The organism is Belnapia moabensis DSM 16746 (assembly GCF_000745835.1).
GTDB classification, from domain to species: Bacteria; Pseudomonadota; Alphaproteobacteria; order Acetobacterales; family Acetobacteraceae; genus Belnapia; species Belnapia moabensis.
This window is the reverse complement of record NZ_JQKB01000010.1, coordinates 1-54,148: the sequence shown is the minus strand read 5'-3', so window position 1 is coordinate 54,148 and position 54,148 is coordinate 1. Positions and strand designations below refer to the sequence as shown.

Genomic DNA, 54,148 nt, shown 5'->3' with positions numbered 1-54,148 from the left:
GGCGTGCCGTCGCGCCCGACCTCATAGAGGCGTGCTGGGTCGATGCGGAAGGGAAGCCGCTCGTCGTCCGCCATCGACACGGAGGCAGGAATGGCTCAGCGCCGGATGACGACGAAACGCACCGGCCCCGATCCGCCCCCTGGTCCGCCGGCCCGGCGCGCGCGCCGCACCCGCCACCAGAGCGAGACGAAGGCGACCAACCCGGCGCCGATCGCCACCGGCAGCAGCAGCCCGACGAAGACGACGGCCAGCGCCACCAGCAGCAGCCCACCCGTTGCCAGCGCCACCAGCAGGGCGAGCCCGCCGACGCGGCCCAGAGCCCGGTCCAGCCAGGTTCGGCGCGGCGGGAGCGGGTCCCGGAATTCCCCCTCGGGCGTCATGTCGAGCACGGGCGGAGATGGATCCCGGCCAGGCGGGCCGGGGCGCCGAAAAGCGTCCATGGGGATGATGTTGCCGCATCCCCTCCCCGGTTCAAGGCCATTCCCCCTATTCCGGCCGCACGATCAGCGTGGTGCCCTCCACCGCCTCCACCCGGACGCGGAGCGGGCGATCGGGCGCCTTGAGCTCGAGCGGCAGGCGGGCCTGCCATTCCGAGTCGCCGATGCGGACGCGGAGCCCTGGGCCCTCCGCCTCGCCGAGGGGGAGCAGCGTCCCGCTGCGCCCCACCAGGCCGGAGCCGGGGGTGTTCAGCATCGTCGGGGGCGATGCCCGGCGCAGCCGCAGCGAGAGCCAGATGCCGGCCCCGAGCAGCAGCAGGAAGACTGCGACCACCATCCCGAAGGAGAGCACGGCGACGAGCTGCAGGGCGCCGGTGCCGAGGGCGGCGAGGCCGATCCAGACCAGGAAGACGCCGGGAATCGCCAGCTCCGCCAGCAGCAGCAGCAGGCCGGCGAGAATCCAGATCAGCCCCGGTTCCACGGACTGGCTCCTGCAGTCGGCCCGGACGGGGGCGAGTTCTGGCGCAGCAGCTCCATCGCCTGGGTGATGCCGCCGGCCATGGCGGAGGCCTCCATCGGCACCACCACCAGCTTGCTGGCGGGGTTGGCGGCCAGTGCCTCGAAGGCCTTCACGTATTTGTCGGCGATGAAGTAGCGCAGCGCATCGCCGCCCGCCCCCGCGGCCGCGGCGGCGACCATCTCGGTCGCGCGGGCCTCCGCCTCAGCCAGGCGCTCGCGCGCCTCGGCATCGCGCAGCGCCGCCTGCTGGCGGCCCTCGGCCTGGAGGACGAGGGCCTGCTTCTCGCCCTCGGCGCGCTGGATGGCAGCCGCCCGGTCGCCCTCGGCCTTCATCACCGTGGCGCGGCGCTCGCGCTCGGCGGTCATCTGCAGGTTCATGGCGCGGACGAGGTTCTCCGGCGGCTCGACCTTGCGCAGCTCGACGCGGCTGACCTTCACGCCCCAGGGGTCCGTCGCGCCGTCGAGGATGGCGAGCAGGGAGGAGTTGATGCGCTCGCGGGAGGAGAGCGTGGCGTCGAGGTCCATCTCGCCGATGACGGCGCGGATGTTGGTCATCGCCAGCGCGTTCAGCGCCTGTTGCAGGTTCTGCACCTGGTACGCCGCCTTGGCGGGGTCCATCACCCGGTAATAGACGATGCCGTCCACCACCACCGTCGCATTGTCCTTGGTGATGACCGACTGCTCGGGGATGTCGAGGACGACTTCCTGGACATTCAGCTTGTGGCCGACCGCGTCGATGAAGGGGATGAGGAAATTCAGCCCCGGCTGCAGCAGGCGGGTGAAGGCGCCGAAGCGCTCGACCGTCCAGACTTGGCCCTGGGGGACGGTGCGGATGCCACGGGCAGCGGTGACGATGGCAAGCAGGAGAAGGGCGATGAGGACGATCGTGGTGCCGGTCATCCGAGGGCTCCGAAGGGGGTGGTGTGCATCATAGCCGCTTCACGGAAGCAACGGGCTGGAGCTTGCGGTCGGTATGGCGGCTTCGTCCTCCAGGGCACGGGCACCGCAGGCAAGCAGATGGGCTGCGATGGCATCCATCTGCGATGCCGGGCGGGTGACGTCGTGAAAGAGGTCATCAGGCTGGGAGCCGGGAGGCACCCAGATCACCGTCTCGTAGCGCGCCCGCGTCAAAAGCACGCGGTAGGTGTTACGGACGAATTCGATCTCTTTCAGGTCCCGCTGCCAGTTCTGCCCAATGAAGCGCCAGGCGCGCCACCCATCAGGCGAGCGGCGGAAGTCCCCGCCCCAGGCAAGCCCGACAACATCCAGTTCGAGGCCCTGGCACGCATACTCCGTCGCAGCTGTCTCCAGCGCGTCGGAGGCACGAATATCGGGCCAGCGCCGCAGGAACCAGTCGGGCACGTCGCCGCCCCCGACCTCCGCCGCCAGCCCTTCGGCGCGCAACCGTTTGGCGCCGGAACTTCCTACCAACCCGGCCCGGCGCTGCCCGCGGGCGAGACGCCGGAGTGCCCGCCGCCAAGCGGTTATGTCGCGGGTGACGAAGTAGGCGAGGTCCGGTGCCTCGGCCGCGATGGTCCGCGCCGCAGAGGACTCATCCCGCAGCACGGCGTCCACCCAGGCGGCGCCGGCCGTGTCGCGGACGGAGCGCATCGGGACCGTCAGATCCAGGTCGTCGTCGCAGGTCAGCCAGCGCGCATCAGCTTCCGCCAAACGCTGCGACGGCTCCGCAGCCCCCACCACCCGATTGGCCGCCACCGCTCGCCAGCGCGGATCGGCGGCGATAACGCGGCCCCACTCTCCGAGACCGGCCTCGCCGGTATTGATCTCCTGTCCATTCCCGATGAGGGCGATGATGACAGCCCAGCCCTCGCGGCGCCCCATGATCTCGAGCGTATGCGCCGGTTCGCTGGCGGTCAGGCGGGATGGCCTGTTGCGGGTGCCAAGCTTTGCCTTGGCCTCGTCCCAGGCGCGTTGCGCCTCGTCGAACACGATGAGGCGTTCGGGCGGGAGGTAGCCGGGGTCGGTCGCGCCATCCTCGAGGAAGCGATGGACGTTCTGGAGCGCCTGCTTCACCCGCCGCTCGGCCTCCCGGCGATCGCAGACCCTGCGCTGGACGGCATCGCGCGACAAAGCCTCCCGAAGCACGGCAACCAGTGGTACATTGCCGGTCAGGAAGGCCCGGTTGTCATCGTGGGTTTGCCCGAACACGGATACGTTTCTCAAGCCGCAGCAGGTCGAACTCGAGGGCAACGGTCCAGGCCGCCGCCGCGGTGCTGGCAAGGGCCGCGCGAAGTGCCGCGATCTGAGAATGCCAGGCCAGGTCCTGTTCGGGGCTGCCTGGGAAGCCGCGAGCCTGCTGTGCAGAAGCCAGGCGCCCGACCGTGTCGACCGGGTCGCCTGAAAGCAACTCTGCGGCGGTGCAGGCGAACCAGGCCCTCATCTCCGCTCCCGCCTTGGCCAGGTCGCCAACAGTAGGCTCGCCCCCATCAGCACGAATCCGACTCCATGCACTGCGGTGAAATGCTCCCCTAGCACCGCGACGGCCACCAAGGACGAACTGGCGGGCAGGAAGGCGGTGAAAACACCCGCCACCCCCGCCGGCACCTGCCGCAGCCCGGCATACCAGAGCAGCAGGCAGAGGACGCTCGCCGTCAGGCTGTGGAAGACGAGCAGCCCGGCGAGGCGTGGCTCGGCCAGCGCGGCCATGGCGCCGATCGCCGGCAGGGAGAGCGGCAGCAGCATCGCTGCGCTGAAGGCCTGCATCCAGAGGCTCGCCGTCACCACCGGCACGGAGCCGGCGATGCGCTTGGCGAGCAGCACATAGGCCGCCTCGCCCAGCACCCCACCGAAGACCAGCAGGTTACCGAGCGCATGGCCACCGCCTCCGCCGCCGAGCCGGGCCAGGGTGATGGCGGCCATGCCGCCGGCCGCCAGCCCGGCGGCCGCCCATTGCCGAGGCGAGAGGCGCTCGCGCAGCCAGAACGCGCTGCCTAGCGCCACCACCGCCGGCAGCGTCGCCAGCACCAGGCCGCCCTCCAGCGCCGTGGTCAGCCGCAGGCCGGCCAGCAACCCCGCATTGTAGAGCACGGTGCCGAAGAGGGCCTGAAGGGCGAGGTTGCGCAGCGCCGCCGGCCCGACCCGGACGCGCCCTTCCATCAACCGCGCCAGCGGCCAGAGCACCAGACAGGCGAGGAGGCAGCGCAGGCAGGCGATCATGGGGATCGGCAGCGCCGCGGCCAGCAGCTTGGCGACGCCGACATTGGCACCGACCAGCGCCATCGCGCCGGCCAGCTGGGCATAGGCAAGCAGCACCGGCGGCATCCCCTTCCCTTCCGGCTCATAGCATGGTGCTTGCGCACCGCATCGGGGGGTGCTTGCCTCCGCGCCGGAGACGCCGGTTCCCTCCATTCCCGCTGGGAGAGACCGCCTATGCTGAGACGCACCCTGCTCACAGGGGCCGCCGCCATCGCCGCCGCCAGGCTGGCCGGCCCCGCGCTGGCGCAGCCCAGCGCCGCGCGCGTGCTGCGCTTCGTGCCGCAATCCGACCTGACCGTGCTCGACCCGGTTTTCACCACCGCTTACATCACGCGCTACCACGCGATGATGATCTACGACCAGCTCTACGGCCTCGACAGCAAGCTGCGGCCGCAGCCGCAGATGGTCGAGGGCCATGTGGTGGAGCAGGACGGGCTGCTCTGGCGCTTCACCCTGCGCGAGGGCCTGCGCTTCCATGACGGCGAGCCGGTGCGCGGGCGGGACTGCATCGCCTCCATCAAGCGATGGGCGCAGCGGGATGCGCTCGGCCAGGCGCTGATGGCGCGCATTGCCGAGATGGCGGCGCCGGAGGACCGGGTCTTCACCATCCGCCTCAACAAGCGCTTCGGCCCGATGCTGGAGACGCTGGCCAAGGTCGGGCCCTCCGCCCTCTTCGTCATGCCGGAGCGCATCGCCAGCGTCGATGCCAACACGCAGATCCGCGAGACGATCGGCTCCGGCCCCTTCCGCTTCAAGGCGGATGAGCGGATCGTCGGCGCGCGCGTCGTCTACGAGCGCAACCCGGACTACAAGCCGCGCGAGGGCGGCACCACGGACTGGGGCGCGGGGCCGAAGCAGGTCTTCTTCGACCGCGTCGAATGGGCGGTGATGCCGGACCCGGCGACGGCTGCCGCCGCCCTGCAGAACGGCGAGGTGGACTGGTGGGAGAACCCGCCGAACGACCTGCTGCCGTTGCTCCGCCGCTCCCGCGACGTGGTGATGAAGCGGAGCAACCCGCTCGGCACCTTCGGCACCGGCATCTTCAACACGCTGCACCCGCCCTTCGACAAGCCGGCGGTGCGCCGCGCGATCCTCCGCGCCATGTCGCAGGCCGACTACATGACCGCGACGGCGGGGGCCGACCCCTCCCTCTGGAAGGCGGGCATCGGCGTCTTCACCCCCGGCACGCCGCTGGCGAACGAGGCGGGGATGGAGGCGATCACCGGGCCGCGCGACATCGAGCGGTCCCGCAAGGAGTTGCGGGACGCCGGCTACAACGGCGAGACGGTGGTGGTGATGAGCCCGAGCGACCAGCCGACGCTGACCGCGCTCGGCGAGGTCGGGCAGGACCTGCTGAAGCGCCTCGGCATGAAGGTGGATTTCCGGGTTTCCGACTGGGGCACGCTGGTGCAGCGCCGTTCCAGCAAGGAGCCGCCGGAGAAGGGTGGATGGAGCATGTTCCACACCACCTGGAACGGCATCGACGGCATCAACCCCGGCGTCATGACCTATCTGCGGGCGAACGGGCAAGGTGCCTGGTTCGGCTGGCCGGACGTGCCGAAGCTGGAGGCGCTGCGCCTCTCCTGGTTCGACGCGCCCGACCTCGCCGCCCAGCAGTCGATCGCCGCCGAGATCCAGCAGGTGGTGCTCGACGAGGCGCCCTACCTGCCGCTCGGCCAGTACTTCGCCTCGACCGCCTGGCGGAAGACGATCACCGAGCCGATCTCGGAGATCGTCTCCTTCTGGGGCGTGAAGCGGGCCTGATCACTCGGCCGGCAGCGGCGCCGCCCCGGCCAGGGCGCGGCGCCGTTCGACAGCGCGGCGGGCTGCCTGCTTCCGCCACCAGATGACCACGCCCGTCACGCTCAGCACCGCTACGACCAGCCCCATCACCGAAATGATGATGCGCCCCGGCACGCCGAGGATGCGGCCCGAATGCACCGGGAACTGCGCCTGGACGAAGATGTCCGCGGCGGTGCCATGCCAGGGCTTGAGCTCCCCGAGGACGCGTCCGTCCTGTCCGTCCAGGTAGATCGCTGCCGGCCCGACGCCGGCCGCGCCATGGTCGTCGCCCGGCTGGAAGAAGCGCAGCGTGTAGACGCCGTATTGCAGGGCGTAGGAGACCGAGCCCGGCGGCTCCGCCCAGCCGCGCCGCTCCGCCTCGGCCGCGCCGATCGCCACGGCCTCCTCCCGGGTCAGGCGGGGCGCGACCGGCGCGTGCAGCGCGGCCGGGCTGCGCTCGGAGAAGGGCGTCGGCGACAGGGTCGAGACCTGCGACATCACCGGCAGGAAGACCTCGCGGTAGAGGTTCAGCGAGAAGGCGGTGAAGGCCAAGACCAGCAGCAAGGCCCAGGTCCAGAGGCTGAAGGCGCGATGGATGTCGAAGGTGGTGCGGTAGGCGCTGCCGCCCGCCTTCACCTTCCAGGCCGGCGCCCAGCGGGCGAGGAAGCCGCGCCCGCCCGTGGCTCGCCGGCCCGGCAGGGTCAGCAGGAGGCCAACGAAGCAGTCGAGCGTCCAGGCGATGGCAATGCCGCCCATCAGCCAGATGCCCCAGCGGTCGATCCCCCAGATCTCCGGGATGTGGAGGCTGTAGTGCAGCTTATAGAGGAAGGAGATCAGCGTCTCGCTGGTGATCGGCCAGGCCTGGCCCCATTGCCGCCGGCCGAGCTCCTCCCCCGTCGCCGGGTCGAGGAAGATCTGGTTGTAGCCCGGCTCGAACAGCCGCCCCGTCGCCGGGTCAACCCGCGGCAGGACGAAGAGCGAGAGGGAATGGCCCGGCTCCGCCGCCAGCGGGACATGGATCGCCGCGACCCGCGGGTCGCGCGCCTCCACCTGCCGGGCGAGGTCGAGGGCGGGCAGGGCCGGCCCCGGCGCGCGCGCCTCGGTCAGATGCGGGTTGAGCCATTCGTCGAGTTCATGGTCCCAGGAGATCACCGCGCCGGTCAGGCCGGCGACGAAGAGAAAGGCGGCGATGCAGAGGCCGACCCAACGGTGCAGCAGGGTGAGGATGCGGCGCATGGCGAAGTCCCTAGAAATCATACTGACGGACGGGAGGTTGGTCCGCGGCTAAGGCGACGAAGGGCGATCCGCTGGTCGTCATCGTCCTGTAGCTGGCATCGGCGACACCCTCGATAGCGGCCGCAGCGTCACCGAGACAGGAGCCGAGCCACCCGCCAATGAGAAGCATTCTCAGGATAACAGGGGCATTACATCAGGGCAATGCCGCACCGCAGCAACCGCGCCACGTGGGCTACTCGCCCTCGCCATCCTTCCGGAAGGGGGAGAGGGTGGCGAGGGCTTCCATCTCGCGCAGCATGGCCGGGCGCTCGCGCTCCAAGAAGTCGCCGACGGCGCGGCGCAGGCCGGTATGGGCGATCCAGTGGCCACTATAGGTCGGCGTCGGCAGGTAGCCGCGCTGGATCTTGTGCTCGCCCTGGGCGCCGGCCTCGACGCGCGGCAGGCCGTGCTCGATGGCGAAGTCGATCGCCCGGTAGTAGCAGAGCTCGAAATGCAGGAAGGGCGCATCGACCAGGCTTCCCCAGTTGCGGCCGTAGAGCGCCTCCCGCCCCAGCAGGTTCAGCGCGCCGGCCACGGGCTCGCCCTCCTGCTCGGCGACCATCAGCACCACGGCATCGCCGAGCGCCTCGCCCAGGAGCGGCCAGAAGCGCTGGGTGAGATAGGCGCTGCGGCCCCATTTGCGGTCGGTGGTGCTGCGGTAGAAGCGGTGGAAGGCGCGCCAGTGCTTCGGCGTGATCTCGTGGCCGCGCAGCGTCTTCAGCACGAAGCCAGAGGCCGCGGCATCGCGCCGCTCGCGCCGGATCGCCTTGCGCTTGCGCGACGCGAGGGCGCCGAGGAAATCCTCGAAGCTGGCATAGCCCTTGTTGTGCCAGTGGAACTGCGTTCCCAGCCGTTGCAGCCAGCCGGCCTCGCCCAGCGCCTCCCACTCCGCGCCTTCGCAGAAGGTGACATGGGCGGAGGAGAGGCCGAGATCCTCGCAGGCCTGGGAGAGGCCCTGCGCCATGGCGACGGGGCCGATGCCCGCCTCCGGGTGGATCAGCAGCCGCGGGCCGGGGACGGGGCTGAAGGGCGCGCAGACCTGGAGCTTCGGGTAGTACTGCCCCCCTGCCCGTTCGAAGGCATCGGCCCAGCCATAGTCAAAGACGTACTCACCCTGGCTGTGGCTCTTGGCGTAGCAGGGGGCGCAGGCCAGGAGCCGCCCCTCGGGGTCGCGCAGCGCGGCGTGCTGCGGCAGCCAGCCGGTGCGGGCAGTGGCGCTGCCGCTCTCCTCCAGCGCGGCAAGGAAGGCATGGCTGACGAAGGGGTTGCCCCCGCCGGCGCAGGCATCCCACTCCGCGGCCGGCACTTCGGCGATCGCGCGGTGGAGGCTGAGGGTCAGGTTGGTGGAGGGCATTGCCGGGAGCATGTGCTGCGCCGCAGCGCGAGGGCAAGGCCCCCTGCCCGCTACTTGCCCCAGCGCAGCGCCATCGCGTCGCAGCGGCGGGCGAGTTCGATCAGCCCGGCCCTTGTTGCCGGGTGCAGCGGGGCGAGCGGCGCGCGCGGGGCGTCGCAGGCGATGATGCCGCCCTCCTTCATCAGCGCCTTGGCGGCCAGCAGGCCGCATTGCCGGTTCTCGTAATTGATGAGCGGCAGCCAGCGCTGATAGGCGGCCATCGCCTCGTCACGGCGGCCGGCAAACCAGGCATCGGTGACCTGGCGGATGCCGTCCGGGTAGCCGCCGCCGGTCATGGAGCCGGTGGCCCCCGCCTCCAGGTCGGCCATGAGGGTGATGGCCTCCTCGCCGTCCCAGGGACCCTCGATCGCCTCGCCGCCGAGGGCGATGAGCTCGCGCAGCTTGGCCGCGGCGAAAGGCACCTCGATCTTGAAATAGGCGACATGCTCGATCTCCCGCGCCATGCGGGCTAGGAAGGGCGCCGAGAGCTGGGTGCCGGCAACCGGCGCATCCTGGATCATGATCGGGATGTCGATCGCATCGGAGACGGTCTGGTAGAAGGCGTGGATCGCAGCCTCGGGGAAGCGGATGCTGGCGCCGTGATAGGGCGGCATCACCATCACCATGGCCGCCCCCGCCTCCTGCGCCCGGCGGGAGCGCTCGGCGCAGATGCGTGGCGAGGTATGCGTCGTCGTCACGATCACCGGCACGCGGCCGGCGACATGCTCGATCATGAGCGGCGTCAGGCGCTCCCGCTCCTCATCGGCGAGGAGGAACTGCTCGGAAAAATTGGCGAGGATGGCAAGGCCCTCGGAGCCTGCCTCGATCATGAAGTCGAGGCAGCGCTTCTGGCCTTCGATGTCGAGGGCGCCGCTCGCGTCGAAGATGGTCGGCACGACGGGGAAGACGCCCCGGTAGCGGGGCTTCGGCGTGGTCTGGCTCATGCGCGTCTCCTGCCTTTGGCGGGCAGGAGGCGACGCAGCGCGTCCCTCGTCAAGCCAACTCGAACATCCCCTCGACCTCGACCGCCGCATCGCCCGGCAGGGAAGGCACGCCGATGGTGGTCCGTGCATGCCGCCCGGCATCGCCGAAGACCTCGACGGCAAAGTCGGAGGCGCCGTTCATCACCACCGCATGCTGGGTAAAGTCCGGCCCGGCCGCGATGAAGCCGCCGAGGCGGATGACGCGCGTCACCCGGTCGAGATCGCCGACCGCGGCCTTCACCTGCGCCATCAGGTTGACGAAGCAGAGCCGGGCAGCAGCGACGCCCTCCTCCATCGAGACCCGGGCGCCGACCTTGCCGGTGATGGCGATCTTGCCGTCCTTCAGCGGGATCTGGCCGGAGACGATGACGAGGTTGCCGCTGATGTTGAAGGGCACGTAATTGGCGATCGGCGCCGCCGGGGTTGGCAGGGCGATGCCGAGTTCGGCGAGGCGGGCCTCGATGCGTCCGGCCATGGTGCTCTCCTTATCCTACGAGCCTGAGGGTGCGCCGCCGCCCGCGCGGGCTGGCGGCGGCGGCCTCGCGCCCCGGCGCCGGCTGCGGCGGCAGGTCGAGCGGCAGTAGCGGCGCCTGTTGCGCGGCGGTGCCGGGCGTGTCGGGCAGGCAATCCTCCTCGGAGGGCTGCGGCAGGTCGCGCCGGTCGAGATAGTCTAGGGCGAGGCGGCGGAAGGCCCAGTCGAGCACCGAGGTCGCGCGCGGGATGGCGGGGTCGCCCTCGACCAGCCCGGCCGGGCCGAAGCGGGTATAGGCGAAGGCTTCGACGTAATCGGCGAGCGGCACGCCGGCCTGGAGGCCGAGCGAGACGGATTGGGCGAAGCCGTCCATCAGGCTGCGATAGGCGGCGCCTTCCTTGGAGAGGGTGAAGGCGATCTCGAGCAGCTTGCCCGAGGCATCCTCCGCCGTACGCAGCGCGACCTTGTGGCCGCCGACGGTGACGTGGAGTGTCGTCCCGGCATGGCGGCGGAGCATGGGCTGCGGCTTCGGCACCGGCTGGGCGGGTGCGGGCAGCGCGACGGGGGCCGGTGGGGCGGCGTGGAGGAATTGGGCGACGGCCTCGCGCATCGCCGCCCGGGCGCGCTCGGGAACTGAGGCGAGCAGGGCACCGGCGCGAGCGGCATGGTCACGGGTGACGATGTGGGCGGCGCGGGTCGGCACCTCGGCCACCTCGCCAGCATCGGTCAGCACGGCACGGGTGGAGCCGGCGGCGGGGGCGATGCCGCCCGTCTCGGCGCCGAGCAGCGCTTCCACCGCATCGGGCAGGGCGAGGGCCAGCAGCCCCTGGTGGCGGAGGCCTGGCGAGGTCGCGGCAGCATCGAGCGCGGCGCGGGCGGCGGCGGCAAGGCCGGGCACCGACGTCTCGGCGGGCGGGGCGGGCCAGAGCAGGGCGACCGGCTCGCGCGCCCCGAGCTTCGCCGCAATGCGGCCCGACTCGGCCTCTGCCGCGCCTCGGGTCAGCGCCGCGATGGCGGCGGCGGTGGCCCGGGCCTCGGGGCTGTCATAGGCGAGGCCGAGCGCGGCCAGCAGCCCGGCGAGGTCGGCGAAGCCGAGTCGCAGCCGGCTGGCCTTCGCTCCGCCAAGCGCGTCCAGAGCCCGAATGGCAAGGGCGCAGGCCTCGGCATAGCCCTCGAGGTCGAAGCCGCCGCCGGGCTCGAGGAAGGCCGGCAGGTTGAGGACGAAGCGCGGCTCGGCCTTGCTCCCCTCCCCGCGCCACACCTCGGCGCCGGGTGCTCCGCGCCGGGTCAGCAACAGGGCGCGCAGCCCTTCGGAGAGGCGCGCGGCGCCGGTGGCGTCGAACAGCCCGGATTTCCGCCCGGCGCGGGTGACACGACCGATCCAGCCCTCGGCCAGGCGCGGCAGGGTGACCGGCCCCTGCCCCGGCGCGAGGGCGGCCAGTGCCGCAGCGGCCTCGGCATCCCAGCCGAGCGGCAGGGCGACGGCGCGCGGGGGCGCATCGGGGTCGGCCGCGGCGCGGGTCCGGCGCAGGGCGACGTCTTCCCACAGGGTTCCGGTGATCAGTGCCATGGCGTGATGCTAGGGCGCCCCGCGCCGGGCGGGAAGCCGTATCTGGTGGTGAATCGGCCCTGGAGACGCAACATCCTGTGGATAGTTGTGCCGGGCCGCCCGCCTTTGCGCCGCATCATGGCTTATGCGATTGTCCGGCCGCGATCCCGCCCCTATGTGCAGGGCGGCCATCCCCCCAGGAGCTTTCCCGGCCCCATGCCTGTCCTGCTGCGCCTCCAATCCGCTCTCTTCGGCCGCAAGGTCGGGACCGACCGCTTCGGCAATGTGTATTTCGAGAGCAAGTCGAAGCAGCCCATCTACAACCGGACCCGGCGCTGGGCGATCTTCGCCAAGGGCGGCGATCCGACCGTGGTGCCACCCGAATGGCATGCCTGGCTGCACCATATTACCGAGGCGCCGCTACCCGAGGTGAAGCGCTACCCGTGGCAGAAGGAGCATCTGCCGAACCTCACCGGCACGGCGCATTCCTACCGGCCCGCCGGGCACGACTATGTCGGCGGCGCCCGCCCCGCCACCACCGGCGACTACGAAGCCTGGACGCCGGGTTCGTAAGGCATGAAGGGACGCAGCCTCGCCGAGGTCGCCACCGGCGGCATCGTGCTCGTGATCGCGGTGGTCTTCCTTGCCTATGCGGTGCTGCATAGTGGCCGGGGCAGCGCCAATGCCGATGGCATGTCGCTGACGGCCCGCTTCGACAAGATCGACGGCCTGTCCAACGGGGCCGATGTGCGCATCGCCGGCGTCAAGGTCGGCAGCGTGACCGACAGCCGGATCGACCCGCAGAGCTTCGGCGCGGTGCTGACCATGCGGGTGGACCGCAGCCTCCGCCTGCCGGACGACACCTCGGCCGAGATCACCTCCGAGGGGCTGCTGGGGGGCAAGTATGTCTCGCTGGTGCCGGGGGGAAGCGAGAAGCTGCTCGCCGATGGGTCGCGCATCACCGAGACGCAAGGCTCGGTCAGCCTGGAATCGCTGCTCGGGCGCTTCATCTTCTCGGTAACGCAGATGAACAGCCAGAACCAGGAAAGCCAGGGCGGCGGTCAGCCCCAGGGCGGGACGACCGCTCCCGCACCCCGATGAGCCTCGCCCCGCCCGAGACCTGGCCGGGGGCGGATGGCAGCCCGATCTCCTGCCGGGAGAAGCTGAAGGTCCTTGCCGAGAACCATGCCGAGCTCGCCCAGGTGATGCGCGACGCCTTCGAGGACGCCGTGCTGATGGGCGTCGACGAGGCGGCGCTGCGGCGGATGCTGGCTGAGATGGTCGAAGCGCTGCCGAGCCCGAAGCGGAAGCAATGATGCGGCTTCTTGCCCTCGCCTTGGCGCTGCCCGTCGCCGCCTGGGCGCAGTCGCAGGACTGGCTGCCGAAGCAGCAGGCCGAGCTTCAGCTCCTCGACAAGGTGACGGCCCGCGTCTCCGTGCTGCGTGCGCCGGTCGGGCAGGCGACGCAGTTCGGGACGCTCACCATCAGGGTCGCCGCCTGCAATGCCCGCCCGCCCGACGAGGTGCCGGATGCAGCCGCCTTCCTCGAGGTAAGCGACAGTCGCCGGGCGGCCGGCTTCCAGGAGGTGTTCCGCGGCTGGATGTTCGCCAATGCGCCGGGCGTCAGCATGCTGGAGCACCCGGTCTATGACCTCCGGGTTCTCGATTGCAAATAGCCCCGTCCGACCACTGGGACGGACGGGGCTTCCACAACGTCCATGACCGGACGGTGAAGAGCTTCCGCGACGTCCTCCGCTGGCGGCGCGAGAGCACACCGGTGCCATGGCCGCGCTGGATCGAGGATGCGCCGCAGCGCCCGCCGCCACGGCTGCCGGAGGGGCGGATCGGCGTGACCTTCATCGGGCATGCGTCCTTCCTCATCCAGCTCGGCGGGCGCTGCGTGCTGGTGGACCCGGTCTGGTCGATGCGGGCGAGCCCCCTCGCCTTCGCCGGGCCGAAGCGCGTGCGGGCGCCGGGGCAGGCGCTGGAGGCGCTGCCCGGGTGCGACCTGCTGCTGGTCAGCCATAACCACTACGACCATCTCGACCTGCCGACCTTGCGGCGGGTGCGGCGGCGCTGGGGGCCGCCGTCAGTCACCGGGCTCGAGAATGCGCGGCACCTGGCGAAGGCGGGCATCCGTGGCACGTCCGAGCTGGACTGGTGGCAGTCGGTCGAGGTGGCGGGGCTGCGGGTGACCTATGTGCCGGCGCAGCATTTCTCCGCGCGCACGCTGTTCGACCGCAATCGCAGCCTGTGGGGCGGCTTCGTCATCGAGGCCGAGGGGGCGGTGGTCTACTTCGCGGGCGACAGTGGGTGGTGCCCGCATTTCGCGGAGATCGCGGCGCGGTTTCCGAGGATCGACCTCGCGCTGATCCCGATCGGGGCCTATGAGCCGCGCTTCTTCATGCGGACCCAGCATATGGATCCGGGCGAGGCCGTCAGGGCGCATCTGGCGCTCGGGGCGCGGCGGAGCGTCGGGATGCATTTCGGCACCTTCGCCGGGCTGACCGACGAGGCGATCGAGGGGCCGGAGGCCTGGCTCGCCGAGGCCCGAGCGGCGGCGGGGGTGGCGGCGGAGGCCTTCGGCACCCTGCCCTTCGGAGGCAGCCTGGACCTGGCCGAATCGCCCCGATAAGCCTCCCGCCTGCCCTGCGAGAAAGCGATGGCGGGCCGCATCAGGTGCCGCATGGCCCATGGCCGGGTTCGGTGGCCTGGCGTGCTTCGATGGGCCGGTGGGGGCGCTGATGACGCATCTGACGCAGCCGCGCTTCGTCTACGCTCACGAATGGAGGGCAGGCGACCTGGTGGTGTGGGACAATCGCCGCACCTTGCATGCCGCGACCTGTTCGTCGCCGAGCGCTGGAGCGGACGACGGTGGGCGGCAAACCCGGCGCGGCCCATGTTGGAGAGGCGGAAAGTTGGCTGGCGGCGTAAGGCCAGCGAAATCAAAGCGGTAAGTTTCGGACAAAAAGCTGGATGAGCGGAAGGTGACTGAATTCCTATAGCAGGGCCGGTGGCGGGGTTCCAGCGCGGAATGATCCGGGCCGCCCCTTCGGTTGTGCCTTAGGAGTGAGGGGCGTGGACCGCGCCCCGCTTATGGACGGCGAAGCGCTCGACCATGGTGGCGCTCGCCTCGTTCAGGCCGATCACCTGCACCGCATGCCCGTACCGCCGGCCCTTGAGCACGACGCGGTCCAGCGCGCCGACCGCCGATATGTCCCAGAAATGGGCGTTGCTGACATCGATGACGATCTGCTCCACCGGCTCCAGCAGGTCGATCGAGTCGAAGAATGTGCCGGCGGAGGCGAAGAAGACCTGGCCTTCCACCCGGTAGGTCCGGACCGTGCCGTCGGGCGAGAGTTCCGAGGTGACGCGGCTCAGGCGGGACACCTTGCCGGCGAAGAAGACGCCCGAGAGCAGCACCCCGACCAGGACGCCCTTGGCGAGGTCGGCCGTGGCGACGACCGTCGCGACCGTCGCCAGCATCACCACCGAGGAGGGCAGCGGGTTGGTGCGCAGCCGTGCGAGGGATGCCCAGGAAAAGGTGTTGATCGAGACCATGATCATCACCGCGGTCAGCGCGGCGACCGGCACGATGGCGAGCAGGTCCTGCAGGACGACCAGCAGCACCAGCAGGAACACTCCGGCGGTGAGGGTCGATAGCCGGCCGCGGCCGCCGGAGGAGACGTTGATGACCGATTGGCCGATCATCGCGCAGCCCCCCATGCCGCCGAAGACGGCGGAGGCCATGTTGGCGACGCCCTGGCCCATGCATTCGCGGTTCTTGTCGCTCGGCGTATCGGTCATGTCGTCGACGATCTGCGCGGTGAGCAGCGACTCCAGCAGGCCGACCGCGGCGAGCGTCAGCGAGACCGGCAGGAGGATGCGCAGCGTCTCGAGCGTCAACGGCACCTCGGGCAGGCCGAAGGAGGGCAGCGCCGAGGGCAGCTGGCCGAGATCGGCGACTGTTCGCAGCTCGAGGTGGAACACGGCGGTCACGGTGGTGAGGATCGCGATGGCGACCAGCGGCGAGGGAACGGCACGGGTGAGGCGCGGCAGGCCATAGATGACCACGAGGCCGAGCGCGATGAGCCCGTAGGTCGTCGTCGGCACGTTCACCAGCTCGGGAAGCTGGGCCAGGAAGATCAGGATCGCCAGCGCGTTGACGAAGCCCGTCATGACGGATTGCGACACGAAGCGCATCAGCCGCCCCAGCTTGAGGAGGCCGGCCAGGATCTGGAAGACGCCCATGAGGATGGTCGCGGCGAACAGGTACTGCACGCCGTGGTCACGCACGAGGCCGGTCATCAGCACGGCGGTCGCGGCCGTCGCGGCGGAGATCATCCCCGGCCGCCCGCCCGCGAAGGCGATGACGCAGGCGATGACCACGGAGGCGTAGAGGCCGACCTTCGGGTCGACGCCGGCGATGACCGAGAAGCCGATCGCCTCGGGGATCAGGGCGAGGGCTACCACGAGGCCGGAGAGGAGGTCGCCGCGCAGGTTGCCAAACCACCCGCGGGGCGAGGCATGCATGGATGTCATGGGATCAAGGGTCCGCACCGGACATGAGCGGCCCGCGTGATGGTCACCGAGCCGTTCCAGGATGTCATATGCGTTGTCCGGCGGATCAGCGGCCGGAAGAGCCACCCGGAATTGCACCGGGTCCGATCGAGTGAACCCAAACTAACCGCGGATTGCGCCGCATGGCAACCTGGCGGCCAGCCTCAGGCTAACGCGCCCGTGACCCGGAGCGGGCCGCCTTCAAGGTTGTGATTATGCACCTAAAGGCCGCTCGCCTAGCCTGACCTTCACATGACATCCGCGCCGCCATAGCCCCCGATCCCCTGTCGCCCTGAGGTGCCGCTTGCGGCCAGGGCCGGCATATGTCCCGCGCTTCGCGGGATGGATGGCTGCGCTTCCCCCCTCCCGTCGCTCGACCTGGCCGTGTGCCCGCACGCGGTGAGCCGCATGGAGTTCGTCCCGATGTCCGTATTCCCGATCCCGCCGCAGGCTTGCCGCGGCCCATGCTTCGCCTCCGGCCGTGGCGCCGCATCCGCGAGGACCGCCCCGCCTGTCGGCGCAGCCCATGATGAGGGCTCCGCCGATGCGTAAGCCACCGCAGACGCCGTACGAAACCGTGGCGGGCACGGCTGCCGCGCCGTCGTGGCCGGGCTATCTGGCCACGCTTCTCGGCACCATCGCCGGCATGTTCGCTCTCTTTCACGGTGTGCTGTTCAGCCTGTCGGCGACCGGCAACCTGCCGCCGCCGGCCTTCACCAACGCGCTCTGCATCGACGAGAAATTCGCCTCGATGCGCCTAGAGCGCCCGGCGGCGCCCACCATGCTGGTCGTCGGCTCGTCGGTGGCGTGGCGCCACTTCGACGGCGACACCGTGACCCACGCCTCGCCCGGGACGGTGCCCTTCAATGCCGGCATGTGCGGTCGCACCATCAACCAGACCGGGTACGCGACGGAATGGCTGCTGGAGCACTTCGGCACGGTGCGCGATGTGGTCCTCATCGCCTCGCCGCAGGATTTCGACGCCTGCCCGGCCTCCTCGACCGCCTTCTTCGACCGCCACGACGTGGACGACTACGTCTTCGGCGGGGCCAGCCCCTGGCAGTACTACACCCGGTACTTCTCGCTGGCCTCGCTGGTCCGCAATGCCGTGTCCATCGCCGACAAGCGCTCGGGCGCGGACAGGATCGATCCATTAGTCTTCGACAGATACGGCAGCGGCCCGCTCGGCGGCGAAGGCGTCCGGGGTAGCCTGCTTTACGGCAAGGTCGCGGATGCGGACCCCGCCTGCCTCGAGGCTCTGTCGCGGCTGGGCGAGGCGCTGCGGCAGCAGGGGCGCCGCTTCATGGTGGTGTCGACGCCGCTGCACCCAGAGTGGCGGCGGCTGAACGACCCCAAGGGCGAGTATCTGGGGCGACTCAGCGGCGCCATCACCACCGCCCTGGCGGGGAGCGGGGCCGAGTACTGGGACAGCAACGCCGCGCCGTCGCTCGCCGCCGGGGACTTCTTCGACGCCATCCATCTGCGCTGGACCGCCGTCCCGGAATTCACCGGCGGCCTGGTGAAGGCGTTCCATCTCGACGGGGGCCTCGCCACGATCGCGGCGCCCACGGTGCGTGGGGGGGCCTGACGCTCCGGAGGCCAGGCGCCGCGCTACCCCTCCGCCAACTCGGCGAGGACCTGCGCGAGCACCCGCGCCCCCGCCGCCAGCTGCGCTGGCGAGGAATATTCCGCCGGGTTGTGGCTGATGCCGCGGCGGCTCGGGACGAAGATCATGCCGCTCGGGCAGAGCGGCACCATGAACTGCGCGTCGTGGAAGGCGCCCGAGGGCATGCGCAGCGCGCGCAGCCTCTGGGCCGCGGCGGCGCGCGCCACCGCCTCCGTCACCTCCGGCGCGAACTCCACCGGAAGGGCGTGGAAGCGCTCCGTCACCGTCACCGCGCAATGCTGGACGGCGGCGCGGATGGTGGGCTCGATGGCCTCGCCCCGCTCCGTCAGCACCGCGGCCGAGGGGTGGCGGAAGTCGATGGTGAAGCGCACCCGCTCCGCTACGCTGTTGGAGCTGTTGGGGTGGACCTCGATGCGCGCCACGGTGAAGCGGAGGATGTCGGTCGGGTCGTCCATCAGGGCGTTCAGTGCCGTGATGGCGCGCAGCATGTCCTGCACCGCGTCGCGCCGCATGGAGAGGGGCGCGGTGCCGGCATGGGCGCTCTCGCCGCGCAGCTCGACCAGGAACCAGCGGCTGCCCTGGATGCCGGTGACGATGCCGATGTCCTGGCCCTCCGCCTCCAGGCGCGGGCCCTGCTCGATATGCGCCTCGACATAGGCGTGGGGGGCTTGGCCCTCGACGATGCCGAGGGGGCGGCGGGGGAGGTCGGCCTCCAGCGCCATTTGCTCGCGGAGGGCGTCGCCGAAGCGGGTGCCTTCGCCGTCCTCCACCGCGTCCCATGTATCGGGCGGGCTGTGGCCGGCATAGGCCATGCTGCCCATGCAGCCGGGGGCGAAGCGGCCGCCCTCCTCATTGGTCCAGGCGACGAGTTCGATCGGGCGGCGGGGGGTGATGCCGGCCTCGCGCAGGGCCTGGATCGCCTCCAGCCCGGCAAGGACGCCCCAGATGCCGTCGAAGCGGCCGCCGGCCGGTTGGCTGTCCATGTGGCTGCCGGTCAGCACGGGGGCGAGGCCAGGCTCGCGGCCCTCCATGCGGAGGAAGAGGTTGTTCAGCGCGTCGATGGTGGGAGTGAGGCCGATGGATTCGCCCCAGGCGATGAGGAGCCGGCGGGCCTGGCGGTCGAGGGGGGAGAGGCAGGGGCGGTTGACGCCGGGGGAGCCGTCGGCGCCGGTGATGGAGCCGAGGCGGGCCATCTGCATCAGGCGGTCCCATTGGCGGTGCTCGCTCACCGCGGTGACCAGGTTCGGCGCGACTGGTTCGCTCATGCTCTGTCCCCTCATTCCTGGTGAGGACAGAGCGCAGGGGGTGGGGCGGCGTCAAGCCGTGCCGGTCCTGGATCGGCGGATGCCGGGGCCGCAGGTCCTGGCGCGCCTGTTTCCAGCCGTGGCGGTGGCGGGCTAGACCGCTTGATGGAACGACAGGGGGTCGGGCGATGGCGCAGGTGGGGTATCTCAGCACCCATGTGCTGAACACGGCGGAGGGGGTGCCGGGGGCCGGCATCGCGGTGGAGCTTTGGCGGCTGGAGCCGGCGCCAGTGCTCGTCGCCCGCACGGTGACGACGGCGGATGGGCGGAATGCCGAGGCCTTATATCCCGATGGGGCCGGGTTCGTGGCGGGGCTGCATGAGCTGCGCTTCGGCGTCGGGGCGTATTTCGCCGGGCGGGGGGCTGGCGAGGCCTTCTACGAGGTGGTGCCGGTGCGCGTGCGGCTCAAGGCGGGCCAGGGGCATTACCATGTGCCGCTGCTCTGCTCGCCCTTCGGCTACACAACCTATCGGGGGTCCTGAGCGTTTCGCCTGCTTCTGTCAGGGAGGCGGGCATGGCGGAGCGGGAGGAGTTCCTCGCGGCGGTCGGCCGGGGCGATGCGGTGGCGGTCGGCGGGCTGCTCGATGCGGCGCCGGGGCTTGCCACGCCACGGGGCGGGCATGCGGATGATCCAGTGGCGCTGGCGGCCCGGCTCGGCCATCTCACCGTGCTCCGGCTGCTGCTGGAGCGGGGCGGGCAGGACGCGGCGGAGGGCGATCCGCGCGAGGCGCCGACCGCACTGATGCAGGCGGCGGCGGCCGGGCGGCAGGATGTCATCGCCCTGTTGCTGGAATTCGGCGCAGACCCGGCGCTGCGCGACCGCGAGGGCCGCACGGCCGCCGACTATGCGACGGAGGCCGGGCATGGCGACCTCGCCCGGCGCCTCTACACCGATGCGGAGACGGAACGCTTGATCTGGTAGCGGAACGCTCGTTCGCCTTCTGCGTAGCGCAGTCATTGCGACAACCAGAGAGGGACCGATGGCGCGCATTCTCGTGCTGTATTACTCGATGTATGGCCATGTGGAGACGATGGCAGGCGCCGTCGCCGAGGGCGCCCGCGGCGCCGGGGCCACAGTGACGGTCAAGCGGGTGCCGGAGCTGGCGCCGCGAGAGGTGCTGGAGAAGGCGGGCGCCAAGCTCGACCAAGCGGCGCCCGAGGCCTCGCCGCAGGAGCTCGACCAGTATGATGCCATCATCCTCGGCTGCCCGACCCGATACGGGCGGATGGCGGCGCAGATGGCGCAGTTCTGGGATCAGACGGGCGGACTCTGGGCCCGCGGGGCGCTGATCGGCAAGGTGGCGAGCGGCTTCACCTCCACCGCCAGCCAGCATGGCGGGCAGGAGACGACGCTGATGGCGATGCACACCATGGTGCTGCATCACGGCATGGTTGTGGTCGGCCTGCCCTATTCGGCCTCTGGCCTGACACGGCTCGACGAGGTCAGCGGCGGCAGCCCTTATGGCGCGACGACCATCGCCGGCGGCAAGGGCGAGCGGCAGCCGAGCGCCAATGAGCTCGAACTGGCGCGGTTCCAGGGGGCGCATGTGGCCGGGATCGCGGCCAAACTCTTCGGCTGAGGCTGCGGGCCCGGCGCGTCCGGGCCCCGCCTTTCGGCCTGGGATGCGCGAAAGCTGCTTGCAAAACCGGCCTGGAGGGGGCATCTCCCCCGCGATACCAGACCGATTGAGTGAGACCTCGGCGGGCGGTGCGGAAAATGTTCCGCGGCCGGGCCCGCTTTTGCCTATGGAGGCCCATCGTGGCACGCACCCCGCTCGACCGAATCCGCAACATCGGGATCACCGCGCATATCGACGCGGGCAAGACGACCACGACCGAGCGGATCCTCTACTACACCGGCAAGTCGCATCGGATCGGCGAGGTCCATGACGGCAACACGACGACCGACTACATGGAGCAGGAGCGCGAGCGGGGGATCACCATCACCTCCGCGGCCGTGACCGCCGTGTGGAAGGACCATCGGATCAACATCATCGACACGCCCGGCCACATCGATTTCAACATCGAGGTGAACCGCAGCTTGCGCGTGCTCGACGGCGCTGTGTTCATTATCGAGGGCGTGGCCGGCGTGCAGCCGCAGTCCGAAACCAATTGGCGCCTGGCGGACCGCTACAACGTCCCCCGGCTGATCTTCATCAACAAGCTCGACCGCACCGGCGCCGACTTCTACCGCGCCGCGGCGACGCTGACGGAGAAGCTCGGCATCACCTGGATCGCGCTGCAGCTGCCGATCGGCATCGAGGACACCTTCAAGGGCGTCGTCGACCTGGTCGAGATGAAGGCGATCATCTGGGAGGGCGACGAGCTCGGCGCCGCCTACCATTATGAAGAGATCCCGGAGGATCTGAAGGACAAGGCGGCCGAGTACCGCCAGCTCCTGCTCGACACCGCGCTGAGCGTCGACGACGCGGGCATGGAGGAGTATTTCGAGAAGGGCGACGTCTCGGTCGAGACGCTGAAGCGCGCGATCAAGCGCGGCACCATCGACGGCACCTTCCGCCCGGTGATGTGCGGCACCGCCTTCAAGAACAAGGGCGTGCAGCCGCTGCTGGACGGCGTGCTCGACTACCTGCCGAGCCCGATCGACATCCCCGGCATCAAGGTCGCCGCCGAGGAAGGCGAGGACGAGACCGCCGACCGCCGGGTGATCCCGGCCGACGAGACGCTGCCCTTCGCCGGCCTCGCCTTCAAGATCATCAACGACAAGTACGGCAACCTGACCTTCGTGCGCGTCTATGCCGGCGTGCTGAAGCAGGGCGACATGGTCATGAACACGACCAAGGGCCACAAGGAGCGCATCGGCCGCATGTTCCAGATGCATGCCGACAAGCGCGAGGAGATCAAGGAGGTCTTCGCCGGCGACATCGCCGCCTTCGTCGGCCTGAAGGACACCGGCACGGGTGACACGCTGGCCGACCAGTCGGACCCGGTGGTGCTGGAGCGCATGGCCTTCCCGATCCCGGTCATCGACATCTCGGTCGAGCCGAAGACCAAGGAAGGCGTCGAGAAGATGACGCTCGGCCTGCAGAAGCTGGCCGGCGAGGACCCGTCGCTCCGCCTCAAGACCGACCAGGAGACCGGCCAGACCATCCTCTCCGGCATGGGCGAGCTGCATCTCGAGATCATCATCGACCGGCTGCGGCGGGAATACGGCGTCGATGCCCATATCGGCGCGCCGCAGGTGGCCTACCGCGAGACGATCACCAAGCCGCATACTGAGGTCTACACCCATAAGAAGCAGTCGGGCGGCTCGGGCCAGTACGCCGAGGTGAAGATCACCTTCGAGCCGAAGGAGCGGAACACCGGCATCGAGTTCGTCAATGCCGTGGTCGGCGGCGCGGTGCCGAAGGAGTACATCCCGGCGGTCGACAAGGGCATCAAGGTGCAGGCCGATACCGGCGTGCTCGCGGGCTTCCCGACCGTCGACTTCAAGTACAGCCTGGTGGACGGCAAGTACCACGATGTCGACTCGTCGGCCCTGGCCTTCGAGATCGCCGCCAAGGCCTGCTTCCGCGAGGGCATGAAGAAGGCCGGGCCGGTCATCCTCGAGCCGATCATGGATGTCGAGGTGACGACGCCGCAGGACCATGTCGGCGACGTGGTGGGCGACCTCAACCGCCGCCGCGGCGTGATCCAGTCGCAGGACATGGCCGGCACCTCGGTCATCGTCCGGGCGCATGTGCCGCTGAAGGAGATGTTCGGCTACATCTCCAACCTGCGGGGCATGACCAAGGGCCGCGCCTCCTTCTCGATGCAGTTCCACCACTACGATCCGGTGCCACGCAACGTGGCGGACGAGATCATGAAGAACAGCGCCTGATCCATCCGGTCAGGGCAGATTGCAACGGCGCCTGGGGCAACCCAGGCGCCGTTTGCTTTTCCTGAACTCCCCGCAAAACCGCTTCGCGGCTTTGCGGGGACCCCGGTTTCCCCCCGCCTCTCCAGGCTTCGGCCCCGCCTTCCGCGGCAAAGCCGCGAAAGGGCACTCTGACGGGCTTTTTGATAGGTTCTCTTCATCCCTGGAGGGGATTATGCCCCTGCCATGCTCGACTTCAGCGCCCTCCGCATCCTCGTACTCGGCGATGCCATGCTCGACCGCTTCCTCTACGGGGAGGTGGAGCGCATCTCGCCCGAGGCGCCGGTGCCGGTGCTGCGCCAGCGCCGGCTGATGGCAATGCCGGGCGGCGCCGGCAACGTGGCGCGGAACATCACCGCGCTCGGCGGAAGGGCGGTGCTGGTCGGGCTGCTCGGGCGGGATGCGGCGGGGGCGGAGTTCCGCAGCCTGCTCGGTGCCGATCCGGGGATCGAGGGCCGGATGGTCGAGAGTGCCGGACGCCCGACCATCTGCAAGATGCGCATCATCGCGGGCACGCAGCAGGTGGTCCGCGTCGATGAGGAGGCGACGCGGGCGGCCGAGCCCGAGGAAGCCCAGGCGATGCTGGCGGCAGTGCGGGCCGCCCTGCCCTCATGCCAGGCGATGATCCTCTCGGACTATGCCAAGGGCGTGCTGTCGCCGCCGGTGATCGCCGAGGCCATCGCGGCGGCGCGGGCGCAGGGCATCCCGGTGCTGGTCGATCCGAAGAGCGAGGATTTCCGCATCTATCGTGGCGCCGACTGCGTGAAGCCCAATGCACGGGAGTTGGCGCGCGCGACGCGGATGCCGGTCGGCACCGAGGCGGAGGTGGTGGCCGCCGCCGAATGGGCGATGGCGGAGGCGGGGCTCGCCGCCCTGCTCTGCACCCGCGCCGGGCATGGGATGGTCCTGGTGCGCGCCGGGGGCGGTGCGGCCAGCGTGCCGGCCTTGGCGCGCGAGGTCTTCGACGTCTCGGGCGCCGGGGATACGGTGATTGCGACGCTCGCCCTGTCGCATGCCTCCGGCCAGCCGCTGGAGGAGGCGATGCGCATCGCCAATGCGGCAGCCGGCATCGTCGTCGGGAAGCTCGGCACGGCGACGGTGGGCGTCGACGAGCTCACCCATGCGCTGCGGGCGGAGAGCGGCTCAGCGCCGGATGAAGGGGCGCTGCTCGACCGCGAGTCGGCGCGGCGGCTGGTGGCGGAGTGGCGGGCGCATGGGCTGCGCGTCGGCTTCACCAACGGCGTCTTCGACATCCTCCATGCCGGGCATGTAGCCTCGCTGCGGGCGGCGCGGCGGCGCTGCGACCGGCTGGTGGTGGCGCTCAACGCGGATGCCAGCGTCGCGCGGCTCAAGGGGGCGACGCGGCCGGTGAATCCGCTGGCCGACCGGGCGGCGGTGGTCGCCGGCCTCGCCTCGGTCGATGCGGTGATCGCCTTCGAGGAGGACACGCCGATCGAGCTCATCCGGCTGCTGCTGCCGGACGTGCTGATGAAGGGCGGCGACTACACGAAGGAGACGGTGGTCGGCGCGGCCGAGGTCGAGGCGGCGGGGGGCGAAGTGGTGCTGCTCGACCTGCTGCCAGGGCGCTCGACGACGGGGATCATCGCGCGGGCCAAATCCTAGCGCCGCAGGAACACCGTCCCCAGCACGTCGAGCACCTTCACCCCATCGCCCAGGCGATGCGCGGTGAAGCGCAGCTTCGCCACGCCGCGGTCGGGCTTGCTGCGGCTCGGCGTCAGCTCCTCGACCACGCCGGTGACGTCCAGCACGTCGCCGGGCCGCACCGGCGCGGGCCAGGCGATCTCCATCCCGGCGCCGCCCATCGAGACCTTCGCCAGCAGGCCGGTGCGGATCATGGTTGCGAAGCTGGCCGAGAGGGTGTGCAGGCCGGAGGCGATGAGGCCGCCGAAGGGCCCATCCGCCGCCGCCTCTTCGTCCACATGGAAGGGCTGCGGGTCGAAGCGGCGGCCGAAATCGAGGATCTCCTCGCGCGTCATCTCCAGGGTGCCGAAGTCGAAACGCTGGCCGACGGCAAGCTCGTCGAAGGATGAGATCGGCCTGATGCTCATGCCAGCACCTGCATGTCGCCATCGACCGAGAGCGACTGGCCGCTGATCGTCGCGCCGAAGGGCGAGCAGAGATAGAGCGCCATGTTGGCGATGTCCTGCGGCGTGACGTAGCAGCGGAGCGAGACGGGGCGCAGCGCCTCCGCCTCCTGCTCGGCGAAGCTGCGGCCGTTCGCCTGGGCCTTGGCTTCGATGACGCGGCGAATGCGGTCGCCGGCGACGAGGCCGGGGAGGATGGCGTTCACCCTTATGCGCTCGGGGCCAAGCTCGATGGCGAGGGACTTGGTGAAACCGATGACGCCCCATTTCGCCGCGGCATAGGGGCTGCGCAGCGGGAAGCCGAAGCGGCCGGCGGCCGAGGAGAGGTTGACGATGGAGCCGCCGCCGGCCTCGCGCAGGGCAGGCACCGCGCGGCGGGCGCAGTGGAACATGGCTTCGAGGTCGATCTTCAGCGTGCGGCTGAGCGCCTCGGGCGTTACGTCCTCGACGCGGGCGGTCGGGCCGGCGATGCCGGCATTGTTCACCAGCACGTCGAGGCCGCCGAGATGGGCCACGGCGGCATCGACGAAGCCCTCGCAGCCCTCGACGCTCTCCATGTCGGCGAGCATGGAGGGGTGGGGCGAGGCGGCCAGCGCCTCCTGGTCCACGTCGCAGAGGAAGACCTTCGCGCCGCACCCCGCGAAGCCGTCGGCCATGGCGCGGCCGATGCCGCCGGCGCCGGCGGTGATCGCCACGCGCAATCCGTCGAGCCGCACCGTGAGCGGCGTGGTGTTGCCTTCCATCCTTGCTTCCTCCCCTATCAGATCGCCGCAGCCGGCAGGACGACCAAGGCGGTCATCCTGAGCGCCGGAGGGGCGCGGCGCCAGCCTGCGGGCTTCCTGCGACGGCGATCAACAGGGCGAGGGCCGCAGGCGGGCGGGGCATGCAGGAGGCTAGGCACCCCGGCCGCCGCCCGGCAAGCTCCCCGGCATGCGTGTCCTGATTCTCGCCCTGTCGCTTCTCGTCACCACGGCCCAGGCGGCGGAGCTGAAGCTGGCGAGCTGGAACATCGCCTGGCTCACCGGCCGGACGGAGCTGCTGCCGCGGGACCGGGCGCCGCGGGAACGGGGCGATGCCGCGCGGCTCGCGGACTACGGGCAGCGGCTGGATGCCGACATTGTCGCCTTGCAGGAGGTCGATGGGCCCGAGGCGGCGGCGCAGGTGCTCGACCCCAGGGCCTATGCCTTCTACTTCCCGGAAGAGGACGATCTGCAACGCTCCGGCTTCGCCATCCGGCGGGGGCTGCGCGTCATCCGCAACCCCGATCTCGAGGCGCTGGACCTCAACCCGGAGGCCCAGCGCTCGCTCCGTCGCGGCACGGACATCACGGTCGAGGCGGGCGGGGTGCGGCTGCGGCTGCTCTCGCTGCATCTGAAGGCCGGGTGCAGCAGCGGGCGGCTGGAGCGGGAGGATTCCGACTGCGAGCAGCTGATGCGCCAGGGTGAGGTGCTGGCCGGCTGGATCGCGGCGCGGCGGCGGGAGGGCGTGGCCTTCGCCCTGCTCGGCGACTTCAACCGCGCCTTCGAGCGGCCGGGCGAGCCGCTCTGGCGCCGGCTCAGCGCGGCGGCGCCCCTGCTGCGGGTGACGGAGGGCGTCTCCAACCCCTGCTGGGCGGGGCCACGTGGCGGGCGGGCCTTTATCGACCATATCCTGCTGGGCGGCGCGGCGCGGGACTGGCTGGTGCCGAACAGCCTGCGCGTCCTGGTCTATGCCGAGCAGGGGCGCGACTGGCGGGACCGGCTGTCGGACCACTGCCCGCTCAGCATCCGCCTGCGCATGCCGTGAGGAGATTAGAAATGGATGCCAAGCAGCGCCGCAGGCTGGTCGAACGCTATCGGGTGGAGCAGGGCAAGGGCTTCCACCTGAAGGACTGGGACACCGGCGATACCGCCGGGCTCGACCTGACGAAGGACCAAGCGGCGGTGCTGCTGCAAGAGGGGGTGGAGCGGCTCGCAGCCTTGCAGGACAAGCTCTATGCGCAGGACCGCTGGGCGGTGCTCTGCCTGTTCCAGGCGATGGATGCGGCGGGGAAGGACGGCGCGATCAAGCATGTCTTCACCGGGGTCAATCCGCAGGGCTGCCATGTCACCAGCTTCAAGGCGCCGGGGCCGGTGGAGCTCGACCACGATTTCCTCTGGCGGCATGTGATGGCGCTGCCGGCGCGGGGGCAGATCGGCATCCACAACCGGTCCTGGTACGAGGAGGTGCTGATCGCCCGCGTCCATGCCCAGGTGCTGGACCGCCAGAAGCTACCCCCCGCCGTGCGCAGCAAGCGCATCTGGGAGGAACGACTGGCCGATATCGCCGCCTTCGAGGGCTATCTCGGCCGACAGGGCGTGGTGGTGGTGAAGTTCTTCCTGCATCTCGGCAAGGAGGAGCAGCGCGAGCGCTTCCTCAAGCGCATCGACGAGCCGGAGAAGAACTGGAAATTCGAGATGGGCGACATCGCCGAGCGGCGGCACTGGGACGCCTATCAGGAGGCCTATGAGAAGGCGATCCGCGCGACGGCGACGCCGGCCGCCCCGTGGTACGTCGTCCCGGCCGACCGCAAGTGGTTCACCCGGCTGGTGGTGGCGGAGGCGCTGGCGCAGACGCTCGACGGGCTCGACCTGCACTACCCGGTGGTGTCGCCGGAGACGCGGGCGCTTCTCGAGGAGGGGCGGCGGGAATTGGGCTGAGGTCTTGACCCGCGCTGCGCCGATTGCGACCTATTGGGTGTGAGGGACCTTACCCCCGTCGGCCGTGACGATGACCGTCTCTGGGCCGTCTTTGCCACGGTCGGGCGCATCAACCGCGTGGCCGATGTCTATCGCAGCCGTGCCGCGGCGCTGGCCGACCGCGACTGGCGGGCGCAGCAGGTGCGGGCCTATGAGGACTTCCTCCGCCGCAGCCGCCAGCCGGTGCCGCATTACAGCGTGGCGCCGATCACCCGCGCCGAGCTGCCGCGGAAATGGACGCCCCTCCCCGCGCTCGGCTTCCTCCGCGGCCAGTTCATCTGAGAATGGCCGAGCCTGGAGCCCGGCCATGGCCCGCTACGCCTCCCTGAGCGCCCGCGGCCAGCGGCCGCCGAGCAGCAGTGCCAGCATCGCCACATAGGTGGTCGCGCCGCAGCCACCGATCAGGGAGATCGCCATCAGCGCCGGCTTGGCCTGCACATGCTGCGCGACCAGCAGCGCCACCGCCGCCATGGTGGCGGTCGCCACCAGCGGGATCAGCAGCTGCGCACCGAGCCAACGCAGCGGCCGGTCCAGCGCCCGCAGGCCGAGGATCAGCTGCAGCGGCACGACGGCGAGCGTCCCGCCGACCCAGCAGACCGCCGCCCCGGTGGCATCCGTCGGCCGCACGAACAGCAGGGCCGCCAGCGGCACGGCGAAGGCGATGAGCTGGGTGATGAGGTTCATCCGCGTCCGCCCGAGCGCCAGCCAGAGCGCCGGTGCCGGGCCGATGAGGAAGGCCGGCACCGCCGCGAGCGCCACCAGCCGCGCTGGCTCCGCCGCCTCGGTCCAGGCGCCGCCCATCAGCAAGGTGACGAGCTGCGGCGCGGTGATGGCGAGGCCGACGGCGATCGGCAGGCCGATCAGCGCCTGAAGCTGGGCCAGGTCGCCATAGCATTCCGCCATGGCATCCCGGTCATGCTGCAAGGCGGAGAGCCGCGGCATGGCGAGACGGGCGGAGGCGCCGCTCACCACCGACATGGAGACGTCGAGCAGGCGGAAGGCGACATGCGTCACCGCCACCACCGCCTCCGCCACCATGGTGCCGAGGGCAAGGATGAAGATGCGGTAGCGCCCGTTCAGCACCAGCAGCGCCAGGATCTGCGGCCCGGCGATCGGCCAGAGATCGCCGATCGCGGCCCGGTCGAAGATCAGCCGCGGCCGCCAGCCGGAGAGCAGGGTGAGCAGGAGGAAGACGCTGAGCGTCGCCGCTGCCTGCTGCACCACCATCGCCCAGGAGCCCCAGCCGGCGGTGGCCGCCAGCACGCCGAGGCCGACCGAGAGCGGCTGGCAGACCAGCACCCGCTGCGCCAGCAGCCGGTAGTGCCGCGCCCTGAGCGCCAGCGACGCGAGAAGGCCGGAAGCGGCGGAGAAGGGCAGCAGCAGCGCCAGCACATGAATCATGTCGGTGAGGATCGGCGCGCCGATGGCATGCGCGATCAGCGGCGCGGCGAGGAAGAGGCCGAGCACCGCGATCAGCGCCACGCCGATCGTCATCCAGAGGGCGGAGGAGCGGTGCCGCTCCTCGAGGTTGCGGCGCTGCATCAGCGCATCGCCGAACAGGGCGGCGATGGGGAAGTCGATGGTGAGGAAGGCGCTGGCCGCGATCGCCCCGATCCCCGCCGCCTCCGGTCCGATCAACCGGGCGATGAAGAGCAGGCCGACCAGGGAGAAGGCCGCCGAGCCAAGCGTCTCCGCCGCCACCCAGGCTGGCGAGCCCGAGGCAGGGAGAACCCGCCGCACGATCGGGATCATCGGTCGATCTTCCCTTGGGCAGGCGAACCTGCCGGCTTGCGATTCAACCGCGCGAAACCTTGCGCCATTCATGTCCCCGGTGTTTCGTGTACATCAGTGGTATATTAGGCGATCTGCAGGCGACGGCGATTCCCGTAAGGCCGGTCAGATATTCAGCTTGTTGAAGACAGGTGTCGGTAGCAACCGGATGATGGTCATCACCGGCCACCATACAACCGGCAGATAGGCGCTGCCGCCGCCCGTCCCGGCCCGCCTCCAGGCCGCGGCCGCGAATTGGCGAGGCGAGGCCATGAAGGGCAGCTTCGGGAGCGCCCAGGTCATTCCAGTATCAACCGGGCCTGCCTTGATGCAGAGCACGCGCACGCCGGCGCCCGAGAGCCGCGCGGCATAGCCCTGGAGGTAGACGAGCAGCGCCGCCTTGGTGGCGCCATAGAGGAAATTGCGCTTGCGCCCGCGGTCACCGGCAACCGAGCCGAGGGCGACGACGGTGCCGCCGCGCTGCGCCTCCAGCACCGGCCCGAGCGCGCCGAGCACCGAGGCGGCGCCGGTGAAATTGGCCTCCACCATGCCGGCGGCGACAGCCGGGTCGGCATCCGCCTCCGCCTGCTCCGGCATGACGCCGAAGGCGAGGAAGACGTTGAGCAGCCCCCTGCCCGCCCCGTTCTTCTCCGCCTCCTGGCGGCATTCGGCGATGAAGCCGGCATGGCTGGCGAGGTCGCGCGCCTCGAAGCGCATCGGCTGGGCCGAGACGCCGTGGCGGATGGCGAGGTCGGCGGCCTGGTGCTCCAGGTCCTCCATGTCGCGTCCGGCCAGCAGCAGCGCCGCGCCATGCGAGGCGGCCTCCCGCGCGAAGGCCCGCGCCACCGCCGAGGAGGCGCCGAGGATCAGCCAGGTGTCGCTCACAGCCCGAGCCTCCGCGCCATGTCCGAGGAGAGCCGCCGGTTCGGGTCCACCTGCTCCCGCACCGCCCGGAACTCGCCGGCGCGCGGATACATGGCGGCGAAGCCCTCGGCCGAGAGCAGGCTGTCCTTCGCCAGGTAGATGCGCCCGCCGGCATCGCGGGTGATGCGCTCCAACTGGGCGAAGACCGCCTCGCTGCCGGGCCGGGCGGGGATGTCGAGCGCCAGCGAATAGCCGGGCATGCCGAAGGAGAGCATCCCCTGCCCGTCCGGCCCCATCACCTTCAGCACGGCGAGGAAGGAGGCATTGCCGCTCCCCGCCACCGTCTCCAGCAGCCGGCGGAGCGCGGCGACGCCGGGGCCGGGCGGGACGACGCACTGGAACTGGCGGAAGCCCTGCTTGCCGTACATCCGGTTCCAGCCCTCGATCGCGTCGAGCGGGTAGAGGAACTGGCGGTAGGGCACCGTCACCTGCTGCCCGCCCGCCGGCACGCGGCGCCAGTAAAGCTCGTTGAAGGCGCGGACGCTGAGCCCGTTCAGCAGCCAGCCCGGCGCGTCGATGGGGAAACGCTTCGCCCTGGGCGGCGCGGCATCGAGGCCCGATTCGCTCGGCTCCGCCGTCTCCAGCACGCCGCGGCCGAGCGAGGCGCCGCCGGCCAGAGCGTCGATCCAGCCGACCGACCAGGTGGCGCCGGCGGCGGATTCGAAGCCGGCGAGGAATTCGTCGAGGTCGCGGACGCGCCGCCGGCTCACCGCGAGCGCGTTGGAGGGCACGCGCATCAGCCGCAGCCCGATCGCGGCGATGAGGCCGGTGAGGCCGATGCCGCCGACCGTCGCCTGGAACAGCCCGGGGTCGCTCTCGGGCGAGACGCGTTGCATCCGCCCGTCCGGCAGCAGTAGGTCGAACCACAGCACGTGGTCGCCGAAGCTGCCCACATGGTGGTGGTTCTTGCCGTGGACGTCATTCGCCAGCGCGCCGCCGAGCGTCACATGCGAGGTGCCGGGCGAGACCGGGGCGACGAAGCCGCGCGGCAGAAAGACATCGAGCAGGTCGGCAAAGGTGACGCCCGGCTCCGCCACCAGTTCGCCCGTCGCCGGGTCGAAGCCGAGGATGCGGTCTAGCCGGCCGGTGACGACCACCGCGCCATCGGTGTTGAGCGCCGCATCGCCATAGCTTCGCCCGCCGCCATGGGCGATGAGCGTGCGCCCTTCCGGCGCGTCGAGCGCGGCGCGCAGCTCGCGCAGCCGCTCCGGCCGCGCGGCCAGGCAGGGGCTGAGGCTGGAGCGGCCCCAGCCCTGCAGCGCGGTCTGCTTCCAGCCAGTGGTGCGCGTCGCCGCGGGTGCGGCCAGCGTATCGGGCATGTGGACCTGTCCTACAGCGCCAGCACGATGGCAATGGCGGCAACCGCGCCGATGCCCCAGGACCACGGATCGCGCAAGGCGAAGACCACCGGGTCATGCTGCAACTTACGGCGATGCGCAAGCAGCCAGATGCGCATCAGCCAGATGGCGACGGCGCCCGGCGCGACATAGAGCCAGGCGGGATGGGCGTACATCCGCGAGGGCAGCGCATCGTCGGCGACGTAGAGGATCATGATCTGCAGCGCGCCAATCCCAGCCGCCGCGCCGAAGCCGAGCGTCAGCGGCCAGTCATCCACCTCCCAGCCGCGGCGGGCGAGGCCGCCGCCATCCTTCGCCTCCATCAGCTCGCAATGCCGCTTGGCGAGCGCGAGCGAGAAGAAGAAGAAGCCGGCGAAGGCGACCAGCCAGGGCGAATAGGGCACATCGGCCAGCTCGATGCCGAGCGAAAGCCGCATGGTGAAGAGTGCGGCAATGGTCAGCGTGTCGATCAGCGCGATGCGCTTGAGGCCGCCGGAATAGAGCAGCGACAGCGCGCAATAGCCGATGATGGCGACCGAAAGCATCGGCCGGAACAGCAGCGGCGCCAGCAGCGCGAAGGTGATGAGGCCGAGCGCCACGGCCAGCGCATGCAGCGGGCGGATGCGGCCCGAGGCGATGGCGCGGTGCCGCTTCTTGCGGTGCTGCCGGTCCGAATTGAGGTCGGCCAGGTCGTTCAGCAGATAGGTGCCGGAGGCGGCAAGGCTCAGCAGCAGCATCCCGAGCACGCAATGCAGGATCGCCGTCGCATCCTGCATCTTGTGGCCGAGCAGCAGCGGCACCAGCACCAGGACGTTCTTCGACCACTGATGGACGCGGAGCGCGCCGATCCAGGTGCGGAGGCGCGAGCCCTCGGGTGGGAATTCGGCGGCGACGGCGGGGTTGATGCTGCGCGCCGCGGCGGCGGTCGCCGGGCTGGCATTCACCAGGATGATCTCGGACGCCGCGGCGAAGACGGGCAGGTCGTGCCGGCTGTCGCCCGCATAGGCGAAGCCCTCGGGGAAGGAGCGGCGGAGGAACTCAGCCTTCTCCTCGCTGCGCAGGTTGCGCGTGCCGTCGCTGCCGGTCGCGCTGCGGAACAGGCCGACATGCGCGGCGACGGCATCGGCAATTGCCTGGTCGGCGGCGGTGACGAGGTGCAGCTCCCGCCCCAGCGCATGCTGCTCGCGCAGCCATTCGAGGAAGGGCTGGCGCAGCGGCAGTCCCGCGGCATTGGCGGGGGCGTGCTGGCTGACGCGGCGCTTGAAGGCGGCCCGGCCCTCCGGCAGGCTGCGCAGCAGCCCAGGGAAGGCGGCAGGGGTGTGCAGCAGTGCCTCCACCAGGCCTTCATGGAGCGTATCAGTCGTCAGCAGCGTGCCGTCGAGATCGACGGCAAGCGGCAACAACCTTGCCGTTCCAGGGAGCGCCTCGCTGGTCTGCACACCTTGCATTCACGAAAACCCGATCACATGCCGCACCGCAACATCACATCCGTGTCCCAGTTCGGGTAATGCCATTGACGTGAGACACGCGGCATCACGGAGAAACGTTCAAATCAACACACCGAGGTTTGTCCAAAAAATGGCCGACTTCGTGCAACTTTGGCGCACCTGAGGGCCAGTATGCGCACGCAACGCAAAGTGACTGCAGCCCATACGCCGACCGGGCGGCTCGACCTTTCCTTTGTATGCGCTCCGATCCTATTTTCCGACGGCTTCCTGGACATGGTGGCGGATGCAAATACGGTCATTACCGAGGACAGGATGACAACGACACACCATGGCGAGGCGGCAGCACCACCCACCGCCCGCGTGCCGAGCGTCACGGCCTGCCTGGTCACGCATGACCGGCCGCATTACGTGCGTAGCTGCCTCGAAAGCCTGCGGAAGCAGACGGTCGGGCCAGAGGCTTTCGATATCATCGTGGTCGACAGCTGCGGCGGGCCGGAGGTCAGCCGGCAGCTTGCCGAGATGGTAGCGCCGCTGCCGAATGCGCGGCTGCTGCGCGTCGACCGGCCCGGCGCCAGCGCCGCGCGCAACCTCGGCGCCGAGGCGAGCGAGGCGGATTTCATCGCCTATCTCGACGACGACGCACTCGCCGAGCCGGACTGGATCGAGCGGATTCAGCAGATCGCCGCGACGCGCGACCCGTGGCCCGGAGTCCTCGCCGGCCGCGTGCTGCCGGTCTGGGAGGCGCCGCTGCCCGGCTGGTGGCCGGAGCGGCTGCGCGGCGTGCTCTCCATCATCGAATGGGAGGGCGCCGGCGAGTTCCGCACGCCGCAGGTGCCGAACGGGCTGGAGCCATACGGCGTCAACATGATCGTGCAGCGCCGGCCGCTGCTCGATATGGGCGGCTTTGCCGACCGGCTCGGCCGCGTCGGCAAGCTGCTGCTCTCGGACGAGGATGTGCAGGTTGGCTGGCGGTTGCAGGACCGCGGTTATTCCGCCTGGTACGACAGCCGGATCGTAGTGCGGCACCAGATCCAGGCGAAGCGGCTGAATCCGGAATGGCTGCTCGACCGCCTCTACTGGCAGGGCGCCTCGACGGTTGCCACGCGGCGCATCCTCGGCGCGCCGGAGCAGGTCTGGCGCGAGCTACCGCGGCGACTTGTCGTTGAGCTCATCACCCTGCCGACAGCGCTGTTGCCGCGCGGCGGCACGGCGCTGCTCGGGCTGCGTTGGCGCCTCGCCTATGCGCGCGGCTTCACCCGCATGGCGCTGATGGGCGAGCAAAAGAAGCGCAGCCTCCCCGGCCGCCTGCTTCGCGCCCTGCTGCGGCGCGACGGCGAGCCGGTGATCCCGACCCTCGATATCGGCGCCCGCGCCGACGAAGCCGGCAAGACCCATCGATGAGCGAGCCTGCCCTTACTGTCTTCTTCGCCACCCGCAACCGGGCGCATGCCATCCCCCGCGTGCTGGAAGCCTTCACCGGGCTGCAATCGCCCGGGGGCGGGTGGAAGCTCGTCGTCACCGACAACGGCAGCGGCGACGATACGCTCGCGGTGCTGCAGGGCTTCGCCGGGCGGCTGCCGCTGACCATCCTCTCCTGCCCAAAGCCGGGCAAGAACCGGGCGCTCAACCTTGCCCTGCCCGAGTTGCAGGGCCGGCTCGCCGTCTTCACCGATGACGACGTGCTGCCCGATGCCGATTGGCTGATCCGCCTGCTGGCTGCGGCCGACGAGCACCCGGAGGCGGATATGTTTGGCGGCACGGTGGCGCCCGAATGGCCACGGCCGAAGCCCGACTGGCTCTCGGAGGAGGTCGTCGAGTTCAGCATGCTCTACTCGCAGCAGCTGCGACCGAGCGGTCCCTGCGGCTTCGCCGACATCTTCGGCCCAAACATGGCGATTCGGGCCGATCTCTTCCGCGCCGGCACGCGCTTCGCCGAGCATGTCGGGCCGGACGGCACCAACCCGCTCTACGCCATGGGCAGCGAGACGGAGCTGCTGCGGCGGCTGGAGGCGGCCGGGCATCGCGGCTGGTTTGAGGCCTCGGCTCGCCTGCGCCATATCATCCGCCCGGAGCAGATGGAGGAAGGCTGGATCCTTGAGCGCGCCTTCCGCTACGGCGCCGGCGAGGGCCGGAACTATGTCGGCGGGTCGACGCCGAAGGACATCCTGCGCCGCATCGTCTACCGCGTCGCGGCGCAGGGGATGCGGCTGATGCCGCCCTCCCCGCAGCGCCTGCGCATCCGCTACCGCGACCGCTGGCTGGCCGGCGCGGCTGCCGGGCGGCCGGCGCAGCGGCAGGGCGCTACTCCGCGGTAATCCCGCCCTGCGTCACCACGCGCTTCCAGCGGGCGATTTCGCCCTGCTGGAAGGCTGCGAATTCCTCCGGGCTGTTGCCGACCACCTCGAAGCCGAGATCGGCCAGCCTCGATGCGGTCTGCGGCGCGCGCAGTGCAGCGATGGCGGCGGCATGGACCTTGGCGACCAGCGGCGCCGGCATCCCCGCCGGCCCGCCGAAGCCCTGCCAGGAATAGACGACGAAGTCGCGCAGCCCCGCCTCGCCCGCCGTCGGCACCTCCGGCAGCAGCGGGCTGCGCGCCTCGCTGGTGATGATGATCGGCCGGACCCGGCCATCCCTGATCTGCGGCGCGATGGAGCCTAGATTCTGGAACGACATCTGCACCGTGCCCGCGATCAGGTCGGTCGTCGCCGGCCCGCCGCCGGCATAGGGGACGTGCGCCACATCTGTACCCGTCGCCTGCTTGAACATCTCCATCGTCAGGTGGTCGGAGGAGCCGATGCCGCTGGTGGAGTAAGAGGCGCGGCCGCCATTGCCCTTCAGCCAGGCGACGAGTTCCGGCAGCGTCTTCGCCGGCACCTGGCCGGGATGCACGACGAGTACGTTCGGCGTCCGTACCGTCTGGGTAATGCGGGTCAACTGCGTGACGGGGTCGTAGGCGAGGTTCGGCCGCAGCGCGACATTGATCGCCCAGGTGCTGATCGGCGCATGCATCAGCGTATAGCCGTCGGGGGCGCTGCGGATGACGCCGCGCGCGCCGACCTCGCCGGTAGCACCCGGCCGGTTCTCGGCGACGACGGGCTTGCCGAGGGATTGCTGCATCCCCTGCGCCACGGCACGGCCGATGATGTCGGAGGAGGAGCCGGGGGCGAAGGGCACCACGATCGTCACCGTGCGCGAGGGCCACTCCTCCTCCGCCCGCGCCGGGCGGCTGGCGAGCAGCAGGCCCGTGGCCCCGATCAGTTGACGGCGATGCATGGCGTGCTCCTTCCCGGTTCGTTGCCGCGCATTGGCCGTGTCCGCCGGTCCGCCGTCAAGCCGGGCGCGATGCATCGGGCAGCGTTCCGTCGCTTGACGCGCGGCGCCTTGCGCGCTCGCCTGGGCAGAGGAGGAAACCATGCTCCCCACCCCCCACCCCTTCCGGCTCGAAATTCCCGACCAGGCCATCGCGGATCTCAAGGCCCGCCTCGCCCTGACCCGGCTGCCCGACCAGGCGCCGGGCGAGCCCTGGGCGACCGGCACCGATGTCGATTATCTCGGCGGCCTGCTTGCCTATTGGCAAAGCGGCTTCAACTGGCGCCATGCCGAGGCGCGGCTGAACGCCTTCCCGCAGTTCACCGTCCCCCTGCACGGGATCGACCTGCACTACCTGCACGTCCAGGGCCAAGGCCCGGCGCCGATGCCGCTGCTGCTGATGCATGGCTGGCCGGGCTCGGTCTTTGAGTTCCTCGACATCATCCCCCGCCTGACCGACCCGGCCCATTTCGGCGGCGACCCGGCGGATGCCTTCACCATCGTCGTCCCCTCGCTGCCAGGCTACGGCCTCTCCTTCAAGCCGGGCCAGCCGCGCTTTCCGGTCGAGGCGATCGCGGATTGCCTCGCCCATCTGATGACCGGCGTGCTCGGCTACGAGCGGTTCGGCGCGCAGGGCGGCGACTGGGGCGGCTTCACCGCCTCCCGCCTCGGCGTCGCGCATGCGGAGAAGCTGATCGGCATCCACCTCAACCTGCTCTCGCTCCGCCCCGACCAGGCGGCGCCAGAGAATCCGACCGCGGAGGAGCGCCGCTACCTCGACGAGGTGGCGCACTGGATGCGGGAGGAAACCGGCTACCAGTGGATCCAGGGCACACGGCCGCAGACCTTGGCCTTCGCGCTGAACGACAGCCCGGCCGGGCTCGCCGCCTGGATCGTCGAGAAATTCCGCGCCTGGTCGGATTGCGGCGGCGATGTCGAGAGCGTCCATCCGCGCGACAGGCTGCTGGCGAACATCTCGCTCTACTGGTTCACCGGCTGCATCGGCGCCTCCTTCTGGCCCTACTACGCGCGGATGCACGGCGACTGGCCGATCCCCGAGGGGCGCACGGTCGACGTGCCGACGGGCTATGCCGCCTTCCCGAAGGAGATCCGCCGCCCGCCGCGCAGCATCGCCGAGCGGACCTATACCGACATCCGCCGCTGGACGGAGATGCAGCACGGAGGGCATTTCGCCGCGATGGAGCAGCCGGCGGCGCTGGCCAAGGAGGTCGCCGCCTTCTTCCGCCCGCTGCGGGGAGGCGCCGCATGAAGGCCGTTGGCTATACCGAGCGCGGCCTGCCGATCGGCGACCCGCGCTCGCTCCAGGACCTCGTGCTGCCTCACCCGCCCTCGCCCGAGGGGCGCGATCTGCTGGTCCGGGTGCAGGCCGTCTCGGTCAATCCGCGCGATGCCAAGAGCCGCGCCGTCTTCGACGCCTCGCCCGAGGCGCCACGCGTGCTGGGCTACGACGCCTCCGGCATCGTCGAGGCGGTGGGGCCGGGCTGCACCCTCTTCCGCCCCGGCGATGCGGTCTTCTACGCCGGCGTGCTCGACCGGCCGGGCTCCAATGCCGAGTTGCAATTGGTCGATGAGCGGATCGCCGGCAGCAAGCCGGATAGCCTCTCCCATGCTGCGGCGGCGGCCCTGCCGCTGACCACGCTCACCGCCTGGGAGATGCTGTTCGACCGGCTGGAGATCCCCCGCGGCGGCGGCGCGGGCGAGTCGCTGCTGATGCTGGGCGGCGCCGGCGGGGTGCCCTCCATCGCCATCGCCCTGGCCCGGGCGCTGACCGGGCTGCGGATCATCGGCACCGCCTCCCGCCCCGAGAGCGCCGCCTGGGTCCGCGAGTGCGGGGCGCATGAGGTGGTGGACCACACCCAGCCGCTGGCGGCGCAGGTGAAGGGTTTCGGCCCGGTGCGCTACGTCTTCTCGACCCATACCGATGCCGCCGTCTGGGCCGAGATCGCCAGGCTGATCGCGCCGCAGGGACGGTTCGGGCTGATCGACGACCCGGAGCCGCTCGACCTGCGGCTGGTGAAGTTCAAGAGCGTCTCAATCCATTGGGAGGCGATGTTCACCCGGCCGATGTTCCGCACCGCCGATATGGAGCGCCAGCACGCCATCCTAACCGAGGCGGCCTCGCTGATCGATGCCGGGAGGCTCCGCCCGACGACGCCCGAGCATTACGGCCGGATCACCGCGGAGAACCTGCGCCGCGCCCATGCCGCCATCGAGGCGGGGCGCGTGCGGGGCAAGATCGTGCTCGAAGGGTTCTGACGGCGAAGGCCTGGGAGGGAACGAGGATGCTCGACGACGGAGCGGCAGAGGAGGCCGCCGCGCTGCTCTGGCGGCACTGGCAGGAGGGACGGCGCCTCGATGCCCTTCCCGCCCCGCTGCGGCCGGCCAGCCGGGCCGAAGGCTATGCGATCCAGTCTCGCTTCGAGGGGCGTGACGGGCGGCCGCTCTTCGGCTGGAAGATCGCCGCAACCAGCCAGGCCGGGCAGGCGCATATCGGCGTCGATGGGCCGCTCGCGGGCCGCATCCTCGCCAGCCGGGTCTTCGCCGACGGGGCCGAGGTGCCGCTCGGCGCCAATGCCATGCTGGTCGCCGAGCCGGAATTCGTCTTCCGCTTGGCCCGCGACCTGCCGCCCCGGTCCGCGCCTTATACCCAGGCTGAGGTGATGGAGGCGGTTGGCGCGCTGCATCTCGGCATCGAGGTGCCGGACAGCCGCTTCGAGGATTTCGCCCGGGCCGGCGGGCCGCAGCTTATCGCCGACAATGCCTGTGCCCATCAATTCGTCCTCGGCCCGGAGGCGCCGGCCGACTGGCGCGGGCTCGACCTCGCCGCACATCCGGTCTCGGCGCGGGTCGGCGAGCGCTACGGCCGCGAGGGCGTCGGCGCCAATGTGCTGGGCGACCCGCGCATCGCCCTCACCTGGCTGGCCAATGAGCTGGCGGCCCATGGCCCCGGCCTGGCCGCCGGGCACTACGTGACCACCGGCACCTGCATGGTGCCGCTCGAGATCGGGCCAGGGGATGCGGTCCGGGCCGAGTTCGGGCGGCTTGGCAGCGTCGCCATTCGGTTTATAGCCTGAGGGAGGGATCGACAGGACGCCGAGCATGGATGCCGACAGCTTCGACTATGTGATCGTAGGGTCGGGCGCCGCCGGCTCGGTGCTGGCCAACCGGCTGAGCGCCGACCCGAACATCACCGTCTGCGTGCTGGAGGCGGGGCCGCCGGACCGCAACCCCTTCATCCACATCCCCGCCGGCTTCATCAAGACGCTGGTGGATCCCGGCGTCACCTGGCAGTTCAAGACCGAGCCGCTGCCGATGACCGGCGGCCGGCGCATCAGCACGACACAGGGGCGGACGCTCGGCGGATCCTCCTCGGTGAACGGCATGGTCTACAACCGCGGGCAGCCGGCCGATCTCGACACCTGGGCGCAGCGCGGCAACCGCGGCTGGGGCTATGCCGACTGCCTGCCCTACTACCGGCGCAGCGAGAACCGCATCGGTGAGGGTGACCACTCGCGGGGGCGCAACGAGGACGGCATCCCAATCACTGACATGGACTGGATCAACCCGGTCTCGGAGGCCTTCATCGAGGGTTGCGTGGGCCTCGGCATCCCCCGCGCCCGCGACTACAACAGCGGCAGCCAGGCCGGCGTCGGCTATTTCCAGCGGGCGATCCGCAACGGGCGGCGCGTCTCGGCGGCGCGGGCCTTCCTCAAGCCGGCGATGAAGCGGCCGAACCTCGAGGTGCGGACCAATGCGCGGGCCAGCGCCATCCTCTTCGAGGGCAAGCGCGCGGTCGGCATCCGCTACCTGGCCGCCCGCGGCGCCCCGCCGCGCGAGGTGCGGGCGCGGCGCGAGGTCATCCTCTCCGCCGGCACGGTGAACACGGCGCGGCTGCTGCAGGTCTCGGGCGTCGGGCCGGTGGACCTGCTGGAGCGGCTCGGCGTGCCCGTGGTGCATGCGCTGCGCGGCGTCGGTGCGAATTTCCGCGACCACTACGCCTCGCGCTTCGTCATGCGGGCGAAGCCGGGCGTCGAGACGCTGAACCAGCTCGGCCGCGGCGTGAAGCTCGGGATGCAGATCGCCCGCTGGGGGCTGCGCAAGCCCAGCATCCTCGCCACCGCGCCCTCGCATGTGCATGTCTTCTGGAAGAGCTTCGAGGGGCTCGACGTGCCGGACCTGCAATGCGTCTTCACCCCCGGCTCCTATGTCGAGGGGAAGGTCTATGTGCTGGACGACTATCCGGGTGTCACCGCCGGCGCCTGGCAGCACCGGCCGGAGAGCACCGGCTGGGTCACCGCGCGCAGCACCGATGTCTTCGAGGACCCGGTGATCAACCCCAACTACCTCTCCGACCCGATGGATGTGCGCGTCCATCTCGGCGGCATGCGGCTGGTGCGACGGATGCTGAACACGCCGGAGCTCTCCCGCTATCTGGAGGCGGAAACCCTGCCCGGCCCCCAGGCGCAGACCGATGACGAGCTGCTCGACTTCGCCAAGCGCAACGGCAGCACCACCTACCACCTCATCGGCACCGCCCGCATGGGACCGGAGACGGACCCGAGCGCGGTGGTGAGCGACCGGCTGCTGGTGCATGGCATGCAGGGGCTGCGCGTCGTCGATGCCTCGATCATGCCGAGCATGCCCTCGGCCAATACCTATGCGACGACGCTGATGATCGCGGAGAAGGCTGCCGACTTCATCCTCGGGCGTCAGGCGGCCGAGGAGGCCGCCTGATAGTCCCGGTCAGCGCTGCGAGGTCGTCACCGCGACGAAATTCGAGGCGCTGTCCTCCGCCACGCGAAACCACTGGATCTGTTCCAGCCGGAACTTGTCCCAATGCTCGTGGATGCGCTTGAACCGCGCATTCTGCGCGCCGAGCTCGGCGTAAAGTTCCTGCGCGGCGCGGTAGAGCGCCGCCATCACCTCCCGCGGGTAGGGGCGGAGCTGGGTGCCGCCCGCCACCAGCCGCCGCAGCGCCGGCGGGTTCAGCACGTCGTATTTCGCCGCCGTCGCGGCCCAGGCTTCGGCGGAGGCAGTCTCCAGCATGGACTGGTAGGCTTTCGGCAGCCCGTCCCAGGCCCGCTGGTTGATCAGCAGATCGGTGCTCGGGGCGATCTCCTGGAAGCCGGGGTAGTAGTAGTATTTCGCCACCTGGCCGAAGCCGAGTTTTTCGTCGTCATAGGGGCCGATATATTCCGCGCCGTCGATCACGCCCCGCTCCAATGCCGGGTAGATGTCGGATGGCGCGATCTGCTGGGGGATGACGCCGAGCTTCGCCATCACGCTGCCGCCGAGCCCGGCGATGCGGAATTTCAGCCCTTTCATATCCTCCGGCATCTTGATCTCCCGCTTCAGCCAGCCGCCCATCTGGGCGCCGGTGCAGGCGGCGGGGATGGCGACGACGCCCTGGTCGCGGAAGACATCGCGCAGCAGGTCGCGGCCGCCGCCGTAGTTCAGCCAGGCGAACATCGCCCGGCTCGACATGCCCCAGGGCAGCGTCGTGCTGATGGCGAGGCTCGGGTCCTTGCCGAAATAGAAAAGGCTGGAGGTGAAGCCGCACTCGACCGAGCCCTGCCCTACCGCATCCAGGATCTGCAGGCCGGGCACGATCTCGCCGGGGCCGGAGACGCTGATCTCGAAGGCGCCGTCCGACATCTCCCGCACCCGGCGCGCCACGATCTCGGCCGCGCCGTAGAGCGTATCGAGCGTCTTCGGGAAGCTGTTGGGGCAGCGCCAGCGGATGCGCGGCTGGGCACTCGCAAGATGAGGGGTGGCGAGGGTGGCGGCACCGGTTATCCCGGCGATCCCGCCCGCGAGGGCGCGGCGGCGTTGCATCCTGTCTTTCCTTCCCTGGTCCCGCCCCTCATGCCGGGGGCATGGGTGGAGGATAGGGCGGCAACACCTTCCGTTGCTACGGCGGAAGCGCCTCTTTGATCCGGCGCCGCATCCTGGCAAGCTTCTTCGCATGAGCAGCAACGCCCCGCGCCATATCCGCCTGACCTCGCACCCGGAGCCGCAGGCGCATCGCTGGCCGCTGCGCTGGGCGGCGCCGACGCCAGAGGAGCGCGGGCCGGTCATCGGCTCCGTCACACGGCCGTCCGACCGCAACGTCATCGGCACCCATGGCGGCTCCTACTCGCTCTACCGGGCGCTCGCCGTCTCAGCCGGTGCGCTCTCGCCCTTGCAGCGGCCGGACCTCGCCAATACCCATCCGGTGACGGAGATCGGCCCCTATCCGCAATGGACCGAGCCGGGGCGCATCGTCTCGCTCGACCCATGGGGCCACGTCGCCGGCCAAGTCTTCGGCCAGGCGATCGGCGAGGGAATCGACATCCGCCCGACCATCGCCATCACCCGCGCCCGGCTGAACATGGCCGAGCTGAACGCGCTGATGGGCATGGGGGAGCTGGCCCCCGATGGCCAAGTGCTGCACGCCAATGGCGATGTCTCGGTCACCAAGGCGGCGATCGACCCGGTCTGGTGGCTGCCGGGCATCGCCGAGCGCTTCGGCGTGACCGAGCACGAGCTCCGCCGCACGCTGTTTGAGCAGACCGGCGGGATGTACCCGGAGCTGGTGACGCGGCCGGACCTCTCGGTCTTCCTGCCGCCCATCGGCGGGATCACCGCCTATATCTTCGGCGATCCGCGGGCGCTGGCTGACCGGCACACGCCCCTCGCCTGCCGGGTGCACGACGAGTGCAACGGCTCCGACGTCTTCGGCTCCGACATATGCACCTGCCGGCCCTATCTCATCCAGGGCATCGAAGAGGGGGTGCGCGCGGCGCAGCGGGGCGGCGTCGGCCTCGTCGTCTACAACCGGAAGGAGGGCCGGGCGCTCGGCGAGGTGACGAAATTCCTCGTCTACAATGCCCGCAAGCGCCAGGAGGGCGGCGACCAGGCCGCCACCTATTTCGAGCGGACGGAATGCGTCGCAGGCGTCCAGGATGCGCGCTTCCAGCAGCTCATGCCGGATGTGCTGCACTGGCTCGGCGTGACCCGCATCCACCGCCTCGTCTCCATGTCCAACATGAAGTACGACGCCATGGTGGAGCAGGGAATCGAGGTGCTGGAGCGCATCCCCATCCCACCCGACCGCATCCCGCCCGATGCCGCGGTCGAGATGGAGGCGAAGAAGGCTGCCGGCTACTTCGCCCCGGAGGCTCCGAGCCCCGCCGACCTGGCCCGCACCGTCGGCCGGCCGCTGGAGAGCATGTGAGCGACCTGCTGACGCCGGAGGCGGTGCGGGAGCGGTGCGAGGCGTTGTTCGCGCTCGCCGAGGCGGGAAGCTTGGAGGGCTGGCGGCTCGATCTCGCCCGCCTGCCTGCCGCCGCCGACCTCGTCGCGCAGGTGGTGCGGGCGAACTACCCGGACCTCGCCGTTCCCTTTCACGCTCGCTGGCGGCATTTCAACGTGGGCGGCGTGGACCGCTGGGCCGCCCTGCCCGAGCGCGACCCGCGCATGGGGTTCGACCTCGCCATCACCTCCGTCCTGCTCGATGCCGGCGCCGGCATGGCCTGGCGATACCGCGAGGCGGAGACGGGCCAAGTCTTCGCCCGCTCCGAGGGGCTGGCCGTCGCCAGCTTCCGCATGTTCGAGGCTGGCGCCTTCGCCGCGGACGGGCGCAGCCCTCGTGCCGATGCCGCCCGCCTCGCGGCCATCACCGCGGCCGACCTCGCCGCCGGATTTCAGGTTGCTGTCGACAACCCGCTGGTCGGCCTCGAAGGCCGTGCCGCGCTGCTCCGCCGCCTCGGCGAAGCCGTCCCCGGCCGGCCCGGTGCGCTCTTCGACCATCTGGCCGGGCAGCCGGAGGGCGGCATGCTGCCGGCGCGCGCGATCCTCATCGCCCTGCTGCGGTATCTCGGCCCCATCTGGCCGAACGGCCCCGATATCTGGCCGCATCCCGCCCTCCCGGACGGGCCGGTGCCATTCCACAAGCTCTCGCAATGGCTCGCCTATTCGCTGATCGAGCCCCTGGAGGAAGCCGGGCTGCGCGTCACCGGGATCGATGCGCTGACCGGCCTGCCGGAATACCGCAATGGCGGCCTCTTCCTCGATATGGACGTCATCCGGCTTGCCGACCCGGAGGATGCGGCGCACGAGCACACGCCGGGCTCGCCCTTGATCGTCGGCTGGCGGGCGCTCACCGTCGCCCTGCTGGACCGGATCGCCCCCTTGGTGAGGGAGCGGTTAGGCGTCACCGCGGAGGCCTTCCCCCTCGCCCGCGTGCTGGAGGGCGGCACCTGGTGGGCCGGCCGGCGCCTCGCCGCCGAGCGCCGCGCAGATGGCGGCCCGCCGCTCCGCATCACCAGCGATGGCACCATTTTCTAAGAGGTTTCCCATGCGCCAGGTCCATGTCGTCCGCCACCCGCTGGTGCAGCACAAGCTCTCGCTCATGCGCAGTGCCGAGCGCTCGACCCAGGGATTCCGCCGCCTGCTGAACGAGATCGGCATGCTGCTGGCCTATGAGGTGACACGCGACCTCCCCCTCGAGGAGGTGGAGATCGAGACGCCGCTTGCCCGGATGAAGACGCCCATCCTCTCCGGCAAGAAGCTGGTCTTCGCCCCCATCCTCCGCGCCGGGATGGGCTTCGTCGACGGGATGCTGGACCTCGTCCCCTCCGCCCGCATCGCCCATATCGGCCTCTACCGCGACCCGAAGACGCTCCAGGCCGTCGAATACTACTTCAAGGCGCCGCCCGACGTGGCGGAGCGGCTGGTCGTGGTGCTCGACCCGATGCTGGCGACGGCTAACAGCGCCGTCGCCGCCGTGGACCGGCTGAAGGAGCGTGGCTGCAGGGAGCTCCGCCTGGTTTGCCTGCTGGCGGCACCCGAGGGAATCGAGCGCTTCCACGGCGCCCATCCCGAAGTGCCGATCTGGACGGCGGCCATCGACAGCCATCTCGACAGCCATGGCTACATCGTCCCCGGCCTCGGCGATGCCGGCGACCGAATGTTTGGAACACGTTAGCGCGAAACGCACGGTACTGGACCAGTCATCTGGACCAATACGGGTCAATCTGCCATTGAGAATGCATACATAGATGCACAACCTCTCTGTGCCAGAAGCAAGCCCGGGACCATGCCTCGCAAAGCCAAGCGCCACACCATCCGCCGCGGACGCCAATGCGCCGCCCTGCCCTTCCGGCAGGCGGATGGCGAGACGCAGGTGATGCTCGTCACCAGCCGGGAGACGCGGCGCTGGGTGCTGCCCAAGGGCTGGACCGAGAAATGCGGCGGGGCGAAGCAGGCCGAGCGCGAGGCCTATGAGGAGGCCGGCATCCGCGGCCGCATCACCCCGGAGCCGATCGGCGCCTATGCTTATCCGAAGCGCCTGCCGGACGGCGCCACCGTGACCTGCGAGGTGGAGGTCTTCCCCCTCGCCGTCGACGAGTTGTTGGAGGACTGGCCGGAGAAATCGCAACGCGAGCGGCGCTGGTTCACCCTCCCCCAGGCCGCCATGGCGGTGGAAGAGGGCGGCTTGGTCACGTTGATGCTGAACCTCGCCCGGCCCGAGGCCTGATCAGCCGCCGGTTTCCTCCACCGCGTCCAGCGTATGGAGCGCATAGGTGAAGGCAGCGCCCGCATTCAGGGCGATCGCCACGCCGAGCGCCTCGGCGATCTCCGCCTTCGTCGCCCCCGCCACCTTCGCCTTCCGTACATGCGCGTCGATGCAGCCGTCGCAGCGCGTGGTGATGGCGACGGCGAGCGCGATCAGCTCCCGTGTCTTGGCATCCAGGTGCTGCGTGGTGGCGGCGCCTCGGCTGAGGGCGCCGAAGCCCTTCGCCAGCTCCGGGTGCAGCGAACTCATTTCCTTGCCGCGCACGCGCTCGGCGGCGTTGTAGGCATCCCAGTCCTTGATGGCGCTCACGGCGCGTCTCCCCTGAAGCGAAGCGGGCGCGGAGGTTGCCCCCCCGCGCCCGCCCAGTCTCCGTCAGGATGGGGTGGAGCGCTACTCCACCGCCTCCGGTTCCTTCTCCGCCTCGCCGTCGCCGGGGCCTTCCTCCGGCTTCGGCAGGGCGGGCGGCGCAGCCTCCTGGTAGTCGAAGCCGAGCACGCCGTCGCGCAGGTTCACCTTCACCGAACCGCCCTTGGCGAGCTTGCCGAAGAGCAGCTCCTCGGCGAGCGGCTTCTTGATGTGCTCCTGGATGACACGGGCCAGCGGCCGCGCACCGTAGAGCGGGTCGTAGCCCTTCTCGGCCAGCCACTCCTTCGCCGCCGAGCTGAGCTCGATGGTGACGTTGCGGTCGGCGAGCTGGGCCTCCAGCTGCATCACGAACTTCTCGACCACCCGGCCGACAATCTCCTGCGTCAGGCCCGAGAAGGGCACCACCGCGTCGAGCCTGTTGCGGAATTCGGGGGTGAACATCCGCTGGATGGCCTCCGTATCCTCGCCCACCCGGACGCTGCTGCCGAAGCCGATGGCGGGCTTCGCCATGTCGGCCGCGCCGGCATTGGTGGTCATGATCAGGATCACGTTGCGGAAATCGACCGTCTTGCCGTTGTGGTCGGTCAGCTTCCCGTGGTCCATCACCTGCAACAGGATGTTGTAGAGATCCTGATGCGCCTTCTCGATCTCATCGAGCAGCAGCACCGCATGCGGATGCTGGTCGATGCTGTCGGTCAGCAGCCCGCCCTGGTCGAAGCCGACATAGCCCGGAGGCGCGCCGATGAGCCGCGAGACCGAATGCCGCTCCATGTACTCGGACATGTCGAAGCGGATCAGCTCGATGCCGAGCGTCTTGGCCAGCTGCTTCGCCACCTCGGTCTTGCCGACGCCCGTGGGGCCGGAGAAGAGGTAGTTGCCGATCGGCTTCTCCGCGTCGCGCAGCCCCGCACGGGACAGCTTGATGGCGGCGGACAGCGCCTCGATCGCCTTCTCCTGGCCGAAGACCATCGACTTCAGGTCGCGCTCCAGGGTCTTGAGCGTCTCCTTGTCGTCGTTGCTGACAGTCTTCGGTGGGATGCGGGCGATCTTCGCCACGATCTCCTCGACATCCTTCAGCGTCACGGTCTTCTTCCGCTTGCCCTCGGGCTGCAGCATGCGGGAGGCGCCGACCTCGTCGATCACGTCGATCGCCTTGTCCGGCAGCTTCCGGTCATGGATGTACTTGGCCGAGAGCTCGACGGCGGCGCGGATGGCCTCCGGCGTGTAGCGGACCTTGTGATGCTTCTCGTAGTTGGTCTTGAGCCCCTGGAGGATCTTCACCGCGTCTTCGACATTGGGCTCGTTGACGTCGATCTTCTGGAAGCGCCGGACGAGGGCCCGGTCCTTCTCGAAGTAGTTGCGGTACTCCTTGTAGGTGGTCGATCCCACGCAGCGCAGCGTGCCCTGGGCGAGCGCCGGCTTCAGCAGGTTCGAGGCATCCATCGCCCCGCCCGAGGTCGCACCCGCACCGATGACGGTGTGGATCTCGTCGATGAAGAGGATGGAGCCGGGCTGCTGCTCGAGCTCGTTGACGACGGCCTTCAGCCGCTCCTCGAAATCGCCGCGGTAGCGGGTGCCAGCGAGCAGGCTGCCCATGTCGAGCGCGTAGATGGTCGACTTGGCCAGCACCTCGGGCACGTCGCCCTCGATGATGCGCTTCGCCAGGCCCTCGGCGATCGCCGTCTTGCCGACGCCCGGGTCGCCCACATAGAGCGGGTTGTTCTTGGTGCGGCGGCAGAGAATCTGGATCGTCCGCTCGATCTCATGGTCGCGACCGATCAGCGGGTCGATTTTGCCCTGCTGCGCCTTCTTGTTGAGGTTGACGCAGTAGTTGGAGAGCGCGTCCTGGCCACGGCCGCCGCGCGGCTTCTCCTCCTTCTCCGGCTCCTCGGGCGCCTGGTTGGCGGCGGGCGTGCCCTGGACAGGGCGGTTGCTCGCGCGCCCCGGCGCCTTGGCGATGCCATGGGAGATGAAGTTGACCGCGTCCAGCCGTGTCATGTCCTGCAGCTGCAGGAAGTAGACGGCATGGCTCTCGCGCTCGGAGAAGAGGGCGACAAGCACATTGGCCCCCGTCACCTCGTCCCGGCCGGAGGACTGGACATGGATAGCGGCGCGCTGGACCACGCGCTGGAAGCCGGCGGTCGGCTTCGGGTCGCCGGCCCGCTCGGTCACGAGGCCCGCGAGGTCCTTGTCGAGGAACTCGGTCAGGTCGCGCTTCAGCTTGTCATTGTCGACGCCACAGGCGCGCAACACGGTCGCCGCGTCGGTGTCGTCGGTGAGGGCGAGTAACAGGTGCTCCAGTGTCGCGTATTCGTGCCGGCGCTCATTGGCCAGGCCGAGGGCGCGGTGGAGCGTCTGCTCGAGATTGCGGGACAACATGCTTAGCGACGCTCCCCGATGGAACCCAACAGACCTGGAACATCCGGGCCCATGGGTGGGTTTCCGCTCAACTCTGCGCCGGTCCGAAAACCGGCGGTAGGCGTGGTCATGATCTGGGTCGTCCGGTCGGTCTGGACGAGCCCGCCATTCGGCGGGGTGGCAGGCTTGTGACGCAAACGCAGCATGGAGCCGTCCGATGCTGCAACGGAACGGTACCTTTGCGCGATCATTCCTTTTCGATCGTGCACTGTAGCGGGTGCTGGTTCTGCCGGGCGAGGTCCATCACCTGGGTGACCTTTGTTTCGGCCACCTCATAGGTATAGACGCCGCAGACGCCGACGCCGCGCCTGTGGACATGCAGCATGATCCGCGTCGCCTCCTCCCGGTTCTTCTGGAAGAAGCGTTCGAGGACGTGGACGACGAATTCCATCGGCGTGTAGTCGTCGTTCAACATCAAGACCTTGTACATGGCCGGCTTCTTGGTGCGCGGCCGGGTCTTCACGACAACGCCGGTATTCGGCGTGGTGTCCCCGGGAGTGTTGCTGCCGGGCGGGGTGGCCCCTTTGATCAACGGCTTGTCCTGAGCGCTCATGGGCTTCCTGGTGGTCAGGCCTCGCCTGCCTTCGGGCATCCGGGCAGGTCGGACAACCGGCCCGGCCTGCTGGACAGGATATCGCCCCGGATGGCGCCAGGTGAAGGGCCAAGCGGGGCACTGGCGCAGGATATGGTCAGCAGGGGCCTCGGAAAAAGCCCTGAAACGTGAAGGGCCCGGCCCCGGCACCCCCGCGGAGGGGGATGCCGGGGCCGGGCCCCAGGTCGTCCAGCCCGGGAGGGCCGGGTACGATCAGGCCGCGATCGGCTTCGACATCGTCTCGACGGCGACCTGCATGCGGGCGGTCAGCGGCGCGAAGGTGGCCTCGGCCAGCTTCAGCGAAGCCTCCTGCAGCTTGGTGGTCTCAGCGAGGGCCTTCTCCATCGTGGTGCGGGCGAAGGAGGTCTGGATCTCGGTGGCTTCCTTCAGGCTCTTCACCGTGGCGAGCGCGCGGGCGCTGGCGATGGCGTGCTCGCTGAAGCCCTGCATCATGGCGAGGGTCTGCTTGGAGAGGTCCTGCACGCCGGTCATGTAAACCTGCGCGGCCTTCGCCATCGCCTCGGCATTGCCGCGGCTGAACTCGGTCGCCTGCTCGGCGGCCTTCATCATGCCTTCGGTAGCCTTCGTCGCCTGCTCCATCGTCTTCTCCATCGTGGCTTGCGCCGGGGCGGCGCTGTCCTGAACAATCTTCGGGGCCTTCGCGACGGTGGTCGCAGCGGCCTCGTTCACTAGCTTCTTCACGTCGGCCAGCTTGGCCTCGGAAACAACCGCCATCGCCTTGCTCCTTAACGGGTAGGGGCGCGGCCCGAGTTACGGGCAGCGGGAAAGCCGCGCCTTTTTGCTGCGCTGCAACATGCGGCTATGTAGGTTAGCGCGGACGCCTTTAGCAAGGTCTTTTTGCGCCGCAATATCACGCTTTCGCTAGGCGCTTGCGGCATCGCCAGCGAAGCCGAGGCGGCTAGCAGCACCCGATTCATGACGCTATTAAACCGATAACGGTAAGCCTCTGCTTTTTCGGGGTTCTTATTCCATTCCAGTGGACAGCAAGCCTTACGAAGGCGTAGCTTATAGGCGATTCGCAGGTCGGCCGGGGGGCATGGGCCGCGCATCGGGGGAATGGTATGTTGGGGACCTGCGCATCGCGCTTTGGGGCCGTCATGGCCTTTGCCGTCACTTGTGGCATCGCCACAACCCTTCCAGCCCAGGCACAGATCGGCAGCGAGCGATATGCCGCCATCGTCACCGATGCCCGATCCGGCAATGTGCTGATCGCCGCCAGCCCGGACGAGCAGCGCTATCCCGCCTCCCTCACCAAGATGATGACGGTCTACCTCGCCTTCGAGGCGCTGCGCGACGGCCGAGCCACCCTCGACACGCCGATCCGCGTCTCGGGCAACTCGGCATCCATGGCGCCGTCGCGCCTCGGCCTCACCGCCGGGATGACGCTGACGGTGGAGGAGGCGATCCTCGCCCTCGTCACCAAATCGGCCAATGACGCGGCCTCGGCGCTCGGCGAGTTCCTCGGCGGCGGGAGCGAGGACCGCTTCGCTCAACTGATGACCATGAAGGCGCGGGCGCTCGGGATGACGCGCACCACCTTCCGCAACGCCTCCGGCCTGCCCGACCTCGACCAGGTGACGACGGCGCGCGACATGGCGCTGCTCGGCCGGCGGCTGATGCAGGACTTCCCGGAGCGCTACGGCTTCTTCTCCACGCCGCACTTCGTCTTCCGCGGCCGGACGCATTGGAACCACAACCGCCTGCTCCAGGAGTATGACGGGGCGGACGGCATCAAGACCGGCTACGTCAACGACAGCGGCTTCAACCTCGTCGCCAGCGCGCAGCGGGACGGGGTGCGGCTGATCGCGGCCGTCTTCGGCGGGCAGACCAGCCGGGAGCGGGACCGGCACATGATGGCCCTGCTCGACCAGGGCTTTAGCCAGATGGGCGTCGCGGTCGCGGCGCGGCGGGCGCCCGTCTTCATGGCGGCGGCCCAAGCGTCCTCGCTGCGCGGCCGGCATGTGATGGCCACCGCCCAGGCGGCGCCGTTGCGGGCGGGGCGGCGGACAGCCGTCGCGGCGGCGGTGAGGCCGGAGGTCCGGCCCGCCCGGGCCGTGGTCTCCGCGGCCCGGCCGGCGCTGCTGCGCACTGTCGGTACGCGGGCGACGCTGCGGCCGGTGGCGCGGCTCGAGCAGGGCGACAGCGACAGCCGGGCGGTGGCGCGGCCCGCCGCACGGTCGGCCAAGGCGGCGGCACCGGCAGCGCGGCCGCATCGCCGGACGCGCTGAGGGGCCGCCAGCCGCATCAGGCCATGGCTCCGCGCGAGGCAACCGGCCAGAGGCATTCCACCCGCCCGCCGCGCACGCCGACATACCAGTCGTAGCGGTCGATCGTCGGGTCGCAATGGCCGGGGATGAGGCGCAGCTTCTCCCCGAGCGACGGCGCCTCGCCGTCCTCCACCAGCAGCTTGCCATGCTCGTCCGAGGCGCCGGCGTAGCGGAGGCCGGGGTGGTCGGCGACCAGGGGCAGGCCGCTGTCGATCGCCACCGCCTTGTGGCCGGCATCGAGCACGGCGACGCCGGGGATGGCGCGGCTCATCACCGTCGACAGCACGAAAAGGGCGTGGCGGAAGGGCGGTGGTTCGGCGTTGCGGGCATAGTCGGCATCCATGAAGGCGTAGGAGCCGGCCTGGATCTCGGTATAGACGCCGCTCGCCAGTTCATGGCCGAAGGTGCCGGTGCCGCCGCCGCCGACGATGGCGCAATCGAGCCCCTGCTGGCGCAGCTGCTCGACGCTGCGGCGGGTGAGTTCCACTGCATGGGCGATGGCGGCGACGCGGGCCTCCGGGGCGCGGATGTGCTGGGCGCTGCCGTGGTAGCTCTGGAGCCCGCCGAAGATCAGGTGCGGGCTCGCCGCGATGCGCCGGGCGAGCGCCACGGTGGGTGGGCCGGCCTCGACGCCGCAGCGGGAGGCGCCGCAATCGATCTCGACGAGGGCGACGATGCGGGTGCCGGCCGCGGCGGCGGCGGCTTCCAGGGAATCGACCTGCTCCGGCCCGTCGACGCAGATGGCGACCTGGCTGATGCGCTGGAGCGCGGCGAGGCGCGCGAGCTTGCGGTGGCCGACCACCTGGTTGCTCACCAGGATGTCGGGGATGCCGCCCCAGGCCAGGATCTCGGCCTCGGCGACCTTCTGGACGCATTGGCCGACGGCGCCGCGCTGCATTTGCAGGCGGGCGATGACGGGCGACTTGTGGGTCTTGGCATGGGCGCGGAGCTTCACGCCGGTGCCCTCGAGCAGGGCTGCCATGCGGTCGAGATTGGCCTCGAAGGCATCGAGGTCGAGCACCAGGGCGGGAGTGTCGATCTCCTGCTCGTGCATGCCGGGTTCGGCGGGCGGGGGTTGCAGCATCACGGGTGGCTCCGGTTGGTCGGGGCCATGGTCAGGCGGGGCCAGCGGCGCGTCCAGCCCTTGGCGGCGGCGCGGGCCGTCATCGCCGCCGCCTTGGCCGGCGAGGTGGGGCGGAGGATGAGGCCGAGGAGGTCGGCGGTGCCGTGGGGGGCGATGGTCTCGATCCCGTCCGCGGTCCAGCGGGCGGCGATGGCGGTCGCGGTTTCCGGCCAGTAGGCGATGGCGTCCGCCGTCGAGGCGTAGGGGGCGTCGCCGTTGCGGGCGGCCATGCGGGCCTGGTTGCGGACCGACCAAGGGAGGCCGGGGTGGAGGGCGTGGAGGCGGGCCTCGATGGCGGCATCGGCCTCGGGCGTGGCGCGGGCGGGGTCGAACCAGACGACGTCGATGTCCTCGGGCGGGTTGGTACCGGGGGCGAAGCCGGAGAGCGCGTCCCAGGCCGGGTTGCGGAGCGCGCCGGCGCCGATCCAGGCATCGGGAAGGGCGAGGCTGGCGAGGCTGCGGAGGGCCGCCAGCAGATCGGGGCGGGCAATGATGCCGGCGAGGGTCATGCCGGTTCCATCCATCTGGGGATGCGGGCACGGCCTGCGACGAAGCGGTGCATGGAGTGCAGCGTGCGCCAGAGTTGCCTGGGCGGGTGCCAGGGGCGCTCCTGCATCGATTGGGCGAAGCGGTCGAAGACGGGTTGGTAGGTTTCGGACAAATCCGGGTCGGGGAGGAACTGGGATGGCGCGGGGAGCGCGGAGAAGAGGCGGAGGCGGCGGGCGAGGACGATGGCGTGGAGGCTGCCGCAGAGGCGGATGGCGCGGCGGAAGGCGCAGCAGATGCGGTGTGCGAGGGTGGCCAAGCGCTCCGGGTGGGCGGCGAGGGCGACGAGCAGGCGGGGCCAGAGGCCGGCGCGGGCCCAGCGTCGGTAGGAGCGGGAGACGGTGTCGGGCTTGCCGTGCTCGGGGGGCAGCAGGCGCCAGGGCGCGCGGCCGCCACGGTGCTTGGTGGTGGCCCAGCGGAAGATGGCGTCGAGCCGCTCGCGTGGGGTGCAGTCGAGGGGTCGGCCGCGCTCGGCCATGCCGCAGCCCATGGCGGCGAGGATGGGGGCGAGGGCGGCCCATTCGGCATCGGTCATGGGCGCCCAGGGTCGGGGCGGGGTGAGGCAGGTGAGCGGGTCGAGGTAGATGCGGCGGAGGATGTCGTGGCGGGTGAGGAAGTCGGCGGGGAAGAGG

Annotated in this window: 56 protein-coding genes and 1 other annotated feature (1 of these 57 cut by a window edge); of the genes, 27 read left to right on the top strand and 29 right to left on the bottom strand. The window is 70.3% G+C overall.

Annotation, left to right across the window (positions count from 1 at the left end; genetic code table 11):
• The 7 genes from EP26_RS08705 to EP26_RS08675 all read right to left on the bottom strand — a co-directional run.
• Positions 1–74 carry the 5' portion of a hypothetical protein gene (locus EP26_RS08705; protein ID WP_043337832.1) on the bottom strand. The gene continues 277 nt to the left of window position 1, outside the view, so only the first 74 of its 351 coding nucleotides appear in the window; it begins with the start codon at positions 72–74; the stop codon falls past the left edge of the window.
• 21 nt (positions 75–95) lie between these two features.
• On the bottom strand, positions 96–380 hold the full coding sequence (locus tag EP26_RS08700; RefSeq protein WP_043337947.1) for a hypothetical protein: 285 nt from the start codon (positions 378–380) through the stop codon (positions 96–98).
• A gap of 106 nt (positions 381–486) precedes the next feature.
• The gene (locus EP26_RS08695) at positions 487–918 is read right to left on the bottom strand and encodes an NfeD family protein (RefSeq protein ID WP_043337831.1); all 432 of its coding nucleotides are present in this window, start codon (positions 916–918) and stop codon (positions 487–489) included.
• A complete protein-coding gene (locus tag EP26_RS38080) occupies positions 903–1,856 on the bottom strand; it encodes an SPFH domain-containing protein (RefSeq protein WP_043337830.1) in 954 nt (317 codons plus the stop codon). Before EP26_RS38080 ends, EP26_RS08695 begins: the two co-directional genes overlap by 16 nt.
• Positions 1,857–1,895: 39 nt before the next feature.
• Entirely contained in the window at positions 1,896–3,125 is a 1,230-nt protein-coding gene (locus tag EP26_RS08685; protein ID WP_052388968.1) for a DNA/RNA helicase domain-containing protein, read from the bottom strand.
• A complete protein-coding gene (locus EP26_RS37340; protein WP_043337828.1) occupies positions 3,103–3,357 on the bottom strand; it encodes a hypothetical protein in 255 nt (84 codons plus the stop codon). The genes EP26_RS08685 and EP26_RS37340 overlap by 23 nt, the downstream gene beginning before the upstream one ends.
• Positions 3,354–4,238 (bottom strand): DMT family transporter, encoded by an 885-nt coding sequence (locus tag EP26_RS08675; protein ID WP_245624331.1) that lies wholly within the window; start codon positions 4,236–4,238, stop codon positions 3,354–3,356. Before EP26_RS08675 ends, EP26_RS37340 begins: the two co-directional genes overlap by 4 nt.
• A 108-nt stretch (positions 4,239–4,346) precedes the next feature.
• On the opposite strand from EP26_RS08675, the gene EP26_RS08670 reads away from it, so the two are divergent.
• The gene (locus EP26_RS08670) at positions 4,347–5,936 is read left to right on the top strand and encodes an ABC transporter substrate-binding protein (protein WP_043337827.1); all 1,590 of its coding nucleotides are present in this window, start codon (positions 4,347–4,349) and stop codon (positions 5,934–5,936) included.
• Here the strand turns inward: EP26_RS08670 and EP26_RS08665 are convergent, their stop codons facing one another.
• The 5 genes from EP26_RS08665 to EP26_RS08645 form a co-directional block, all read right to left on the bottom strand.
• On the bottom strand, positions 5,937–7,190 hold the full coding sequence (locus tag EP26_RS08665; protein WP_043337826.1) for a PepSY-associated TM helix domain-containing protein: 1,254 nt from the start codon (positions 7,188–7,190) through the stop codon (positions 5,937–5,939). It abuts the gene before it with no gap.
• A 232-nt stretch (positions 7,191–7,422) separates the two neighbouring features.
• On the bottom strand, positions 7,423–8,595 hold the full coding sequence (locus tag EP26_RS08660) for a GNAT family N-acetyltransferase (RefSeq protein ID WP_408735094.1): 1,173 nt from the start codon (positions 8,593–8,595) through the stop codon (positions 7,423–7,425).
• 38 nt (positions 8,596–8,633) lie between these two features.
• Entirely contained in the window at positions 8,634–9,566 is a 933-nt protein-coding gene (locus EP26_RS08655; RefSeq protein ID WP_043337825.1) for a dihydrodipicolinate synthase family protein, read from the bottom strand.
• 49 nt (positions 9,567–9,615) lie between these two features.
• Positions 9,616–10,080 carry a RidA family protein gene (locus tag EP26_RS08650; RefSeq protein WP_043337824.1) on the bottom strand — a complete coding sequence of 155 codons (465 nt, stop codon included), beginning with the start codon at positions 10,078–10,080 and terminating at the stop codon, positions 9,616–9,618.
• 10 nt (positions 10,081–10,090) lie between these two features.
• Positions 10,091–11,647 carry a TSCPD domain-containing protein gene (locus EP26_RS08645; RefSeq protein ID WP_052388967.1) on the bottom strand — a complete coding sequence of 519 codons (1,557 nt, stop codon included), beginning with the start codon at positions 11,645–11,647 and terminating at the stop codon, positions 10,091–10,093.
• Positions 11,648–11,842: 195 nt separating this feature from the next.
• Here EP26_RS08645 and EP26_RS08640 point away from each other — a divergent pair, with 195 nt between their 5' ends.
• The 6 genes from EP26_RS08640 to EP26_RS38580 are packed head-to-tail and all read left to right on the top strand — an operon-like array spanning position 11,843 to position 14,582.
• Positions 11,843–12,199 (top strand): NADH:ubiquinone oxidoreductase subunit NDUFA12, encoded by a 357-nt coding sequence (locus EP26_RS08640; protein WP_043337823.1) that lies wholly within the window; start codon positions 11,843–11,845, stop codon positions 12,197–12,199.
• A 3-nt stretch (positions 12,200–12,202) separates the two neighbouring features.
• A complete protein-coding gene (gene mlaD / locus EP26_RS08635; RefSeq protein WP_052388966.1) occupies positions 12,203–12,727 on the top strand; it encodes an outer membrane lipid asymmetry maintenance protein MlaD in 525 nt (174 codons plus the stop codon).
• The gene (locus EP26_RS08630; protein WP_043337822.1) at positions 12,724–12,942 is read left to right on the top strand and encodes a hypothetical protein; all 219 of its coding nucleotides are present in this window, start codon (positions 12,724–12,726) and stop codon (positions 12,940–12,942) included. Before mlaD ends, EP26_RS08630 begins: the two co-directional genes overlap by 4 nt.
• Positions 12,942–13,301 (top strand): DUF2155 domain-containing protein, encoded by a 360-nt coding sequence (locus EP26_RS08625; protein ID WP_043337820.1) that lies wholly within the window; start codon positions 12,942–12,944, stop codon positions 13,299–13,301. The genes EP26_RS08630 and EP26_RS08625 overlap by 1 nt, the downstream gene beginning before the upstream one ends.
• Positions 13,292–14,260 carry an MBL fold metallo-hydrolase gene (locus tag EP26_RS08620; protein ID WP_043337819.1) on the top strand — a complete coding sequence of 323 codons (969 nt, stop codon included), beginning with the start codon at positions 13,292–13,294 and terminating at the stop codon, positions 14,258–14,260. The genes EP26_RS08625 and EP26_RS08620 overlap by 10 nt, the downstream gene beginning before the upstream one ends.
• A 58-nt stretch (positions 14,261–14,318) precedes the next feature.
• On the top strand, positions 14,319–14,582 hold the full coding sequence (locus tag EP26_RS38580) for a TauD/TfdA dioxygenase family protein (protein ID WP_084112401.1): 264 nt from the start codon (positions 14,319–14,321) through the stop codon (positions 14,580–14,582).
• A 106-nt stretch (positions 14,583–14,688) separates the two neighbouring features.
• On the opposite strand, the gene EP26_RS08615 is transcribed toward EP26_RS38580, so the two are convergent.
• Complete coding sequence (locus tag EP26_RS08615; protein ID WP_043337818.1) at positions 14,689–16,167, bottom strand: SulP family inorganic anion transporter; 1,479 nt, start codon at positions 16,165–16,167, stop codon at positions 14,689–14,691.
• A 71-nt stretch (positions 16,168–16,238) separates the two neighbouring features.
• Positions 16,239–16,294, bottom strand: a sequence feature (sul1 is cis-regulatory element that is thought to sense ions involved in sulfur or methionine metabolism; They are found in Alphaproteobacteria).
• Positions 16,295–16,729: 435 nt separating this feature from the next.
• Here EP26_RS08615 and EP26_RS08610 point away from each other — a divergent pair.
• Entirely contained in the window at positions 16,730–17,773 is a 1,044-nt protein-coding gene (locus EP26_RS08610; RefSeq protein WP_052388965.1) for a hypothetical protein, read from the top strand.
• Positions 17,774–17,796: 23 nt separating this feature from the next.
• On the opposite strand, the gene EP26_RS08605 is transcribed toward EP26_RS08610, so the two are convergent.
• Positions 17,797–19,077: a M20 family metallo-hydrolase gene (locus EP26_RS08605; RefSeq protein WP_043337816.1), complete on the bottom strand. Its 1,281-nt coding sequence runs from the start codon at positions 19,075–19,077 to the stop codon at positions 17,797–17,799.
• Positions 19,078–19,244: 167 nt separating this feature from the next.
• Between EP26_RS08605 and uraH the strand changes: the two genes are divergently transcribed.
• The 5 genes from uraH to rfaE1 all read left to right on the top strand — a co-directional run bounded on the left by uraH (position 19,245) and on the right by rfaE1 (position 24,616).
• Entirely contained in the window at positions 19,245–19,598 is a 354-nt protein-coding gene (uraH, locus tag EP26_RS08600; RefSeq protein ID WP_043337815.1) for a hydroxyisourate hydrolase, read from the top strand.
• Between the two features lie 32 nt (positions 19,599–19,630).
• Positions 19,631–20,038, top strand: coding sequence for an ankyrin repeat domain-containing protein (locus EP26_RS08595; protein WP_052388964.1), 408 nt, complete (start codon positions 19,631–19,633; stop codon positions 20,036–20,038).
• A gap of 58 nt (positions 20,039–20,096) precedes the next feature.
• A complete protein-coding gene (gene wrbA, locus EP26_RS08590; RefSeq protein ID WP_043337813.1) occupies positions 20,097–20,696 on the top strand; it encodes an NAD(P)H:quinone oxidoreductase in 600 nt (199 codons plus the stop codon).
• A 137-nt stretch (positions 20,697–20,833) separates the two neighbouring features.
• The gene (gene fusA, locus EP26_RS08585; RefSeq protein WP_408735093.1) at positions 20,834–22,957 is read left to right on the top strand and encodes an elongation factor G; all 2,124 of its coding nucleotides are present in this window, start codon (positions 20,834–20,836) and stop codon (positions 22,955–22,957) included.
• Between the two features lie 222 nt (positions 22,958–23,179).
• Positions 23,180–24,616 (top strand): D-glycero-beta-D-manno-heptose-7-phosphate kinase, encoded by a 1,437-nt coding sequence (rfaE1, locus tag EP26_RS08580; protein WP_043337810.1) that lies wholly within the window; start codon positions 23,180–23,182, stop codon positions 24,614–24,616.
• Here rfaE1 and EP26_RS08575 read toward each other — a convergent pair.
• Positions 24,613–25,062, bottom strand: a complete 450-nt coding sequence (locus EP26_RS08575; RefSeq protein WP_043337809.1) for a MaoC family dehydratase — start codon at positions 25,060–25,062, stop codon at positions 24,613–24,615. The two genes, rfaE1 and EP26_RS08575, sit on opposite strands and share 4 nt — an antisense overlap.
• On the bottom strand, positions 25,059–25,841 hold the full coding sequence (locus EP26_RS08570; RefSeq protein ID WP_043337807.1) for an SDR family oxidoreductase: 783 nt from the start codon (positions 25,839–25,841) through the stop codon (positions 25,059–25,061). The genes EP26_RS08575 and EP26_RS08570 overlap by 4 nt, the downstream gene beginning before the upstream one ends.
• Positions 25,842–26,028: 187 nt before the next feature.
• Here EP26_RS08570 and EP26_RS08565 point away from each other — a divergent pair, with 187 nt between their 5' ends.
• The 3 genes from EP26_RS08565 to EP26_RS08555 are packed head-to-tail and all read left to right on the top strand — an operon-like array spanning position 26,029 to position 28,097.
• A complete protein-coding gene (locus EP26_RS08565; protein WP_052388963.1) occupies positions 26,029–26,883 on the top strand; it encodes an endonuclease/exonuclease/phosphatase family protein in 855 nt (284 codons plus the stop codon).
• An 11-nt stretch (positions 26,884–26,894) separates the two neighbouring features.
• Positions 26,895–27,776 (top strand): polyphosphate kinase 2 family protein, encoded by an 882-nt coding sequence (locus EP26_RS08560; protein ID WP_043337806.1) that lies wholly within the window; start codon positions 26,895–26,897, stop codon positions 27,774–27,776.
• Positions 27,777–27,815: 39 nt separating this feature from the next.
• Complete coding sequence (locus EP26_RS08555) at positions 27,816–28,097, top strand: hypothetical protein (RefSeq protein WP_043337935.1); 282 nt, start codon at positions 27,816–27,818, stop codon at positions 28,095–28,097.
• A 33-nt stretch (positions 28,098–28,130) separates the two neighbouring features.
• Here the strand turns inward: EP26_RS08555 and EP26_RS08550 are convergent, their stop codons facing one another.
• The 4 genes from EP26_RS08550 to EP26_RS08535 form a co-directional block, all read right to left on the bottom strand.
• A complete protein-coding gene (locus EP26_RS08550; protein ID WP_043337805.1) occupies positions 28,131–29,567 on the bottom strand; it encodes an oligosaccharide flippase family protein in 1,437 nt (478 codons plus the stop codon).
• Between the two features lie 144 nt (positions 29,568–29,711).
• The gene (locus EP26_RS08545) at positions 29,712–30,470 is read right to left on the bottom strand and encodes an SDR family NAD(P)-dependent oxidoreductase (protein ID WP_043337804.1); all 759 of its coding nucleotides are present in this window, start codon (positions 30,468–30,470) and stop codon (positions 29,712–29,714) included.
• Positions 30,467–31,828 (bottom strand): FAD-binding oxidoreductase, encoded by a 1,362-nt coding sequence (locus EP26_RS08540; RefSeq protein ID WP_052388961.1) that lies wholly within the window; start codon positions 31,826–31,828, stop codon positions 30,467–30,469. The genes EP26_RS08545 and EP26_RS08540 overlap by 4 nt, the downstream gene beginning before the upstream one ends.
• Positions 31,829–31,839: 11 nt before the next feature.
• Entirely contained in the window at positions 31,840–33,249 is a 1,410-nt protein-coding gene (locus EP26_RS08535) for a UbiA family prenyltransferase (protein ID WP_052388960.1), read from the bottom strand.
• 357 nt (positions 33,250–33,606) lie between these two features.
• On the opposite strand from EP26_RS08535, the gene EP26_RS08530 reads away from it, so the two are divergent.
• Positions 33,607–34,695, top strand: a complete 1,089-nt coding sequence (locus EP26_RS08530; RefSeq protein ID WP_169747372.1) for a glycosyltransferase family 2 protein — start codon at positions 33,607–33,609, stop codon at positions 34,693–34,695.
• The gene (locus EP26_RS08525; protein ID WP_052388959.1) at positions 34,692–35,609 is read left to right on the top strand and encodes a glycosyltransferase; all 918 of its coding nucleotides are present in this window, start codon (positions 34,692–34,694) and stop codon (positions 35,607–35,609) included. The genes EP26_RS08530 and EP26_RS08525 overlap by 4 nt, the downstream gene beginning before the upstream one ends.
• Here EP26_RS08525 and EP26_RS08520 read toward each other — a convergent pair.
• Positions 35,596–36,567, bottom strand: a complete 972-nt coding sequence (locus EP26_RS08520) for a Bug family tripartite tricarboxylate transporter substrate binding protein (protein WP_043337932.1) — start codon at positions 36,565–36,567, stop codon at positions 35,596–35,598. The genes EP26_RS08525 and EP26_RS08520 overlap by 14 nt on opposite strands.
• A gap of 139 nt (positions 36,568–36,706) precedes the next feature.
• Between EP26_RS08520 and EP26_RS08515 the strand changes: the two genes are divergently transcribed.
• The 4 genes from EP26_RS08515 to EP26_RS08500 are packed head-to-tail and all read left to right on the top strand — an operon-like array spanning position 36,707 to position 41,358.
• Positions 36,707–37,873 (top strand): epoxide hydrolase family protein, encoded by a 1,167-nt coding sequence (locus EP26_RS08515; protein WP_043337801.1) that lies wholly within the window; start codon positions 36,707–36,709, stop codon positions 37,871–37,873.
• Positions 37,870–38,880: a zinc-binding alcohol dehydrogenase family protein gene (locus tag EP26_RS08510; protein WP_043337800.1), complete on the top strand. Its 1,011-nt coding sequence runs from the start codon at positions 37,870–37,872 to the stop codon at positions 38,878–38,880. The genes EP26_RS08515 and EP26_RS08510 overlap by 4 nt, the downstream gene beginning before the upstream one ends.
• A gap of 26 nt (positions 38,881–38,906) precedes the next feature.
• Entirely contained in the window at positions 38,907–39,698 is a 792-nt protein-coding gene (locus tag EP26_RS08505) for a 2-keto-4-pentenoate hydratase (RefSeq protein ID WP_043337799.1), read from the top strand.
• A gap of 25 nt (positions 39,699–39,723) precedes the next feature.
• The gene (locus EP26_RS08500) at positions 39,724–41,358 is read left to right on the top strand and encodes a GMC family oxidoreductase (protein WP_043337798.1); all 1,635 of its coding nucleotides are present in this window, start codon (positions 39,724–39,726) and stop codon (positions 41,356–41,358) included.
• Between the two features lie 9 nt (positions 41,359–41,367).
• Here EP26_RS08500 and EP26_RS08495 read toward each other — a convergent pair whose 3' ends face one another.
• Complete coding sequence (locus EP26_RS08495; RefSeq protein WP_043337797.1) at positions 41,368–42,459, bottom strand: TRAP transporter substrate-binding protein; 1,092 nt, start codon at positions 42,457–42,459, stop codon at positions 41,368–41,370.
• 130 nt (positions 42,460–42,589) lie between these two features.
• Between EP26_RS08495 and EP26_RS08490 the strand changes: the two genes are divergently transcribed.
• The 4 genes from EP26_RS08490 to EP26_RS08475 all read left to right on the top strand — a co-directional run bounded on the left by EP26_RS08490 (position 42,590) and on the right by EP26_RS08475 (position 46,144).
• Entirely contained in the window at positions 42,590–43,840 is a 1,251-nt protein-coding gene (locus EP26_RS08490) for a GTP cyclohydrolase II (protein ID WP_043337931.1), read from the top strand.
• Positions 43,837–44,952 (top strand): DUF1688 family protein, encoded by a 1,116-nt coding sequence (locus EP26_RS08485; protein WP_043337795.1) that lies wholly within the window; start codon positions 43,837–43,839, stop codon positions 44,950–44,952. The genes EP26_RS08490 and EP26_RS08485 overlap by 4 nt, the downstream gene beginning before the upstream one ends.
• Positions 44,953–44,962: 10 nt before the next feature.
• A complete protein-coding gene (gene upp / locus EP26_RS08480; RefSeq protein ID WP_043337794.1) occupies positions 44,963–45,592 on the top strand; it encodes a uracil phosphoribosyltransferase in 630 nt (209 codons plus the stop codon).
• Between the two features lie 111 nt (positions 45,593–45,703).
• The gene (locus EP26_RS08475; protein WP_052388958.1) at positions 45,704–46,144 is read left to right on the top strand and encodes an NUDIX hydrolase; all 441 of its coding nucleotides are present in this window, start codon (positions 45,704–45,706) and stop codon (positions 46,142–46,144) included.
• On the opposite strand, the gene EP26_RS08470 is transcribed toward EP26_RS08475, so the two are convergent.
• The 4 genes from EP26_RS08470 to EP26_RS08455 form a co-directional block, all read right to left on the bottom strand.
• Positions 46,145–46,483, bottom strand: a complete 339-nt coding sequence (locus EP26_RS08470) for a carboxymuconolactone decarboxylase family protein (RefSeq protein ID WP_043337927.1) — start codon at positions 46,481–46,483, stop codon at positions 46,145–46,147.
• A 90-nt stretch (positions 46,484–46,573) separates the two neighbouring features.
• Positions 46,574–48,928, bottom strand: a complete 2,355-nt coding sequence (gene clpA, locus EP26_RS08465; RefSeq protein ID WP_043337793.1) for an ATP-dependent Clp protease ATP-binding subunit ClpA — start codon at positions 48,926–48,928, stop codon at positions 46,574–46,576.
• A 226-nt stretch (positions 48,929–49,154) separates the two neighbouring features.
• Positions 49,155–49,520, bottom strand: a complete 366-nt coding sequence (clpS, locus tag EP26_RS08460) for an ATP-dependent Clp protease adapter ClpS (protein ID WP_043337792.1) — start codon at positions 49,518–49,520, stop codon at positions 49,155–49,157.
• A gap of 252 nt (positions 49,521–49,772) precedes the next feature.
• Positions 49,773–50,294: a phasin family protein gene (locus EP26_RS08455; RefSeq protein ID WP_043337791.1), complete on the bottom strand. Its 522-nt coding sequence runs from the start codon at positions 50,292–50,294 to the stop codon at positions 49,773–49,775.
• Positions 50,295–50,677: 383 nt separating this feature from the next.
• On the opposite strand from EP26_RS08455, the gene EP26_RS08450 reads away from it, so the two are divergent.
• Positions 50,678–51,808 carry a D-alanyl-D-alanine carboxypeptidase family protein gene (locus EP26_RS08450; protein WP_245624330.1) on the top strand — a complete coding sequence of 377 codons (1,131 nt, stop codon included), beginning with the start codon at positions 50,678–50,680 and terminating at the stop codon, positions 51,806–51,808.
• A gap of 16 nt (positions 51,809–51,824) precedes the next feature.
• On the opposite strand, the gene EP26_RS08445 is transcribed toward EP26_RS08450, so the two are convergent.
• From EP26_RS08445 to EP26_RS08435, 3 genes are all read right to left on the bottom strand, one after another.
• Complete coding sequence (locus EP26_RS08445; protein ID WP_043337790.1) at positions 51,825–52,931, bottom strand: DSD1 family PLP-dependent enzyme; 1,107 nt, start codon at positions 52,929–52,931, stop codon at positions 51,825–51,827.
• A complete protein-coding gene (locus EP26_RS08440; protein ID WP_157033450.1) occupies positions 52,931–53,479 on the bottom strand; it encodes a nucleotidyltransferase family protein in 549 nt (182 codons plus the stop codon). Before EP26_RS08440 ends, EP26_RS08445 begins: the two co-directional genes overlap by 1 nt.
• Positions 53,476–54,148: IS5/IS1182 family transposase (locus EP26_RS08435; protein ID WP_052388956.1), on the bottom strand; the 673-nt coding region annotated here is incomplete at its 5' end. The genes EP26_RS08440 and EP26_RS08435, both read right to left, overlap by 4 nt.

Excerpts from the sequence above, each read along its gene's own strand:
- EP26_RS08700 (WP_043337947.1), bottom strand. The coding sequence starts at position 380 with ATGACGCCCGAGGGGGAATTCCGGGACCCGCTCCCGCCGCGCCGAACC.
- EP26_RS38080 (WP_043337830.1), bottom strand. The coding sequence starts at position 1,856 with ATGACCGGCACCACGATCGTCCTCATCGCCCTTCTCCTGCTTGCCATC.
- EP26_RS37340 (WP_043337828.1), bottom strand. The coding sequence starts at position 3,357 with ATGAGGGCCTGGTTCGCCTGCACCGCCGCAGAGTTGCTTTCAGGCGAC.
- EP26_RS08675 (WP_245624331.1), bottom strand. The coding sequence starts at position 4,238 with ATGCCGCCGGTGCTGCTTGCCTATGCCCAGCTGGCCGGCGCGATGGCG.
- EP26_RS08670 (WP_043337827.1), top strand. The coding sequence starts at position 4,347 with ATGCTGAGACGCACCCTGCTCACAGGGGCCGCCGCCATCGCCGCCGCC.
- EP26_RS08665 (WP_043337826.1), bottom strand. The coding sequence starts at position 7,190 with ATGCGCCGCATCCTCACCCTGCTGCACCGTTGGGTCGGCCTCTGCATC.
- EP26_RS08660 (WP_408735094.1), bottom strand. The coding sequence starts at position 8,595 with ATGCTCCCGGCAATGCCCTCCACCAACCTGACCCTCAGCCTCCACCGC.
- EP26_RS08655 (WP_043337825.1), bottom strand. The coding sequence starts at position 9,566 with ATGAGCCAGACCACGCCGAAGCCCCGCTACCGGGGCGTCTTCCCCGTC.
- EP26_RS08650 (WP_043337824.1), bottom strand. The coding sequence starts at position 10,080 with ATGGCCGGACGCATCGAGGCCCGCCTCGCCGAACTCGGCATCGCCCTG.
- EP26_RS08645 (WP_052388967.1), bottom strand. The coding sequence starts at position 11,647 with ATGGCACTGATCACCGGAACCCTGTGGGAAGACGTCGCCCTGCGCCGG.
- EP26_RS08640 (WP_043337823.1), top strand. The coding sequence starts at position 11,843 with ATGCCTGTCCTGCTGCGCCTCCAATCCGCTCTCTTCGGCCGCAAGGTC.
- mlaD (WP_052388966.1), top strand. The coding sequence starts at position 12,203 with ATGAAGGGACGCAGCCTCGCCGAGGTCGCCACCGGCGGCATCGTGCTC.
- EP26_RS08630 (WP_043337822.1), top strand. The coding sequence starts at position 12,724 with ATGAGCCTCGCCCCGCCCGAGACCTGGCCGGGGGCGGATGGCAGCCCG.
- EP26_RS08625 (WP_043337820.1), top strand. The coding sequence starts at position 12,942 with ATGCGGCTTCTTGCCCTCGCCTTGGCGCTGCCCGTCGCCGCCTGGGCG.
- EP26_RS38580 (WP_084112401.1), top strand. The coding sequence starts at position 14,319 with ATGGCCGGGTTCGGTGGCCTGGCGTGCTTCGATGGGCCGGTGGGGGCG.
- EP26_RS08615 (WP_043337818.1), bottom strand. The coding sequence starts at position 16,167 with ATGACATCCATGCATGCCTCGCCCCGCGGGTGGTTTGGCAACCTGCGC.
- EP26_RS08610 (WP_052388965.1), top strand. The coding sequence starts at position 16,730 with ATGCGTAAGCCACCGCAGACGCCGTACGAAACCGTGGCGGGCACGGCT.
- EP26_RS08605 (WP_043337816.1), bottom strand. The coding sequence starts at position 19,077 with ATGAGCGAACCAGTCGCGCCGAACCTGGTCACCGCGGTGAGCGAGCAC.
- uraH (WP_043337815.1), top strand. The coding sequence starts at position 19,245 with ATGGCGCAGGTGGGGTATCTCAGCACCCATGTGCTGAACACGGCGGAG.
- EP26_RS08595 (WP_052388964.1), top strand. The coding sequence starts at position 19,631 with ATGGCGGAGCGGGAGGAGTTCCTCGCGGCGGTCGGCCGGGGCGATGCG.
- wrbA (WP_043337813.1), top strand. The coding sequence starts at position 20,097 with ATGGCGCGCATTCTCGTGCTGTATTACTCGATGTATGGCCATGTGGAG.
- fusA (WP_408735093.1), top strand. The coding sequence starts at position 20,834 with ATGTTCCGCGGCCGGGCCCGCTTTTGCCTATGGAGGCCCATCGTGGCA.
- rfaE1 (WP_043337810.1), top strand. The coding sequence starts at position 23,180 with ATGCTCGACTTCAGCGCCCTCCGCATCCTCGTACTCGGCGATGCCATG.
- EP26_RS08575 (WP_043337809.1), bottom strand. The coding sequence starts at position 25,062 with ATGAGCATCAGGCCGATCTCATCCTTCGACGAGCTTGCCGTCGGCCAG.
- EP26_RS08570 (WP_043337807.1), bottom strand. The coding sequence starts at position 25,841 with ATGGAAGGCAACACCACGCCGCTCACGGTGCGGCTCGACGGATTGCGC.
- EP26_RS08565 (WP_052388963.1), top strand. The coding sequence starts at position 26,029 with ATGCGTGTCCTGATTCTCGCCCTGTCGCTTCTCGTCACCACGGCCCAG.
- EP26_RS08560 (WP_043337806.1), top strand. The coding sequence starts at position 26,895 with ATGGATGCCAAGCAGCGCCGCAGGCTGGTCGAACGCTATCGGGTGGAG.
- EP26_RS08550 (WP_043337805.1), bottom strand. The coding sequence starts at position 29,567 with ATGATCCCGATCGTGCGGCGGGTTCTCCCTGCCTCGGGCTCGCCAGCC.
- EP26_RS08540 (WP_052388961.1), bottom strand. The coding sequence starts at position 31,828 with ATGCCCGATACGCTGGCCGCACCCGCGGCGACGCGCACCACTGGCTGG.
- EP26_RS08530 (WP_169747372.1), top strand. The coding sequence starts at position 33,607 with ATGACAACGACACACCATGGCGAGGCGGCAGCACCACCCACCGCCCGC.
- EP26_RS08525 (WP_052388959.1), top strand. The coding sequence starts at position 34,692 with ATGAGCGAGCCTGCCCTTACTGTCTTCTTCGCCACCCGCAACCGGGCG.
- EP26_RS08520 (WP_043337932.1), bottom strand. The coding sequence starts at position 36,567 with ATGCATCGCCGTCAACTGATCGGGGCCACGGGCCTGCTGCTCGCCAGC.
- EP26_RS08515 (WP_043337801.1), top strand. The coding sequence starts at position 36,707 with ATGCTCCCCACCCCCCACCCCTTCCGGCTCGAAATTCCCGACCAGGCC.
- EP26_RS08510 (WP_043337800.1), top strand. The coding sequence starts at position 37,870 with ATGAAGGCCGTTGGCTATACCGAGCGCGGCCTGCCGATCGGCGACCCG.
- EP26_RS08505 (WP_043337799.1), top strand. The coding sequence starts at position 38,907 with ATGCTCGACGACGGAGCGGCAGAGGAGGCCGCCGCGCTGCTCTGGCGG.
- EP26_RS08500 (WP_043337798.1), top strand. The coding sequence starts at position 39,724 with ATGGATGCCGACAGCTTCGACTATGTGATCGTAGGGTCGGGCGCCGCC.
- EP26_RS08495 (WP_043337797.1), bottom strand. The coding sequence starts at position 42,459 with ATGCAACGCCGCCGCGCCCTCGCGGGCGGGATCGCCGGGATAACCGGT.
- EP26_RS08490 (WP_043337931.1), top strand. The coding sequence starts at position 42,590 with ATGAGCAGCAACGCCCCGCGCCATATCCGCCTGACCTCGCACCCGGAG.
- upp (WP_043337794.1), top strand. The coding sequence starts at position 44,963 with ATGCGCCAGGTCCATGTCGTCCGCCACCCGCTGGTGCAGCACAAGCTC.
- EP26_RS08475 (WP_052388958.1), top strand. The coding sequence starts at position 45,704 with ATGCCTCGCAAAGCCAAGCGCCACACCATCCGCCGCGGACGCCAATGC.
- clpA (WP_043337793.1), bottom strand. The coding sequence starts at position 48,928 with ATGTTGTCCCGCAATCTCGAGCAGACGCTCCACCGCGCCCTCGGCCTG.
- clpS (WP_043337792.1), bottom strand. The coding sequence starts at position 49,520 with ATGAGCGCTCAGGACAAGCCGTTGATCAAAGGGGCCACCCCGCCCGGC.
- EP26_RS08455 (WP_043337791.1), bottom strand. The coding sequence starts at position 50,294 with ATGGCGGTTGTTTCCGAGGCCAAGCTGGCCGACGTGAAGAAGCTAGTG.
- EP26_RS08450 (WP_245624330.1), top strand. The coding sequence starts at position 50,678 with ATGGCCTTTGCCGTCACTTGTGGCATCGCCACAACCCTTCCAGCCCAG.
- EP26_RS08445 (WP_043337790.1), bottom strand. The coding sequence starts at position 52,931 with ATGCTGCAACCCCCGCCCGCCGAACCCGGCATGCACGAGCAGGAGATC.
- EP26_RS08440 (WP_157033450.1), bottom strand. The coding sequence starts at position 53,479 with ATGACCCTCGCCGGCATCATTGCCCGCCCCGATCTGCTGGCGGCCCTC.